Source organism: Gordonia sp. AC31 (genome assembly GCF_031844505.1).
Taxonomy (GTDB): Bacteria; Actinomycetota; Actinomycetes; order Mycobacteriales; family Mycobacteriaceae; genus Gordonia; species Gordonia hongkongensis.
The window spans coordinates 57,672-115,342 of record NZ_JAUZVK010000002.1; the positions used below are offsets into that span (position 1 = coordinate 57,672).

Annotated in this window: 26 protein-coding genes and 1 pseudogene (2 of these 27 cut by a window edge); 6 read left to right on the plus strand and 21 right to left on the minus strand. The window is 68.4% G+C overall.

Annotated features, from left to right (window positions below):
* The 6 genes from Q9R39_RS03055 to Q9R39_RS03080 all read right to left on the minus strand — a co-directional run.
* Positions 1–28,173 carry the 5' portion of a non-ribosomal peptide synthase/polyketide synthase gene (locus Q9R39_RS03055; protein ID WP_311277077.1) on the minus strand. 11,988 nt of this gene lie to the left of the window's left edge, so the window shows 28,173 of its 40,161 coding nt (coding positions 1–28,173); it begins with the start codon at positions 28,171–28,173; its stop codon lies off the left edge, out of view.
* A gap of 58 nt (positions 28,174–28,231) precedes the next feature.
* Positions 28,232–36,367: a non-ribosomal peptide synthetase gene (locus Q9R39_RS03060; protein WP_311277078.1), complete on the minus strand. Its 8,136-nt coding sequence runs from the start codon at positions 36,365–36,367 to the stop codon at positions 28,232–28,234.
* Positions 36,368–36,739: 372 nt separating this feature from the next.
* On the minus strand, positions 36,740–37,573 hold the full coding sequence (locus Q9R39_RS03065; RefSeq protein WP_311277143.1) for an ABC transporter permease: 834 nt from the start codon (positions 37,571–37,573) through the stop codon (positions 36,740–36,742).
* 29 nt (positions 37,574–37,602) lie between these two features.
* The gene (locus Q9R39_RS03070; RefSeq protein WP_388030125.1) at positions 37,603–38,433 is read right to left on the minus strand and encodes an ABC transporter permease; all 831 of its coding nucleotides are present in this window, start codon (positions 38,431–38,433) and stop codon (positions 37,603–37,605) included.
* Positions 38,430–39,953 (minus strand): ATP-binding cassette domain-containing protein, encoded by a 1,524-nt coding sequence (locus Q9R39_RS03075; RefSeq protein WP_311277080.1) that lies wholly within the window; start codon positions 39,951–39,953, stop codon positions 38,430–38,432. The genes Q9R39_RS03070 and Q9R39_RS03075 overlap by 4 nt, the downstream gene beginning before the upstream one ends.
* Before the next feature lie 295 nt (positions 39,954–40,248).
* Positions 40,249–41,124 (minus strand): glycosyltransferase family 2 protein, encoded by an 876-nt coding sequence (locus Q9R39_RS03080; RefSeq protein WP_311277081.1) that lies wholly within the window; start codon positions 41,122–41,124, stop codon positions 40,249–40,251.
* 446 nt (positions 41,125–41,570) lie between these two features.
* Here Q9R39_RS03080 and Q9R39_RS03085 point away from each other — a divergent pair, with 446 nt between their 5' ends.
* Positions 41,571–42,068 carry a phosphoribosyltransferase gene (locus Q9R39_RS03085; RefSeq protein WP_311277082.1) on the plus strand — a complete coding sequence of 166 codons (498 nt, stop codon included), beginning with the start codon at positions 41,571–41,573 and terminating at the stop codon, positions 42,066–42,068.
* Positions 42,065–42,436: a GNAT family N-acetyltransferase gene (locus tag Q9R39_RS03090; RefSeq protein ID WP_311277083.1), complete on the plus strand. Its 372-nt coding sequence runs from the start codon at positions 42,065–42,067 to the stop codon at positions 42,434–42,436. Before Q9R39_RS03085 ends, Q9R39_RS03090 begins: the two co-directional genes overlap by 4 nt.
* Before the next feature lie 24 nt (positions 42,437–42,460).
* On the opposite strand, the gene Q9R39_RS03095 is transcribed toward Q9R39_RS03090, so the two are convergent.
* The 15 genes from Q9R39_RS03095 to rpsJ form a co-directional block, all read right to left on the minus strand.
* Positions 42,461–43,561: a hypothetical protein gene (locus Q9R39_RS03095; protein ID WP_311277084.1), complete on the minus strand. Its 1,101-nt coding sequence runs from the start codon at positions 43,559–43,561 to the stop codon at positions 42,461–42,463.
* Positions 43,558–44,787 carry an ATP-binding protein gene (locus Q9R39_RS03100; RefSeq protein WP_311277085.1) on the minus strand — a complete coding sequence of 410 codons (1,230 nt, stop codon included), beginning with the start codon at positions 44,785–44,787 and terminating at the stop codon, positions 43,558–43,560. Before Q9R39_RS03100 ends, Q9R39_RS03095 begins: the two co-directional genes overlap by 4 nt.
* Positions 44,771–45,874, minus strand: coding sequence for a hypothetical protein (locus Q9R39_RS03105; protein WP_311277086.1), 1,104 nt, complete (start codon positions 45,872–45,874; stop codon positions 44,771–44,773). The genes Q9R39_RS03100 and Q9R39_RS03105 overlap by 17 nt, the downstream gene beginning before the upstream one ends.
* Complete coding sequence (locus Q9R39_RS03110) at positions 45,871–47,160, minus strand: ATP-binding protein (RefSeq protein WP_311277087.1); 1,290 nt, start codon at positions 47,158–47,160, stop codon at positions 45,871–45,873. The genes Q9R39_RS03105 and Q9R39_RS03110 overlap by 4 nt, the downstream gene beginning before the upstream one ends.
* Before the next feature lie 259 nt (positions 47,161–47,419).
* Positions 47,420–47,710, minus strand: coding sequence for a 30S ribosomal protein S17 (gene rpsQ, locus Q9R39_RS03115; protein WP_058252339.1), 291 nt, complete (start codon positions 47,708–47,710; stop codon positions 47,420–47,422).
* Positions 47,707–47,940, minus strand: coding sequence for a 50S ribosomal protein L29 (rpmC, locus tag Q9R39_RS03120; RefSeq protein WP_004020547.1), 234 nt, complete (start codon positions 47,938–47,940; stop codon positions 47,707–47,709). Before rpmC ends, rpsQ begins: the two co-directional genes overlap by 4 nt.
* Complete coding sequence (gene rplP, locus Q9R39_RS03125) at positions 47,940–48,356, minus strand: 50S ribosomal protein L16 (RefSeq protein ID WP_004020548.1); 417 nt, start codon at positions 48,354–48,356, stop codon at positions 47,940–47,942. The genes rpmC and rplP overlap by 1 nt, the downstream gene beginning before the upstream one ends.
* Positions 48,357–48,359: 3 nt before the next feature.
* Complete coding sequence (gene rpsC, locus Q9R39_RS03130) at positions 48,360–49,166, minus strand: 30S ribosomal protein S3 (RefSeq protein ID WP_004020549.1); 807 nt, start codon at positions 49,164–49,166, stop codon at positions 48,360–48,362.
* Positions 49,167–49,168: 2 nt separating this feature from the next.
* Positions 49,169–49,579 carry a 50S ribosomal protein L22 gene (gene rplV / locus Q9R39_RS03135; RefSeq protein WP_004020550.1) on the minus strand — a complete coding sequence of 137 codons (411 nt, stop codon included), beginning with the start codon at positions 49,577–49,579 and terminating at the stop codon, positions 49,169–49,171.
* A complete protein-coding gene (gene rpsS, locus Q9R39_RS03140; protein ID WP_004020551.1) occupies positions 49,579–49,860 on the minus strand; it encodes a 30S ribosomal protein S19 in 282 nt (93 codons plus the stop codon). Before rpsS ends, rplV begins: the two co-directional genes overlap by 1 nt.
* Before the next feature lie 17 nt (positions 49,861–49,877).
* Positions 49,878–50,714 (minus strand): 50S ribosomal protein L2, encoded by an 837-nt coding sequence (rplB, locus tag Q9R39_RS03145; RefSeq protein ID WP_004020552.1) that lies wholly within the window; start codon positions 50,712–50,714, stop codon positions 49,878–49,880.
* Positions 50,715–50,744: 30 nt separating this feature from the next.
* Positions 50,745–51,050: a 50S ribosomal protein L23 gene (gene rplW, locus Q9R39_RS03150; protein WP_058252341.1), complete on the minus strand. Its 306-nt coding sequence runs from the start codon at positions 51,048–51,050 to the stop codon at positions 50,745–50,747.
* Between the two features lies 1 nt (position 51,051).
* Positions 51,052–51,741: a 50S ribosomal protein L4 gene (rplD, locus tag Q9R39_RS03155; protein ID WP_058252342.1), complete on the minus strand. Its 690-nt coding sequence runs from the start codon at positions 51,739–51,741 to the stop codon at positions 51,052–51,054.
* Positions 51,738–52,394 carry a 50S ribosomal protein L3 gene (gene rplC / locus Q9R39_RS03160; RefSeq protein ID WP_311277088.1) on the minus strand — a complete coding sequence of 219 codons (657 nt, stop codon included), beginning with the start codon at positions 52,392–52,394 and terminating at the stop codon, positions 51,738–51,740. The genes rplD and rplC overlap by 4 nt, the downstream gene beginning before the upstream one ends.
* Before the next feature lie 19 nt (positions 52,395–52,413).
* Positions 52,414–52,719 carry a 30S ribosomal protein S10 gene (rpsJ, locus tag Q9R39_RS03165; protein ID WP_003938093.1) on the minus strand — a complete coding sequence of 102 codons (306 nt, stop codon included), beginning with the start codon at positions 52,717–52,719 and terminating at the stop codon, positions 52,414–52,416.
* Positions 52,720–53,124: 405 nt separating this feature from the next.
* Between rpsJ and Q9R39_RS03170 the strand changes: the two genes are divergently transcribed.
* The 4 genes and pseudogenes from Q9R39_RS03170 to Q9R39_RS03185 all read left to right on the plus strand — a co-directional run.
* The gene (locus Q9R39_RS03170) at positions 53,125–53,601 is read left to right on the plus strand and encodes a hotdog fold domain-containing protein (RefSeq protein ID WP_078113110.1); all 477 of its coding nucleotides are present in this window, start codon (positions 53,125–53,127) and stop codon (positions 53,599–53,601) included.
* A 121-nt stretch (positions 53,602–53,722) separates the two neighbouring features.
* A complete protein-coding gene (locus Q9R39_RS03175) occupies positions 53,723–55,522 on the plus strand; it encodes an N-acetylglutaminylglutamine amidotransferase (RefSeq protein WP_065629644.1) in 1,800 nt (599 codons plus the stop codon).
* Positions 55,519–57,432: a prolyl oligopeptidase family serine peptidase gene (locus Q9R39_RS03180; protein WP_311277091.1), complete on the plus strand. Its 1,914-nt coding sequence runs from the start codon at positions 55,519–55,521 to the stop codon at positions 57,430–57,432. Before Q9R39_RS03175 ends, Q9R39_RS03180 begins: the two co-directional genes overlap by 4 nt.
* Positions 57,429–57,671: pseudogene (locus tag Q9R39_RS03185) on the plus strand (GntR family transcriptional regulator) (its annotated part continues 249 nt past the right edge of the window); the annotation flags it as partial. The gene Q9R39_RS03180 and the pseudogene Q9R39_RS03185, both read left to right, overlap by 4 nt.

The window sequence follows — 57,671 nt, forward strand, 5'->3', positions numbered from 1 at the left end:
GACGCGCGCGATCCGGTCACCGACCTCGGCCGGCACGGTGAAGGAGGCGCGTCCGCCGCGCTGGCTGGCACGAGCCGGGCGGGGCCGGTCGGTGGGCACGTCGATCACGTCCGGCAGACCGGCCAACCGCTCGACCCAGTAGGCGAGCTGGCGACCGACAACGGATTCCGGATCGTCGGGCGAGCCGAGCACGTCGTGCTGCCAGATCGCGAAGTCGGCGAACTGGACCTCGAGATCTGCGAAATCCGGGTCGGCATCGGCGGTTTCGGCCAGATAAGCGGTGACGACATCGCTCACCAGGGGCATCATCGACTCACCGTCGGAGGCGATGTGGTGGGTGACGACCGCGAACACGTGCTCATCCGGCGCCACCTCCCAGATCCGGGCGCGGATCGGCCAGTCGCGCGAGACGTCGAAGCCGGCCGACACCGCGGCCTCGATCTCCTCTTGCGAGGAGACCACATCCCAGTCCAGACGCGCGGCGACCGAGGTCGCGCGGTTGATCTTCTGATACGGCGTGCCGTCGGCGGACGGGAACGTGGTCCGCAGCGACTCGTGGCGCGATACCACGTCGATCAGGGCGGCGTGCAGAGCGTCTTCGTCGAGGGAACCGGACAGACGCAGCACCACCGGGATGTTGTAGGCCGGCGACGTGGTATCGGCTTGGTTGACGAACCACATCCGTTGCTGCGCAAAGGCCAGCGGGATGCGTTCCGGACGCGGACTGACCGCGACGATGGGCGCCCGGGCTGCGTCGAGATCGGCGCTGGCACGGGCCAGTTCCCGCACGCTCGGCGCGTCGAACAGGTCGCGGACCGAGATCTCGCTGCCGGTGACCTCACCGACGCGCGCGGCCAACCGCATCGCCGACAGCGAGTTGCCACCGAGGTCGAAGAAGGAGTCGGTGACGCTCACGCGGTCGAGGCCGAGGACGTCGGCGAACACGGCCGCCACCGCGGCCTCCGACTCATCGGCGGGCTCGACGTACTCACCGGCGGAGAACACCGGCTCAGGCAGTGCACGACGGTCGATCTTGCCTGCGGTGTTCAGCGCGATGTCCTCGACGGGCATCCACACGCTGGGCCGCATGTACTCCGGGAGCGACGCCGCGACAACGGACTTCACCGCGTCGATGTCGAGACGATCGCCCGGGACCCCCGCCACGTAACCGACGAGGTGTTCGCCGCCACCGGGCGCCGTGGCCACCGTCGCCGCAGCGTGCACGACGCCGGGCGCCGACGCGATGACCGCTTCGATCTCACCGAGTTCGATGCGCTGTCCGCGCAGCTTGACCTGGAAGTCGGTGCGGCCGAGATACTCCAGCACGCCATCGGGACGGCGGCGCACCAGGTCGCCGGTGCGGTACAGACGCGAGCCCGGCTCGCCGTACGGGTCGGCGACGAATCTCTCGGCAGTGAGGTCCGGGCGGGCGGCGTAACCGCGGGCGAGTTGGACCCCGCCGAGGTAGAGCTCGCCGGGCACGCCGGGAGGGACCCGGCGCAACCGCGAATCCAACACCACTGCAGACGAATTCCAGACCGGAACGCCGATGGGCACCGTCGGATCATCCGCGGCGACGGAGTGAATCCGCTCGAACGTGATCTCCACCGCGGCCTCGGTCGGGCCGTACAGGTTGAAGAACCAGGCATCCGGCCACAGTTCGCGCACCGGTGCCGCGACCGCAGGCGGCAACGCCTCACCCGTGGTCGAGACGATCCGGAGGGTGTCGAGCGCGGCGAGCTGTTCGCGGTCGACGACCTCGAGGAACACCGAGAGCATGGACGGCACGAAGTGCACCATCGTCGTGCCGGTGCGGGCGATCTCGTCGGCCACCTGCCGCGGATTGAGGTGACCACCGTCGGCGAGGACGACCACGCGCGCGCCGATCGCCAACGGCGCGAACAGTTCCGGCACCGAGCAGTCGAAGGTGTACGGCGTCTTCTGCATCACGACGTCGTCGGGGCCGATCGGCAGCGCGTCCAGGCCCCACCACAGGCGGTTGAGCACGGCCGCGTGTGAGAGGGTCACACCCTTCGGACGTCCGGTCGACCCGGAGGTGAAGAGGGTGTATGCCGCATCGTCCGGGCGCAGCGGCGCGAGTCGCTCGTCGTCGGACACCGGGGCGGCGGACGCCGCGTCGACGTCCAGCTGTGCCGAGGCGTCGACGGTCATGACACGGACCCCGGCCTCGTGCGCGGCGTTCACCGCGCCGGGTACCCCGTCCGCGTCGGCGACCAGCAGCACTCGCGCACCGGCGGTCTCGTACATGTAGCGAACGCGGTCCGCGGGTGCGGCCACGTCGACGGGTACGTACTGACCACCGGCGGCGACGACGGCATGGATGGCCACCATCATCTCGACCGATCGCGGAACACACAGCGCCACAGCGACATCGGGACCGACCCCGGCGGCGATCAGGGCACGGGCGAGCGTGTTGACCCGGGCCGAGAACTCCGCGTAGGACACCTCACGCTCACCGAAGACGAGCGCGGTCGCGTCGGGCGTGCGTCGGGCCTGCGCGGCCACGGCGTCACTGACCGTCTGCACGGCGGGCAACTCCACGGGATCGCCCCATTCGGCGGTCTCGATCTCGGCCACCGTCGCCGGCGCGACGAAGGGCGCGTCGCCCACTGCGGTTCCCGGAGCCGCGGTCAACGCGGCGAGCAAGCGGGTGAAGCGGTCGGCGAACTCGACGACGGTCGCTTCCTCGAAGAGGTCGGTCGCGTAGATGATCGACAGCCCCCAGTCCTGGCCGGCCGCCCCGGACGTCACCGTGATCCACAGGTCGGTCTGCGCGGTGACCGCGACCTCGCCGTACGGTGTGACCGTCAACCCGCCGGCGTCCCCGAGCGCCTCGGCGGCCGAGGCCGCCGGATCGAACGAGAAGGTCACCTGCGCCAATGGTGAAAACGCCTCGGAGCGAACCGGATTGAGACGATCGACCAGGGTCTCGAACGGGACGTCGGCATGCGCGAAGGCGTTGAGATCGGTGTCGCGGACCTGCGCGAGCAGACGGTCGAACGGCTGGGCACCGTCGACCGCGGTGCGCAGCACCAAGGTGTTGACGAACATGCCGACGAGCGGATCGAGCACCGCCTGTCCACGACCGGCGATCGGGGTGGCGATCGCGATGTCGTCGGTGGCCGACAACCGAGCCAACAACACTGCGAGCGCCGTGTGCACCACCATGAACGGCGTCACATCGGCCCCGCGTGCCACCTCTGCGACACGCGCACCGATCTCAGCCGGGATTCCCACGTCGTACCGGTCACCCCGGCCCGACGCGACCGCCGGACGCGGCCGATCCGCCGGCAGCTCGAGCACATCCGGCAGACCGGCCAACTGTGCAGTCCAGTAGGCCAATTGACGTCCGACAACCGATTCCGGGTCGTCCGCGGAGCCGAGCACGGAGTGTTGCCAGATCGCGAAATCGGCGAACTGCACCGTTAGCGGCACGAAACCGGGAGCCTCGCCGACGACGCGGGCGCCGTACGCGGCAACGAGATCGGAGACGAACGGCGCCATCGACTCCCCGTCGGCGCCGATGTGGTGCAACACGATGGCGAGCACATGCTCCCCGGCCGCGGCGCGCCAGAGGCGGACACGGATGGGCCACTGGGTCGTGACATCGAAGCCGGCGGTCACGGCTGCGACGAGCTCGTCCTGGGAACCGGCGATACCCCAGTCGAGCCCATCGGCGACCGATGCCTCGGGATGGATGAGCTGATAGGGCACGCCGGCCTGATCGGGGAAGGTCGTCCGCAGCACCTCGTGCCGTCGGACGACGTCGACCAGCGCGCTGTGCAGGACATCGGCGTCGAGATCACCCGACAGACGCAGCACGGCCGGGAGGTTGTGCGTTGCCGACCCCGGCTCGAAACGGTTCAGGAACCAGATGCGCTGCTGCGCGAACGACAGCGGAATCAGTTCCGGTCTCGGGGAGACGGCGACCACCGGGGCCACGCCGGCGCCACGACCTGACAGCCGGGCGACGAGTTCCCGTACGGTCGGCGACTCGAAGAGGTCACGCACCGACACCTCGACGCCCAGGGCGTCGCCGACCCTCGCGATGACACGAGTCGCCGACAGGGAGTTGCCGCCCATCTCGAAGAAGGACGCTGTGACACCGACTTCGTCGACGCCGAGGACCTCGGCCACGATGTCGGCGACGCGGCGCTCGGCTGCGTTCTTCGGCGCCACGAAATCGTCGAAGCGGATCTCCGGCGCGGGGAGCTCGCGACGGGCGACCTTACCCGCGGTGTTCAGCGGCATGGCGTCCAACGGCATCCAGACGCTGGGACGCATGTACTCCGGGAGAGCACCGGCGACGACGTCCTTGACTGCATCCAGATCGACGGATGCAGGTGCCACGTAACCGATCAGCTGGTCGTCGACGACCGTCGCCGCCGCGTGCACCACGCCGGGTACCGACATCAGCACGGATTCGATCTCGCCGAGCTCGATCCGCTGCCCGCGCAGCTTGACCTGGAAGTCGGTGCGCCCGAGGTACTCGAGTTCGCCGGAGGTGTTCCAGCGCACGAGGTCGCCGGTGCGGTAGAGCCGCGCACCGTTGTCGGCGAAGGGATCTGCGATGAACCGTTCTGCCGTCAGACCGGGCTGTCCCGCATATCCGCGAGCGACCTGCGCGCCGCCGAGGTACAGCTCACCCGCGATTCCGGCCGGTACCGGCCGCAAACGGGAGTCGAGGACCCAGGTCGTGGTGTTCCAGCCCGGACGACCCATGGTGACGGACTCGCCCGGCACGACGTGCGTCGTGGTGAGATCCACGGTGGTCTCGGTCGGACCGTACTGATTCAGCAGACGCACGTCCGGGGAGGTGCGGTGCAGATTCGCGGCCAGGGAGTCCGACAGTGCCTCGCCACCGGTGAACAGGTGCCGGAGGGACGTGCTGCCGGACTCGTCGTCGGCCAACTCCAGGTACACCGCGAGCATCGAGGGAACGAATTGCACCGCGGTCACACCATGCCGACCGATGAGGTCTCGCAGGTACCGGGGATCCGCGTGTCCGCCCGGCGCGGCGACGACCACTCGACCGCCCGTCATCAACGGCCAGAACATCTCCCACACCGAGGCATCGAACGTGTACGGGGCCTTGAGAAGGGTGATCTGCTCAGACGCGTCCGGCACCAACGAACCTCGCCAGGCCATGAAGTTCATGACCGCGGAGTGTGGGACGGTCACCCCCTTGGGCCGGCCGGTCGAGCCGGAGGTGAACAGCGTGTAGGCGGCGTCATCGGGTCGAATCGGTCGGACCCGATCGGAGTCGGAGATCTGCTGGGTCGAGGGATCCACTGCGGCCGAGCAGTCCACCTCGATCACGCGTACGCGGTCGGCCGTCCCGGCGAGACCGGTCGGGGACTCCCCCGCAGCGACGAGCACCACTCGGACACCTGCGGTGTCGACCATGTACGCCACCCGGTCCGCCGGTGCGCCGGTGTCGATGGGGACGTACTGACCGCCGGCGGCGACCACGGCGTGGGCGGCGACCACCATCTCGACCGAACGATCGATGCAGACACCCACTGCCACGTCGGGGCCCGCTCCGGCCGCGACCAGGTCCCGCGCCAGAGCCGAGACCCGGGCGCCGAACTCGGCGTAGGAGACGGTGCGGTCCTCGAACACGATCGCGACATCATCAGGCGTGGCCGCAGTCTGGGCCACGACGGCGTCGGCGAGCGACCGTTCGGCAACGGCGACCGACCGACCGACCGACCAGGTACGCACCGTGTCGAGCAGCGATGCGTCCGCGAAAGCGATGTCGGCGGACAGCGTGTCCGGATGCTGCGCCATCGCGGCCAGGATCTGCGCCAGCGCCTCGGTGAACACCCGGATCTGGGCGTCGTCGAAGGCAGAGGGCAGATAGGAGAGACCGAGAACTATCTCGTCCCCCCGGCGCGAGGTCACGAAGCTCAGGGGGTAGTGCGTTGCGTCGGTGGTCTCGACATCGAGCAAACTGACCCCTTGGCCGGTGTCCACCTCGGAGATCGATTCGACGTCGACCGGGTACGACTCATGCACCGCGAGCGTGTCGAACGCCACCGGTGACGTGACCGACGAGAGGATGTCGGACAACCCCAGGTGTTGGTGATCGAGGACCGTCACCTTCTTCGCCTGTACGTCGGCGAGGATGTCCAGAACCGAGGACTGCGGATCGACGTCGACGACCGCGGGCAGCGTGTTGATGAACAGGCCGACCATCGACTCGACTCCATCGAGATCCGACGGCCGCCCCGAGACGGTTTCGCCGAACGTGACCACCCGGTTGCCCGTCAGCCGCGACAGCAGGATCGCCCATGCCACCTGCAGCGCGGTCGCCGTGGTGATGCCGTGGTCGCGCGTGAGCGCGTCGACCGCCGAGGCGACGCGAGCATCGACCACCACGTCATGCCGCTGCGGGAGCGTGTCCGCGGTGGCCTCGACGCCCGGGGCGACCAGCGTCGGTTCGTCCACGTCGGCGAGGATGTGCGCCCAGGCAGCCACACCGGCTGCCTGATCGGTCCCGTTGATACGGCGCAGGTAGTCGGCGAAGTCCTGGGTGGTCCGGGCAACCTGTCCCGTATATGTCTGCCCGGTTGCGTACAGGGACAACAGATCAGCGAGAACCAGCGGGCCGGACCATCCGTCCAGGATGATGTGGTGGTTGGTGACGATGACCCGGGTGGTGTCCGGTCCACGGACCACCACGAAGCGGACGAGTGGCGGCGACGCGAGGTCGAACGGACGGATCCGTTGTGCATCGGCGAGTTCCGCGACGACCGTGTCGAGGTCTTCGGGTGCTGCGCCGGCGACCGGCGTACTGCGGTCCACGACGTCCCACGGGATTTCCACCGACGGTGGCACGACCGCGACGACGGTTCCACCCGCAGTGCGCACATATCCCGATCGCAGCACGCGGTGGTGGGTGAACAGTGCCTGCGCCGCGCGCTGGAGCGACGTCACATCCACATCACCGCCCAGCGTCAGGATCGCCTGCGTCACATAGACATCGACGGCGCCTTCGGAGATACCGCCCTGCGCGAGCTCGGCCTGGAAGTGCAGTCCCCGCTGCAACGGCGTCAGCGGCCAGATGTCCGCGCCCGGGTGGGACGCCGCCAGTGCGTCGAGTTCGTGTTGGGTGAGTTCGGTGCCCGGCACGTCAGACGGCGACAGTCCGATCGACGTGCCCGCCCGGACCAGGTCGACGACGGCCGACAGCTCGTGCGCCCACAGTCCGAACAGCGCGTCGATCTCGTCCTCGGTGAAGAGCGCATCCGGGAAGTTGGCCCCGGCCACCAGCTTTCGCCTGCCGTCCGCGTCGTGCGACGTGGTGACGGTGACACCGAGCGCGGCCAGCGACACCATCGCGCCGGACGCGGACGAGCCGAGGACCGGCGCGTCGGGCGCGTTGGTGAACGGCAGGGCGTCGGTCTGGGCGGCAGCGGCCCCGCTGCCTGCGCCGAAGTAGTTGAACGAGATGGTCGGCAGCGGTCGTGACGCGAGTTCGGCGTCGGCTCCGGGCCCGTACCGCAACCAGCCGAACCCGATGCCGTTGTCCGGCTGGGCCAGTCGTTCCTCCTTGGCCGCCTTGACCGCGTGCACGACGTCCTCGCCCGGGTCGAGGGACACCGGGACCAGCGTGGTGAACCAGCCCACCGACCGGGACAGGTCGGCGCGGCGCGGCGACGGCCCGGTGGCGAGTACCTCTTCGTATCGCCCGTGCCCCTCGGTGAGGACCGTGACCGGTGCGGTGTCGGCGACCTCGCGATGGGTCTGCCACGACCGGACGGCGCGTGCGAACGCCCCCAGGAGAACGTCGTTGACGTTGCCCCCGAATGCCTCGGGCACCGAGGTCAGCACCGCCGCCGTGACGTCGGCGTCGATCTCGACGGAGACGAGGCGTTCGGTGGACATACGGTCTCGGTCCCGGTCCAGCTCGACGCCCAGCGAGGTGGGCCGGGCAGGCAGCCGGTTGAGCCAGTGGCCGACCTGTCCCGACCACGAATCAGTCCTCGCCGCAAGAGCATTGGTCCAGGCCAGGGCACTCGTCTGTTCCGCTCGCAGATCGATGTCGCGACCACTGGACAGCTGGGCCCAGCCGGTGACCAGGTCCTCGATCAGGACCGGCCACGACACGGCGTCGATGCCGAGGTGGTGGATCACGACGAGCACGCGTCCGGCGCTGTCGGGGTCCCGGACGATTGCGGCACGCGCGAGACGGCCGGTCGCCGGATCCAGCGTGGCCGAGATGGTCCGGAACGCGGCGCGCAGATCGGCGTCGAACCCGGCGGTGCCGATCGCCGCGGTGCTCGTGACGCCGATGACGGCCTCGGTTGCGTCGAAGCCGTTGCCCGCGACCGACTGCCAGCCGTCTTCGGTCTCGATCAGCGTCGCGGTGAGCATCGGATGCGCGGCGACGGCCGCGGCGAGCAGTTCGCTCATGCGGGCGAGGTCGAGGTCCTCCGGCGCCAGCAGCACGGCCGCCTGCACGAAGTCGGCGAAGTCGGCGGGATCCTGGGAATGCTCGATCATCCAGTGGACGACCGGCGACACCGTGACCTGACCGACGCCGGCCGGGTCGCCCTCCTCCAGCATCTCCAGGCGTGCGGCACCGCTGTCGGCCGTCGCGGCCATCGCCCGGATCGTGCGGAGTTCGAAGATCTCGCGCGGGGACAGGTCGAGACCGGCGGCCCGCGCCGCCGAGGCCAGCTGAATCGACATGATCGAGTCGCCACCCAGAGCGAAGAACGACTCGGTGACCGACACGCGGTCGACACCGATCAGGTGCGCGACGATTGCGGCCAGCGTTTCCTCGGTCGAGCTCGCCGGCGCCACATAGTCCTCGGTGTGCACGCCGAAGTCGGGCTCGGGCAACGCCTTCCGATCGATCTTTCCCGCGGTGTTGAGTTCCAGGAACGGAACCGTGACCCAGACCGTGGGTCGCATGTACTCCGGCAGCTCCGCCGCCACGGCCGCCTTGACCGAGTCGAGGTCGACGTCCTCCGGTGCCACGTAACCGACCAGATGGTCGGCGCCGGTCGGGGCCTTGGCGACCGTCACGGCGGTGTGCACGACGCCGTCGACGGCCGCGATCACCGACTCGATCTCGCCGAGTTCGATGCGCTGGCCACGCAACTTCACCTGGAAGTCGGTGCGGCCCAGGTATTCCAGCGAGCCGTCGGCCTGCCACCGCACCAGGTCGCCGGTGCGGTACAGCCGGGAGCCCGGCGCGCCGAAGGGGTCGGCGACGAAACGCTCGGCGGACAGGTCGGAGCGCGCTGCGTAACCGCGCGCCAGCTGTACGCCACCGAGGTAGAGCTCACCCGGGACACCGGCAGGCACCGGCCGCAGCCGGGCGTCGAGGACCCAGGTGGACGTGTTCGCCACCGGCACGCCGATCGGGATGAGCGCGGGCGCCGAGGTCACGTCCGCGACGGCGACCTCGACCGCCGCCTCGGTCGGACCGAAGAGGTTGACGATCTGCACCTGCGGCAGCAGGGCGTGCAGCCGGGCGACGACGGCCGGGGGCAGCGCCTCGCCGGACGCGAACACCCAACGGAGCGATGAGAACTCGGCGAACCGAGCATCCGGGACGAGGTCGAGGAAGATCGACATCATCGAGGGCACGAAGTGCACCGAGGTGGCCCGGGTCTCGACGATCAGGTCGGCCAGGTACTCCGGATCGGTGTGTCCGCCCGGACGGGCGACGACCATCGTCGCGCCGGTCAGAAGCGGGCCGAACAACTCCGGCACCGAGACGTCGAACGTGTACGGCGTCTTCTGCACGACGCGGTCGCCGACTGCCCAGGCGAACTCCCCGAGTCCCCATAAGAGGCGGTTCATCACGGCGGTATGCGACACCGTCACGCCCTTGGGGCGGCCGGTCGAACCGGAGGTGAAGAGCGTGTATGCGGCGTGGTCACCGCGTAACGGCGCCAGACGCTCGGCGTCGGCGACCGGCGCGGCTTCCGTCGGCGGCGTCGAGGTGTCCACCTCGACGACCTGCACGCGGTCGCCGAGGCCGTCGATCGCGGGCGGCCGGGTTCCCGCGGCCACCAGCACGATCCGCGCCTGGGCGGTGTCGACCATGTACTCGACGCGGTCGGTGGGCGCTCCGGGATCGATGGGGACGTATTGGCCACCGGCGGCGAGGACGGCGTGCACGGCGACGACCATCTCCACCGACCGGTCGATGCAGACACCGACGGCGACGTCCGGCCCCACTCCGGATCCGATCAGTACCCGCGCGAGATCGGCGACGCGGGAACCGAATTCACGGTAGGTGACCTCACGGTCGGCGAACCGCACCGCGATCTGTGCCGCGTGTGCGGCGACACCGTCGGCCACCGCCTCGGCGATCACCGACCGGCCGAAGGTCGCCGACTGCCCCACGGACCACTCGGCGACGCGCGCGCGGTCGTCGGCGGAGACCAGTGCGAGGTCGCCCACCGCACGGGATAGGCGCCCGGCGCCGGCGAGATCGCTCAGCACCGACACCAGCCGGGTCGCGAGTTCGGTCACCGTCTCGGGGTCGAACAGGTCCTGCGCGTAGATGACCGTGCCCGACCACGCGCGGCCGGGGACATCGGCCGCAACGGCGACGGCCAGGTCGAGTTGCGCCGAGACCTGTGGCGGGTCGACCGGCGTGATGGACAGTCCGGCGAGTTCGGGCACGTCGGCGGAACCGCCGCCGTCGACCGGCAGTACGGCCCCGGACAGCAGCGACTGGTCCATGGTCAGCATGACCTGGGCGAGCGGTGCGAACGCCTCGGAGCGGATCGGATCCAGATGTTCGACGAGGGTCTCGAACGGGATGTCGGCGTTGGTGAAGGCGTCGAGATCGGTGGCCCGGACCTGGGCCAGCAACTCGTCGACCGTCATGCCGGGCACCACGCGCGACCGCAGTACCAGGGTGTTGACGAACATGCCGACGAGCGGATCGAGCACCCGCGATCCGCGCCCCGCGACCGGTGTGGCGATCGCGATGTCGTCGGTGGCCGAGAGGCGCGCGAGGAGCACCGCGAGGGCCGCGTGCACGACCATGAACGGGGTGACACCGTGCGCACGAGCGGCGCCGGCCACCGCCTCGGCGACGTCGGCCGGGATCTCGAAGCCGATGCGGCCGCCCCGGGCGGTGGCGATCGCCGGGCGCGGGCGGTCGGCCGGAAGCTCCAGCACGTCGGGAAGGCCGGCCAGGCGGCCGGTCCAGTGGGCGAGCTGCCGGCCGAGGACGGACTCGGGGTCGTCGGCTGAACCGAGCTGCTCGTGCTGCCAGATCGCGAAGTCGGCGAACTGCACCTCGAGCGGGACGAACGTCGGGGTCTCCCCGGCGCTGCGCGCGACGTAGGCCGTCACCATGTCGGCGACCAGCGGCTGCAGCGACTCGCCGTCGGAGGCGATGTGATGGGTGACGAGGCCCAGGACGTGGGTGTCGGCGTCGATCTGCCACAGGCACGCGCGGACCGGCCACTGGGCGGCCACGTCGAAGCCGCGGGACACCTCGGCCTCGAAGTCGCCCTGGGTACGCACCTGCGAGAAATCGAGATGCGCGGGCATCTGGTCGGCATCGGCGATCACCTGGTGCGGACCCTCGGCGTCCTGCGGGAACGTCGTCCGCAGCACCTCGTGCCGTACCACCACATCGGCGATCGCCGCGCGCAGTGCCTCGACATCGAGCCGGCCCGACATCCGGACGACGGCCGGGATGTTGTAGGTGGGCAGGCTCGGATCGAACTGGTTGATGAACCACATGCGCTGCTGTGCGAACGACAGCGGGATGCGTTCGGGGCGAGGCGACACCGCGACGATCGGGGCGCGTCCGTGGGCGTGCCGCGACCCGGACGCGATCAAGTCGCGGACGTTCGGCGCATCGAAGAGGTCCCGGACCGTGATCTCGGTGCCGAGCACGTCGCCGACGCGCGCGGCCAGGCGCATCGCCGACAGCGAGTTGCCGCCGAGGTCGAAGAAGCTGTCGGTCACGCCCACCCGGTCGACACCGAGGACATCGGCGAAGACAGCGGCCACCGACTCCTCGACGGGGGTGGTGGGAGCGACTGTCTCGCCGCTGCCGAAGTGCGGCTGCGGCAGGGATTTCCGGTCGATCTTGCCCGAGCTGTTGAGGGCGATGTCGGGCAGCGGCATCCACACCGTGGGACGCATGTACTCCGGCAGTTCCCGGACCACGGCCGCCTTGACCGCGTCCGTGGACACGGTGTCGGGGGCGAAGTAGGCCACCAGATGCTGTCCCGAGCGAGGCGACTCGGCCACCGTCGCGGCGGCGTGGACCACGCCCGGTACGGACGCCAGAACCGTCTCGACCTCGCCGAGCTCGAGTCGCTGGCCGCGGAGCTTCACCTGGAAGTCCGTGCGGCCCAGGTATTCCAGCTGGCCACGCGCATTCCAGCGGACGAGGTCACCGGTCCGGTACATCCGGCCGCCCGGCGCGGCGTACGGATCGGCGACGAAGCGATCCGCAGTGAGATCGGGGCGCGACGCGTATCCCCGCGCCAGCTGGACACCCGACAGGTACAGCTCACCGGGGACGCCGACCGGCACCCGGTGCAGGCGCGAATCCAAAACTCGTACAGCAGTATTGGGCACGGGGACGCCGATCGGCACCGACGTCTCCCCCGCCCGCACCTGATGAGCGGTCACGTCCACCGCCGCCTCGGTCGGACCGTACAGATTGTGGACCTCGTTGCCCGGCAACGCCGCCACCAACGCCTGCGCCACCGGCGCGGTCAACGCCTCACCCGAGGTGAACGTCAACCGCAACGACGACAGCTCACCCACCCGATCGCCCAGGACATCCAGGAACACCGACAACATCGACGGCACGAAATGGATGACCGACACCCGCTCAGCCGTGATCAACTCCGCCAGATACCGCGGATCACCATGCCGCTCCGGTTCGGCCACCACCAACGTCGCCCCCACCGCGAACGGCAGGAACAACTCCCACACCGACACATCAAACGTCACCGGGGTCTTCTGCACGAAGACATCCGAGTCCTTGATCGAATACCAGTCCCGCATCCACTCCAGACGGTTCACGATCGCCGCATGCGACACCGTCACACCCTTCGGCCGACCCGTCGACCCCGACGTGAACAACGTGTACGCCGCATCGGCGGGCTGCAGGGGCGCGAGCCGTTCGTCGTCGGTGACCGGTGCGGTGGCGAGATCGACCTCGGCGGTCGCGTCGACCACGACAACCGAGACCGATTCACCCAATCCCGCAATTGATTCCGGCACAGGACCGGCCGCGACCAGGACGTGACGCACACCCGCGGTCTCGACCATGTAGGCCGCGCGATCGCGGGGCGCGGTCGGATCGACGGGTACGTAGTGCCCGCCCGCGGCGACGACGGCGTGGATGGCCACCATCATCTCGATTGAACGCGGAAGGCACACGGCGACTGCGCTTCCGGGCCGCACGCCGGAGGCGAGCAGGGTTCGGGCGAGGGTCCACACCTGAGCACCGAACTCCCCGTACCGCACCGACCGGCCGCCGAACGACAGCGCTCGCGCGCCCGGGTTCTCCGCGACCCGGGCGACGAGGGCGTCGGGCAGGGTGACAGCGGGAACGTCGGACTCGGCGCCCGACTCGGCGCTCTCGATCTGTGCGTGCGCGGCATCGTCGAGCAGGGTGGTGTCACCCACCGGGGCGGCGGGAGACGTGACGAGTCGGCGCAGCACCTCGACGAAGCGCGCGCCGAATTCGGCGATCGTCGGTTCGTCGAACAGATCGGTCGCGTAGATCAGCGAGACGTCCCACGCGGCGTCCGATGTCGCGGTCACGGTGACCGTCATGTCCATCTGGGCGGCGACCGAGTCCCGCTCGACCGGCGCGATCCCCAGTTCGGTCACCGTGTCGACGACCGCACCGGCCGTCATCGCCGGATCGAACGACAGCATCACCTGGGCGAGCGGCGAGAATGCCTCCGAGCGAACCGGATTGACTCGCTCCACCAGGGCCTCGAACGGCACGTCGGCGTGCGCGAACGCATCCAGGTCGGTAGCGCGGACCGCGGCGAGCAACTCGTCGAAACTCATGCCCGGCCGTACCTCGGAGCGGAGGACGAGGGTGTTGACGAACATGCCGACGAGTGGGTCGAGGGCACGCTGCCCACGTCCCGCGATCGGGGTGGCGACCGCGATGTCCTCGGTGGCCGACAGCCGGGCGAGGACGACCGCGAGGGCGGCGTGGACCACCATGAAGGAGGTCATCCCCCGCTCGGCGCGCAGGGCGTCGATGGCCGCGGCGACGTCTGCGGGGATCTGCAGGCTGTGGTGTGCACCGTGGTTGGACGCCACCGCCGGACGGGGACGATCCGCCGGGAGTTCGAGGACCTCCGGCAGTCCGGCGAGCTGGGCCGTCCAGTACCCGAGCTGGCGACCGATGATCGAGTCCGGGTCATCGGGGTCGCCGAGGACGTCGTGCTGCCAGATCGCGTAGTCGGCGAACTGCACCGCCAGCGGGCCGAACTCCGGCTCGGACCCCCGGCTGCGCGCCTGGTACGAGGTGACGACGTCGGAGACCAGCGGCGCCAGCGACTCACCGTCTGCACCGATGTGGTGGAGGATGATCGCGAGTACCGCCTCGGTGTCGTCGACTCGCCACAGTCGGGCCCGCAGTGGCCACTGGGCGGTGACGTCGAATCCGGTTCCCGCGGCGAGTTCGAGCTCGTCGGCGGAGTCCACCAGCGCCCAGTCGAGTCGCGTATCGACCTCGCCGGTGGGGTGGATCAGCTGATACGGCTCGCCGGCGTCGTCGGGGAAGGTCGTGCGGAGCACCTCGTGCCGCTCCACCGCGTCGACGATGGCGGCGCGGAGCGCGTGGGTGTCGAGCGGACCCGTCAGGCGCAGTACCGCCGGGATGTTGTAGGCGACCGAGTCGGGCTGGAACCGGTTGATGAACCAGATCCGGCGCTGCGCGAACGACAGCGGGATCCGGTCCGGGCGCGGCGACACCGCCACCACGGGTGGCAGATTCGCGCCGCGTCCGGCGACTGCCTCGACGAGGTCGCGGACGGACGGCGCCTCGAACACGTCCCGCACCGAGACCTCGGTACCGAGTGCATCGGCGACGCGCGAGGCGAGGCGGGTCGCGGACAGCGAATTACCACCGAGGTCGAAGAAGCTTGTCGTGACACCGATCTCGTCGACTCCGAGCACCTCGGCGAAGACCTGCGCGACCGCGGTCTCCTGCGGGCCGGTGGGCGCGACGATCTCCTCGACCACGGTGGCCGAGTCGGGTACCGGAAGGGCGTCGCGGTCGAGTTTGCCGTTCGCGGTGAGCGGCAGGGTGTCGACGTCGATGATCTGGTCCGGGACCATGTACGACGGCACCGCGCGGCCGGCGATGCGCCGGACCTCGGTCGCGTCGACCGCGTCCTGCGCGTCGCGAACCAGGTAACCGATGAGTTGCTCACCGCGACCGGGGATGTCGACGACACGCGCCGCGGCCGCGCTCACACCCGGGACTGCCAGGAGTGCCGCCTCGATCTCACCGAACTCGATCCGATAGCCGCGCAACTGCACCTGTGCATCGCCGCGGCCGAGGTACTCGATGTCGTCGCCCACGCGACGGGCGAGGTCGCCGGTGCGGTACATGCGGGTTCCGGGCTCGCCGTAGGGTGACGCGACGAAACGCGTCGACGACAGCCCGGCGCGTTTCAAGTAGCCCTGCGCCAGTTGCCCACCGGTGACGTACATCTCGCCCACGATGCCCTCGGGGACCGGCCGCAGCCGGGTGTCGAGCACGTGGATGGCCAGCGACGACAGCGGACGACCGATGAAGCTCGCGTCGTCGGCCGCCACCGATTGCGGGTCGAGCGGCCGGAAACTGACGTGCACGGTCGTCTCGGTGATGCCGTACATGTTGACCAGCGTCGTGGTCTCGTCCGGATGATCGTCGAACCAGCGCCGCACCTGCTCGAAGCTGAGTGCCTCGCCGCCGAACACGATGTAGCGCAACGACAGCGGGGTGTCGCGGCGTCGGCGGGTCTCGGCGAGCTGGTAGAACGCCGACGGCGTCTGGCTCAGCACGGTGACCCGTTCGCGGGCGAGCAGGTCGAGGAACTCCTCCGGCGCCCGCGCCAGGTCCCGGTCGACCAGGACCAAGCGGCCACCGGTCAGCAGCGGTCCCCACAGCTCCCAGACCGAGAAGTCGAACGCGTACGAGTGGAACATCGTCCACACGTCCGTCTCGTCGATGTCGAAATCACCTGCGGCGGTGTCCATCAGGGTCACCACGTCGCGGTGGGTGACCTCGACACCCTTGGGCCGGCCCGTGGAACCCGACGTGTAGATCACGTAGGCACGCGAATCGGGATGAACTGTAACCGGTTCCGGACTCGCAGCGGCACCCTCGGCGACCAGCTGCGCGACCGACACCACCGGCGTGGTGCCCAACTGGGACAACAGTTCGAAGTCCGCGGTCGTGTCGTCGATGATCACCGCGCTCGGCGCGGCATCGGAGACGATGAAGCGCAGACGGTCGACGGGATTGGTGGTGTCCAGCGGCAGATAGCCCGCGCCGGAACGCAACACACCCAGGATCGAGGAGACGAGATCGACACCGCGGGAGGTCGCCACGGCGACGAGATCGCCGGTGGACACCCCACGCGCGTGCAGGGCCGCGGCGACCGCGGCGGAACGCTCGTCGATCTCGCGGTAGTCGAGTGTGGACGTGGTGTCGGTGACCGCCGGACGATCGGCGTGGGTGCGCGCTGCCCGCGCGAACAACTCGGCGAGCGAGACGTCGGTGTTGCGGGTCCGGGTCACCGGCGGCTTGAGCTCGCTGCGGTACTCGGCGTCGTCGAGCAGGGAGATGGCCCCGACCTCGGTTGCCGGGTCGGCGACGAGGGTAGTGAGGATGCGGATCAACGCATCCGAGTACACCTGCACCTGCCGCTCGTCGAAGGAGGCGGGCAGATACTTCAGTTTCAGCTCGATCTGGTCGCCGACCACGCCGGTCACCAGGTTGAGCGGGTAGTGGGTCGAGTCGGTGGCGTCGAGATCCTCGATCCCGATGCCGCCGGCGTCGGCCCCCTGCTTCAGGGACTGGGCGTCGACCGGGTAGGACTCGTGCACCGCGAGGGTGTCGAACAGCTGTCCGCGACCGACGAGTGCGGTCAGCTCGGGCAGTCCGAGGTGCTGGTGGTCGAGCACCGCGACCTTCGAAGCCTGCAGCGCGTCCAGGACGTCGGCGGCGCGGGCGCCCGGGTCGACGTCCGCGACCGCGGGCAGGGTGTTGATGAAGAGGCCGACCATCGTCTCGACGCCGTCCAGATCGGCCGGACGTCCGGAGACCGTCTCGCCGAAGACGACCGTGCGCTGACCGGTGATGCGCGAGAGCAGCACCGCCCAGGCGAACTGCATCACCGTCGAGACGGTGACTCCCCGTGCGCGCGTGAGGTCTTCGACGGCGGAGGTGATCTCGGCCGGGAGCAGCACGCTGTGATCGCGCGGAAGCTGATCGGAGGTCGCCTCGCGGCCGGAGCCGACGAGGGTCGGCTCGTCGACGGCGGACAGCACCGACCGCCAGGCCGCCAGTCCCGCTTCGGTGTCGGAGGCGGCGATGTACCGCAGGTAGTCGAAGTAGTCTCCCCGAGCCCCGGATTCGGCGGCGACGGTGCCGGTGTAGGTCTGACCGGTGGCGTACAGCGCGAATAGGTCGGCCATGATCAGCGGGCTCGACCAGCCGTCGATCAGGATGTGGTGGCTGGTGACGACCAACGTCGAGCGCGTGCCACTGCGGACGAGGACGAACCGCATGAGCGGGCCGGACTCGAGGTCGAACGGCGTCGCGCGTTCGACCTGCGCGACTGCGGCGATCGCATCGTCGCCGCTGTTGGCATCCACTGTTCGCCAGGGGATCTCGATGTTCTCCGGAACCACCGCGACGACCTCGCCGCTGGGTACCCGGACGAAACTGGAGCGCAGTACCCGATGGCGGGCGAAGACCGCGCGCACGGCCTCGGCGAGACGGGTGGCGTCGACCTCGCCCTTGAGCGTGAGAACCGCCTGCGCGGTGTAGACGTCGACCGCCCCGGCTTCGCGGCCCGCCGCGGCGAGTTCGGCCTGGAACTGCAGGCCGCGCTGCAACGGCGACAGCGGCCACACGTCTGCGCCCGGATACCGCCGGGCCAGGTGATCGAGATCGTCCTGGGTGACGCGCGCACCGAGGACATCCGACGGGGAGAGTCCCGGATCGCCGACGCGGGCGATCTCGTCGACGATGGTCGCGAGCTCGGCGTCCCAACGCCGCGCGAGGTCGTCGACCGCCTCGGTGTCGATCGCACCGCGCGGGAAGGTGAATCCCGCGACGAACTCGCGACCGCTGTCGCCGATCGCGGTTCCCGCGTTGATGCTCAGCAGGTTCGGCACGACCATGGCGCCGGTGACCGTGCCGGGCAGTCGCGGTGCGGCGGGGTCGGGCAGGAACGGCATGCCCGCCTCGCCCACGGCCGAGGCGTTCTCGCCGCCGGCCCCGGTCCCCGTGACGTTGCCGAGGTAGTTGAATCCGATGCTCGGCAACGGCCGCCGGGACAGCTCGGTGTCGCCATAGCGGAGGAGCCCGTAACCGATCCCGTTGTCGGGCTGGCCGACCCGCTCCTCCTTGGCGAGCTTGACCGTGTGCACGGCATCGCCGCGCACGTCGACGGCCATCGGCGCGATGGTCGTGAACCACCCGACGGTCCGGGACAGATCCACGGTCCGCGGATCGGTTCCGCGTAGCAGCGCTTCCTCGTATCGGCCGTGCCCCTCGAGCAGGATGGTCACCGGCCGGTCGTCGGCGATGCCCCGGGCCTGCTGCCACGACCGGACGGCGCGCGCCAGAGCAGCCACGAGAGCGTCGTTGACGTTGCCGCGGAAGGCGGTCGGCACCGAGGTCAGCAGCGCCTCGGTCACCGACGAGCCGACCGTGTGCACCACGGTCTCGGTGGTCGACATGCGGTCACGCGCGCGGTCGACCTCTGCCCCGAGGTCGGTGACCCGTTCCGGCGACCGTTCGAGCCAGTAGCGCAGCTCGTCGGATCGCCCGGCCCGCTGGGCATCGAGCGCGGCGGTGAAGGCGCGCGCCGAGGTGACCTCCGGTCGCAGCGAATACGCATGGCCGCCTTGATGTTGCGCCCACGCGGTCAGCAGGTCCTCGATGATGACCCGCCACGAGACGGCGTCGACGCCCAGGTGGTGGATCACGACGACGAGCCGTGCGGCGGCGTCGGGGTCGGTGACCAGGACGGCCGCGACGAGTTGCCCGGTGGTCGGGTCGAGACGCCGCGAGGCGTCCTCGAAGGCCGCGACGACGGTGTCGGAGAAGCCGGGGTCGGCGGTCCGTACCGGACTCGCGAGGGCGGTGACGGCGCCGGGATGCAGTGGCGCGACGCCGGTGCGCATGCGCCATTCGCCGTCGGACTGCCCGGGTTCGACCGCCGCGCTGAGCATGGGATGTACGGACACGACCTGCGCGAGGAGTTCCTGCGCGATCTCGACGGTGAGTCCGGCCGGCGCGGTCAGCACCATGGACTGGGAGAAATCGGCGAAGTCGGTGACCTCGTCGGTCTGATCGAGGATCCACGAGACCACCGGCGGCACGGCCATCGGGCCGATCCCGCCGCCCGCGGGTTCCTCGAGGGCGGGCACCCGCTCGCCACGGGCGCCGACGGCGCGGGCGATCGCACGAACGGTCTTGTGCTCGAAGATGTCTCGAGGCGACACATCGATCCCGGCGGCCCGCGCCGCCGAAGCGACCTGGATGGACATGATGGAATCGCCGCCGAGGACGAAGAAGGAGTCGGTGACGCTGACGCGTTCGAGACCCAGGAGTCCGGCGATGATCGTGGCGAGCTGCTGCTCGACCGGCGTCTCGGCGTCGACGTGATCGGAGTCGACCTCGATGGTCGGCGCGGGGAGTGCCCGACGATCGAGCTTGCCCACCGGGGTCAGCGGCAGTGCGTCGAGCACGACGATCCCGGCCGGCACCATGAACAACGGCAACCGGTCGGCGAGGTGCTCGCGCAGCGTGGCGATGTCGACTGCGTCGCGCAACACCACATAGGCGGCGAGCGCCGCGACGACCGACTGTCCACTCGCGGCGAGCCCGCCGTCGGAGTCGACGCCGACGACGACCGCGGAGGCCACCGCGGGGTGATCGCCGAGCGCACTCTCGATCTCGCCGAGTTCGATACGCAGACCGCGAAGCTTGATCTGGTCGTCGCTACGACCGACATAGTCCACCGAGAGCGACCCGTCGCGGTCACGGGCCCAGCGGACGATGTCCCCGGTGCGATAGATCCGGTCGCCCGGCGCGCCGAAGGGGTTGGCGACGAAGCGCTCCGCGGTCAGACCGCGGCGCTCGAGGTAGCCGCGCGCAAGGGCCGGGCCGCTCACGTACAGTTCGCCCGCCACCCCGACCGGAACTGGGCGGAGCCGGGAGTCGAGCACCAGCAGGTCGACGCCGCCGATCGGCGGTCCGACGAGGACCGGTTCCTCGACCCGCATGGGCGGGCCGATCGCGACACCGATCGTGGTCTCGGTGGGTCCGTAGAGGTTCTGGAAGCCCACCAGCGGTGCCCAGCGGTCACGCAAGGTGTCCGGGACCGCCTCACCGCCCGCGTAGACGGTGTGCAGATCCGGGAGGTCGGCCGGATCGAGGGAGGCGAGCACTGTCGGGGTGAGGAATGTATGGGTCACGCGGTGCTCGCGCATGAAGTCCGCGAGCGGTGCACCGGCCACCGCGTCGCGGTGCCGGTACACGACGGAGGCACCCACGGTGAAGGCGAGCAGGTACTCGAGTACGAAGGCGTCGAAACTGGGTGAGGCGAAACCCAGGACGCGTGAGTCCGGGGTGATTCCGGATTTTTCCGCGGCCTCGACGCCGAAGTTGCGCAGGCCGCCCGCGGTGACCTCGACGCCCTTGGGCGTACCGGTCGATCCGGACGTGTAGATCACGTAGGCCGTGTCGTCGGCCCCGACCGCGCTCGGCCGGTCGGCGTCGGTCACAGGCGAATCACTGGTCGCCGCAACGGCTTCGATGAGCTCCGGCGAGTCCAGTTCCAGCCACTCGCCGCCGGGCATCCCGGGCCCGGCCACGTCGCCGAGCGTGAGCCCGAGCCGCGCACCGGAATCGGTGATCATGTGCGACACGCGATCCGCCGGGTAATCCGGGTCGATCGGTACGTACCCGGCCCCGGTCTTGGCCACCGCCCAGATCGCGACCATCAGTTCCGCCGACCGTGGGATGAGCAGCGCGACCAGGGTGCCGCGGCCGATGCCGCGATCCAGCAGGTGACGAGCCAGCCGGTTCGACGCGGCATCGAGCTCGCCGTACGTCAATGACCGCTCGGGGTCGACGACCGCGGTCCGGTCCGCTCCGCCGCGCCGGACCGCGGCGGCGAACAGCTCGGCCAGCGGCACGGCCGGTGTCGCGGGCTGACTGCCCACGGGGGTCAGCAGCTCGCGCTCGTCGGTGTCGAACAGGTCGGCGTCACCCACCGGCACGGTCGCGTCGGTGACCAGCTCGTGCAGCAACCGCGCGAATCGATCCATCATCCGCGCGACCGTCGCCTCGTCGAACAGGTCCGTGGCGTAGTTGACCCGGCCGATCCAGGACCCGGCGCGACCCCCGCGGAGTCCGACCGTCAGGTCCACCTTGGCCGAGTTCTCCTCGGTCTCCACCACTTCCACCGCGAGCTCGTCGATGTCGGCGACGAGAGTGGACGGATCCGCGGGAGTGGGGTCGACGGTCAGCAGGATCTGCGTCAGCGGCGCGAAGGCCTCCGAACGCGACGGCGCGAGTGCGTCCACGACCGCCTCGAAGGGGGCATCGGCGTGGGCGAAGGCGTCGAGATCGGTGACCCGCACGGCGTCGAGAAGGTCGGCGAACCGCTGCGCCGGGTCGACCACGGTGCGCAGCACGAGCGTGTTCACGAACATGCCGACCAGCGGATCCAGCGCGGCGTCGCCGCGTCCGGCGATCGGGGTGCCGATGGCGATGTCGTCGGTGGCCGAGAGTCGCGACAGCAGCACCGCCAGTGCCGCATGGATGACCATGAATTCGGTGACGCCACGCTCGGTGGCGAGATTTCGGACGAGATCTGCTGTCGCCGAGTCGATCTCGAAACCGACTTCGGCGCCGGCCATCGACGCGACCTTCGGACGCGGACGGTCGGCGGGGAGTTCGAGCACCTCGGGAAGCCCGGCCAGCGCGGTGCGCCAGTAGTCGACCTGCGCCGAGACCCGCGAATCCGGGTCGTCGATCGAACCGAGCTCACGACGTTGCCAGAGCGCGACGTCGGCGAACTGCACCTCCAGCTCGGCGAAGTCGGGCGAACGACCCTGCGAGCGCGCGACATACGCGGTCACCACGTCGGTGACGAGCGGGCGCATCGATTCGCCGTCGCCGGCGATGTGGTGGATCACGATGAGGACGATGTGCTCGAGGTCGTCGACGCGATGCACGCGGATGCGGATCGGTCGCTGCACGGCGACGTCGAAACCCGCACCGGCGGCGGCGAACAGGTCGGATTCCTCGGCGACGACAGCCCAGTCGAGTTCGGCGCCCACACCGGTCGCGTCCCCGATGACCTGTCGCGGTGCGCCGTCGATCGACGGGAACACCGTGCGGAGCACTTCCTGACGCTCGACGACGTCGACCATCGCGGCACGCAGCGCGGCCAGGTCGAGCTTGCCACGCAGGCGCAGGGCGATCGGGATGTTGTAGGCCGCCGAGCTGGTGTCGAACTGGTTGATGAACCAGATACGTTGCTGCGCATAGGACAGCGGGATCTCATCCGGGCGCGGGCGCACCGCGGTGACCGGCGGAAGGCCGGGTACGCGGTCGGCGACGCGCTGCGCTAGCTCACGCACGCTCGGTGCGTCGAAGAGGTCGCGGACGCTGACCTCGACGCCGAGCGCCGCACCGGCGCGGGCCGCAACCCGCATCGCGGCCAGGGAGTTGCCGCCGAGATCGAAGAAGGAGTCGACGACCGACACCCGCTCGACCCCGAGAACCTCGGCGACGACAGCGGCCAGGGCCTGCTCGGTCGGCGTCGTCGGCTCGACGATCTCGGACTCGGACACGGTGGGCGCCGGCAGCGCGCGCCGGTCGACCTTGCCGGAGGCGTTACGGGGCATCTCGTCGAGCACGACCCACAGCGTCGGGCGCAGGTGGGTGAGCAACCGTTCCGCGGCGAAGGCGCGGACCGTGTCGACGTCCACGGTGTCGCCGGGATGGCCCGTCAGGTAGGCGACGAGCGCATCGCCCGCGGAGGTGGTGGTCACCGCGGCAGCAGCGGCGACCACGCCCGGCGCGGCGGACAGGACTGCCTCGGTCTCGCCGAGTTCGATGCGCTGTCCGTGGATCTTGACCTGGAAGTCGGCGCGGCCGAGATACTCGAGTTCACCGTCGGCGCGCCAGCGTGCGAGGTCGCCGGTCCGGTACAACCGCGAGCCCGCCGGCCCGGCCGGGTCGGCGACGAACGCCTGGGCGGTCAGCGCCGGCGCGCCGGCATACCCGCGGGCCATCTGCGCGCCACCCAGGTACAGCTCGCCGGGGACGCCGGGCGGCACCGGGCGGAGGCGGTTGTCGAGGACCCGGGCCGTCACGCCCGGTGCCGGGCGGCCGATGGTGACGACCTCGACCGGTTCGACCAGGGGCCGGATCGTCGCGTCCACCGTCATCTCGGTCGGACCGTACTGGTTGACGACCACCGCGTGCGGGGCGGCCGCGAGCGTCTGCTGCGTCACCGCGGGGGTGAGTGACTCACCGCCGGTGAAGATCTGACGCACCGAGGACAGACCGGTGGCGGGATCGAAGCTCTCGTCGAGGAACACCGCGAGCAGTGACGGCACGAACTGCACGGAGGTGACCCGCTCGTCGGCGATGACCCGGGCGAGATGCGCCGGATCACGGTGGCCGTCGGGTGCTGCGACCACGGCGGTGGCGCCCGCGACGAACGGCCAGAACAGCTCCCAGACCGAGGCGTCGAAGGTGTAGGGGGTCTTCACCAGCACCCGTTCGTCCGCCGGGTCACCGGTGTAGGCCCCGAACCAGGACAGCATGTCGTGCAGGCCCCGGTGGGTGACCGTCACACCCTTGGGTTGTCCGGTCGAACCCGAGGTGAACAGCGTGTACACCGGGTGCTGTGCGCGCAGCGCCACCGGACGATCCGCGGGGGTGACGGGAGCGGACGCAGCGGTCGCGAGCGTGTCGAGATCGACGGTGACGAAGGTCTCCGGAACGGCGGACGCGGCCTCGGCCCAACTCGGACGTGCGCCGGCGACGACCACCGTCGACGCACCGGACAGCGCCAGTTGCCGGCGGACGACCTCGGCCGGCGCCTCCGGGTCGATCGGCACGTAGGTTCCGCCGGCGAGCACGATCCCGTGGATCGCGACGAGCATCTCGACCGACCGCGGAACGGCAACCGCGACCGCCACATCCGGCCCGACACCCTGCTCGAGCAGTCGTCGTGCGAACGCGTGGACCAGCGCACCGTACTCGGCATGGTCGTAGGTGCGCCCGCCCGCGCGAACGGCGGGGCGGGACGCGTTGCGGGCGAACGAGTCCGCCAGCGCATCCGCGACCGTGACGACCTGGCCGGGACCGGCGTCGCTGTCAGCCGCACCGACCCATCGTTCGATCGCCTCGTGCTCGGCCGAGGTCATCAGCTCGGCGTCGCCGACAGGCGCACCCGGGTCCGCGGTCAGTGCGTCGAGAAGGCGGACGAACCGATCGGCGAAGAGGCGCACCGATTCGGCGTCGTACAGGTCGGTCGCATAGAGCACCGAGCCCTGCCAGTTGTCGCCGTTGTCGGCGATGCCGACGGTCAGGTCGACGCGCGCGGAGAGTTCGTCCGGTTCGGCCGGGGTCACGGCCAGGCCGCCGGCCTCGCCGATCGTCAGCGTCTGCGAGGCCAGGTCGGCGATGGCCGACTGGTCGAAGGCGAGCCACACCTGCGCGAGGGGCGCGTAGGCCTCGGTGCGCAGCGGGTTCACCCGTTCGACGACCGCCTCGAAGGGGATGTCCGCGTTCGCGAAGGCCTCGAGATCGGTGCGGCGGACGTCGTCGAGCAGTTGACCGAAGCCGGCCGAGGAGTCGACTCCGGTCCGGAGGACCAACGTGTTGACGAACATCCCGACCATCGGGTCGAGGATCGACTGGCCACGACCGGCGATCGGCGTACCGACGGTGATGTCCTCGGTCGCCGACAGACGCGACAGCAGGACCGCGAGCGCCGCATGCGCGACCATGAACGGGGTCAGCCCGCGATCGCGGGCCAGGCGCGCAACGCGCTCCGAGACCTCCTGCGGCACACCGAATTCGACGCGTGCACCGCGCTGTGAGGCCACGGCCGGACGTGGGCGGTCGGTGGGCAGCTCGAGCACGTCGGGCGCGCCGTCGAGTTGCCGCGCCCAGTACTGGAGCTGCGCCCCGATGAGCGAGGAGTCGTCGGTGGCGGCGCCGAACACCCGACGCTGCCACAGGGCGACGTCGGCCATCTGGACCGGCAGCGGCCGGAAGTCGGGCGCGTTCCCGGCCACCCGTGCGGTGTACGCGGTGATCAGGTCGGTCACCAGCGGCGCCAGGGATTCGCCGTCGCACGAGATGTGGTGCACCACCATCCCGAGGACCGCCTCGGTGTCCGAGATCCGGGAGAACCCGACGCGCACCGGCAGTTCCGCGACCAGGTCGAACCCGCCGAGCATCACCTGCGGCAGTGCCGATTCCGGCACCTCGCGCCAGTCGAGCATCGCAGCCGCCGCCGACGGCTCGTGGACGAGCTGATAGGCGTCGCCGTCGGCTTCGGGATAGGTGGTCCGCAGGACCTCGTGGCGCGTCATGACGTCGAGCAACGCCGCACGCAGCGCGTCGGCGTCCACGTCGCCCGACAACCGCAGGACCATCGGGATGTTGTAGGCGGGCGAGGCCGGGTCGAACCGGTTGATGAACCACATGCGCTGCTGTGCGAGCGACAGCGGGATGCGGTCCGGACGGACGGCGACGGGCTCGATCGGCGGCAACCCCGGGCGCTTCGACGCCGCGGCCAGTGCGAGGTCGCGAACCGTCGGGGCGTCGAAGAGGTCACGGACGGTGAGGTCGACGCCGAGCGTCTCCGCGGCGCGGCCGACGATGCGGGCGGCCAGCAGCGAGTTGCCACCGACGTCGAACACCGACTCGACGACACTGATGTCCTCGAGACCCAGTACCTCCGCGAAGATGTCCCGCAGGGCTGCCTCGGTGTCGTTCTCGGGCGCGACGAACTCGGTCGTCGACGCCAGCACCGGCCGCGGCAGTGCGCCGCGATCGAGTTTGCCGTTCTGGGTCAGCGGCAGCCGCTCGACCGCCATGACGACGTCGGGGACCATGTATTCCGGCACCGTGGTCGCGACTCGGCGGCGGACGAGTTGTTCGTCGAGTTCGACGCCCGGCTCGGGAACCACGTAGGCGGCGAGGATCTCGCCACGGTCGGGCAGGTCCACGACGTTGGCCGCACCCGCCGAGATCCCGTCGAGGCCCAGCAGCGCGGCCTCGATCTCGCCGTATTCGATGCGGAAGCCGCGGAGCTGGACCTGGGCGTCGCCCCGACCGAGGTACTCGATGTCGTCGCCGACGCGGCGCGCCAGATCGCCGGTCCGGTACATGCGGTCACCGGAACCGTTGGCCGCGAACGGGTTCGCGACGAAACGCGTGGCGCTCAGACCGGCCCGCCGCAGATAACCTTGCGCGAGTTGCGTTCCGGTGACGTACATCTCGCCGATGACGCCCTCGGGCACCGGCCGCAACCGCGAATCGAGGATGTGGATGTCCAGCGACGACAGCGGCCGTCCGATGAACGACGCGTCCCCCGCCGACACCGCGTCGCGGTCCAGGGCGCGGTAGCTGACATGCACCGTGGTCTCGGTGATGCCGTACATGTTGACCAGTTGCGCCGGATCGGCCGGGTTGTCGTCGAACCAGCGCCGGACCTGCTCGAAACTCAGCGCCTCGCCACCGAACACGATGTAGCGCAACGCAAGTGCGGCCTGCTTCTGCCGCTGGGCGGTGATGAGCTGGTAGAAGGCCGACGGCGTCTGGCTCAGCACCGTGACCCGCTCGGTCTCGAGCAGCTCGACGAAGGCGTCCGGATCGCGCGTGGTGTCTTGGTCGACCACGACGACGCGCCCGCCGGTGACCAGCGGTCCCCAGATCTCCCAGACCGAGAAGTCGAATGCGTAGGAGTGGAACAGCGTCCACACGTCGTCCGGACCGAACGAGAACTCCTCCGCCGCGGCTTTCATCAGCGCGACGACCTCGTGATGCGAGACGACGACGCCCTTCGGCCGGCCCGTCGAACCAGATGTGTAGATCAGGTAGGCCGGCAGCCGCTCGTCGAGGGGTTCCTCTGCTCTCTGAGGAGACCGTGAGCTCGCGAAGGGGCGTGCCGCCTCTGCTCCCCCGGCCGTCAGATCCTCGGGCGCCGCGAACCGCACGTCGATGACGTCCCACGCCGCGGCGAGTTCCGCGTCGGCGAGCACCAACAGCGGTGCGGCGTCGTCGACGATCGACTGCGCGCGCGCGACCGGCTGGGAGCGGTCGAGAGGAAGGTATGCGGCCCCGGTCTTGAGGACGGCGAGCAGGGCCACGATCAGCTCGGCACGGCGCGCGAGCGCGACGCCGACGAGGCCGCCCGGACCTGCGCCGATGGCGCGGAGTGCGCCGGCCAGCACCTCGGAACGCTCGTCGAGCTCGCGATAGGACAGTACGGTGCCGGCCGCGTCGCTGACCGCGGGCCGGTCGGCGTGGCGGGCAACGGCGGAACGGAGGAGCCCGGGCAGTGAGCCGAGGTCGGTGCTGCCGATCAGCTCGAGGGCCCGCTCTCGGATCAGCGCGATCGCGCGCCGGGTGGCGTCGGCGATCTCCGCGGGCGCGCGACCGGCCGCGGCCTCGGTCTGGGTGACCCCGGCGCCGACCGCCGCCTCGGTGTCGAGCCCCTGTGCGATGAAGATCTGGGCCGTTGCCGAGACGCGTGCGTACAGCTCACCGAAGGTGACCGGACCGGACACCGCCTCGTAGGCGGTCTCGGAGGGTGCGACGCCGGCCGAGAAGGCGATCAGGTGCAATGTCGAAGGCCGCGAGCCCCAGGTGAGAGAGATGTTGGAGGCCGTTGAATCGACATCGGTCACGTCTGAGTCATTCCTTTGGTCGACTGCACTGCTTCGTTCCCGCGGGACCCGCCTCCGGTCACGGCGCGCCATCCAGAACCCGGAGGGCGTTGGTGCGGAGCTCTCCCAGTACGTCACCGAGTGCGTCGGGCCCCGACACCGCGAGGCCGGGCAACAAGCTCATCAGCGCGGTGGTGAGGGCCGAGTCCGGGTCAGGGAGTGCGGCAGCCATCGCATCACTGATCGACGACAGCACCGCAAACGTTACCTGGGCACCCTGATGTGCGGCCGCCACCGCATCCGGCTCTGCGGCGGTGGCACGGGCCACCAGATCGGGGAGCGAGACGGCGCGTTCGGCATCGGCGATGTCACCGGCCGCCGCCTGTTCGGCCGCGGTGACGATGTCGATGTCGCCCACCAGCACCTGCGGGTTCTCCGACACCTCTTCGAGTACTCGCAGGTACCGCTGCGCATAGCTCTCGACTGTGCTCTTGGTGAAGATGTCGGCGGCGTAGATCAACTGGCCCGTCATTGAATCAGCGTCCTTTGCTGCCGGTGCACCGAAGTCGTTCGGGAACAACGTGAGCTGAAGATCCACCTTGGCTGGGGTCAACTGCTCGGATACCGGTGCGATCGTCATCGAGTCCATGTCGAGCGAGGGGATGGTGAAGTTCTGGTAGGCGAACATCACCTGATAGATCGGGTTGTAACTGGTGGGCGGCGAGGGGAGAACGGATGACACGATCGTATCGAACGGGATCTCGGCGTTCGCCATGTCCGCCAGGTCCTCGTCGCGGACCCGCTGCAGGAGCTCGGCGAACTTCTCCTCGTCCTGGAGCCGCGACCGCAGGGCCAGGGTGTTGACGAACATGCCCACCACGCCGTCGAGTTCGGGCTGACCCCGCCCGGCGAACGGTGTGCCGATCACGATGTCGCGCTGGGTGGTCAGCCGGCTCAGCAGCACCACCAGTGCGGTCTGCATCACCATGAACAGTGTGGCGTTGTGTTGGCGCGCGACTGCCTCGAGCTTGTGCACCAGGCCGCCGTCGATGTCGAACCGCACCTCCTCGCCGACGAAGGACGGCGTCCGCGGGCGGGGGCGGTCGGTCGGCAACTCCAGCCGGGCCGGCGCATTGGAGAGCCGGTCGGCCCAATAGGCGAGCTGTCGGTCCGCCTCGGTCGTCCCGTCGGGCCCGGGGACGGCGAGGGCCTCCTGCTGCCACAGCGTGTAGTCCAGGTACTGGACCGCGAGCGGTTGCCAGTCCGGCCGACGACCGGCCACCCTCGCCGAGTACGCGGTCATGACGTCGGTGGCCAGAGGGAGCATCGAGGCGCCGTCCGCGGTGATGTGATGCACGACGAAGACCAGGATGTGCTCGGTCTCGGTGAGCCGCAGCAACATCATCCGCAGCGGCGGTGCGACCGTGACGTCGAAGCCGCGGCCGGTGAACTCGGCGATCACCGGAACCGGATCGCCGTCGACGTCGACGACGCTGCGCTCGAGCAGATCCAGCGCGGCGTCTCGGTCGAGCACGACCTGAATCGGCTCACCGTCGACGAGCGGGTAGCGCGTCCGCATCGACTCGTGACGGTCGATGAGGTCCTCGATGGCGCCACCGATCGCGTCGGTGTCCAACTGCCCCGACAGGCGCAACGCCATCGCGACGTTGTAGGCCGGCGACGCCGGATCGGCCCGGTTGATCAACCACATGCCGCGCTGCACGGCCGACAGCGGGGCGCGGTCCCCGTGCGTGCGAGCCGCCAGACGCGGACGGCGCGAGGGAGTTCCGTGGTCGCTGGCGAACGTCGCCATCGCGCGCACCGACGGCGCGTCGAACACCGCGGCGACGGGGATGTCGACCTCGAGGTCGGCCGACAACCGGGCCGCGACCTTGGTCGCGCTCAGCGAGTTCCCGCCGAGGTCGAAGAACGACTCGGCCACGCTGATCCGATCCACGCCCAGGACATCGGCGAAGACCCGCGCGACGATCCGTTCGGTCTCCGTGCTCGCCGGCACGAATTCGGCGGTCTCGATCACCGGCGCGGGCAACGCCTTTCGATCGACCTTGCCCGCCGAGTTGAGCGGCATGCTCGGCAACGGCATCCAGATCGTCGGCACCATGAACTCCGGCACGGTTCCGGTCAGATGCGACTGCGCCTCGGCCGGGGTGACGGAGTCGGGCGAGTAGTAGGCCACGAGACTCTGTCCGGCAGCGAGGTCGGCGACGGTGACCGCCGTGTGGACGATGCCCGGCACCGACATCAGCGCCGCCTCGATCTCGCCGAGCTCGAGGCGCTGACCCCGGAGCTTGACCTGGAAGTCGTTGCGGCCCAGATATTCGATCTCTCCGGCGGGGCTCCATTTGCCGAGATCGCCGGTGCGGTAGAGCCGCGACCCGGCCGAACCGTACGGGTCGGCCACGAAGCGTTCGGCGGTGAGCCGGCCCTGCGAGACGTATCCGCGCGCCAGTTGGATGCCGCCGAGATAGATCTCACCGGGCACGCCGACCGGGAGCGGACGCAGCCGGTGGTCGAGGACGTGGATCGTCGTGTTGGGCACCGGCCGCCCGATCGGGACGACGGTCTCCGAACCGCGGACGTTGTGTTCGGTGACGTCGACCGCGGCCTCGGTGGGCCCGTACAGATTGTGCAACCCGACGGCGGGCAGCGCGGTGCGCAGGCCACCCGCGGTCGAGGCGGTCAGGGCCTCCCCCGAGGTGAACACCTGACGCAACGAGCTCAGTTCGGCCAGTCGGTCCGGACCGACGACGTCGAGGAACGTGGACAGCATCGACGGCACGAAGTGAAGCGTCGTCACGTCCTCGCGCTGGATGATGTCGACGAGGTAGGACGGGTCGCCGTGGCCACCGGGCACCGCGACCACCAGCCGCGACCCGGAGATGAACGGCCAGAACAGTTCCCACACCGATACGTCGAAGGTCACCGGCGTCTTCTGCAGTACGACGTCACGGTGGGTGAGCGTGTAGTACTCCTGCATCCAGTCGAGCCGGTTGACGATCGCGCCATGCGACACCACGACGCCCTTGGGTCGTCCGGTGGAGCCGGAGGTGAAGATCGTGTATGCGGCGTTCTCGGGACCGAGCGGCACGCTGCGCTCGGTCGAACCGAACGGCGCGGCGTCCGAGTCGACCTCGGTCGCGGCGTCGACCACGGTGATCGTGACGCGATCTGCGAGGTCGTCGACCACGGCGGGGCGGGCCCCTGGTCCGACGAGTACGCGCCGGGTACCGGCGGTCTCGAGCATGTAGTCGGCGCGATCGACCGGCGCCTCGGTGTCGAGCGGCACGTACTGCCCGCCGGCGAGGACGATCGCGTGCACCGCGACCAGTAGCTCCACCGACCGCGGGATGCAGACCGCCACCGCGACATCGGGACCGACGCCGTCGGCGATCAGCTGGCGGGCCAGAGCCGTTGCGCGGAGAGCGAATTCGAGGTAGGTGACTTCGCGGTCGGCGAAGACCAGTGCGACCGCCTCGGGGTCCTGTCGGTACCCGGTCAGCAGCGCGGCTGCGAGATCGGGTGCGGTCGGCTCGCGACGGGCGCCCTGTGACCAGCCCCGGACAATGTCGACCTCGGCCTCGGGGAACGCGAACAGGTCGTCGACGCGCAGCGCCCGGCCGGCGTCGTCCGCTTCGAGCGAATCCGCGATCGTGCCGAGCACGTCGTGGAGGTAGCGCGCGAACCGTTCGACGGTGGACTCGTCGAAGAGATCACGCGCATACCCGAAAGCGACCGAGATCTGCCCGGCGTGGTCGCCGGTATCGGCGTACTCGACGACACTGAGCGAGAGGTCGTACTTGGCGAACGGTGCCCGGGCGTCGATGAGGCTGATGCCGGCCTCGTCCTCGAAGAGCCGCTCGACCTGATCGCGCTGCATCACCAGCTCGACCTGGAAGAGCGGCGAATGCGCGGTGGAACGGCGCGCACCCACCGCGTCCACGACCTGCTCGAACGGCACATCGGCGTTGCTGAGGGCCTGCGCGCGAGTGTGATTGGCCTCGCGCAGCAGACTGTTGAGGTCGGTGTCGGGATGCACCCGGGTGCGGAGCACGAGGGTGTTGACGAACATGCCGATCAGGTCGGCGAGTTCCGGCTCTTCCCGCCCGGCGATCGCGGTCCCGATGGCGACGTCGTCGCTGCCGGACAGGCGCGACAACACGACTGCGAGCGCGGCGTGGAAGATCGCGAAGACGGTCACTCCGTGCTGTGCGGCCACCGCGTGCAGCCGGGCGACGGTGTCGGCGTCGAGGAGGGTGTCGACGTATCCGCCTGCGCCGGAGGGCCGGATGGGCCGCGCCCGGTCGATGGGCAGCGAGATGAGCTCGGGCATCCCCGCCAGTTCGGCGCGCCAGAAGTCGAGTTGCGCCGACATGAGCGAGGTGTCGTCGGCGGCCTCCCCCAGGACGTCGCGCTGCCACAGCGCGTAGTCGGCGTACTGCACCGGCAGCGGGCGCCATGCGGGCTGCTCGTGGGCGAGCCGCGCGGCGTAGGCCGTCAGGACGTCGGTGATCAAGGGTCCCAGCGAAGCACCGTCGCCAACGATGTGGTGCATGACGACGATCAGAACGTGATCGAGCGTTCCGTCGGGCGCCACGGAGCGGAAAAGTCGTGCGCGGACCGGATATTCGTAGTTCAGGTCGAAACCGGTCACCGCGAAGTCGGCGAGCCTGCGTTCGGTGTCCACGGGTGCCACGTCGACCACGTCGAACAACCGGGCCGCGGCCGCCGCCTGCGCCGAATGGATGAACTGGTAGGTCTCCCCGTCCTCGTCGGGGAACGTCGTCCGCAACGGCTCGTGTCGTGCGATGACATCATCGATCGCCGCGGCGAGCGCGGCGGCGTCGACGTCGGCGCCGAGCCGCACCGCCCCCGGGATGTTGTAGGCCGGCGAGGTCGGGTCCAGCCGGTTGATGAACCAGAGACGACGTTGGCTGAAGGCCAACGGAATCCGGTCCGGGCGCGGCTGCGGCACCAGCTCCGGCCGGCGCGCGGCGGCGTCGTCGGTCACCGGTGTCGCGACCCGGATGATGTCGCCGAGGCTCTGACTCTCGAAGACGTTGGCCAGCTTGATGTCGAGCCCGACGACGGTACGCAGGCGCGACGCCAGCCGGGCAGCGGTGAGCGAGTCCGCGCCGAGGGCGAAGATGTTGTCCTGCAGCCCGATCGGCTCGATGTCGAGCAACTCTTCGACGATGGCGACCACTTCGCGTTCCCGCGGAGTCGACGGCGCGACATAGGCGACCCGTTCGTCACGCGCGAACACCGGCGCGGGCAGCGCCTGCCGGTTCAGCTTGCCGTTCGCGGTGAGGGGCAGCTCGTCGATCAGCATGACGGTGTCGGGCACCATGTATCCGGGCACATGGGCGCGGACCTGCTCGCGGATTTCGGCTTCGTCGAGCTCGCAACCGTTTTCGGCGACCGCGTAGCCCACCAGTTTCGCCCCGCCGACCGATGCCGCGTCGGTGACGACCGCAGCGGCCGCGGCGACGCCGTCGACGGCACGCAGCGCCGTCTCGACCTCGCCCAGTTCCACACGGAATCCCCGCAACTGCACCTGGGTGTCGGCGCGCCCCAGATACTGGACATCGGTACCGATCCGCCGGCCGAGATCGCCGGACCGGTACATCCGCTCGCCGGTGCCGTACAGGTCGGCGACGAATCGGGTCGCCGTGAGGCCGTGGCGGTTGCGGTACCCGCGCGCGAGTTGTCCGCCGACGACGTAGATCTCGCCGACCGCACCCTCGGGCACCGGACGCAGGCGGTTGTCGAGGACCCGCAGGCCGAGCGAGTTCAACGGACGGCCGATGAGGCTCGCACTCTCATCGCGCACCAGATCGGGATCGAGCGGACGGTAGGTCACGTGGACCGTCGTCTCGGTGATGCCGTACATGTTGACGAGTTCGATCTCGTCACCGAACGCCTCGTACCAGTTGTGCACCTCGTCGAAGCGCAGCTCCTCGCCACCGAAGACGATGTAGCGCAACGCCAACGACGTTCCCGTCCGGCGCCGGACGTCGGCCACGATGCTGAACGCCGAAGGCGTCAGGGACGCCACGGTGATCTGCTCGTCGGCGAGCAACTGCAGGAACTCGGCGGGCGCGCGGGCGACCATTCGGTCCACGATCACGGCACGACCGCCCGTGAGCAGCGGGCCGAAGATCTCCCACACGGAGAAGTCGAAGGCATAGGAGTGGAAGACCGACCACACGTCCTCGGGCGTGAACTCGAAGTCGGCCGACGCCGCGTCGAGCAGCGTGGCGACGTTCCGATGAACGATCTCGACACCCTTGGGCGCCCCCGTCGATCCGGAGGTGTAGATGACGTAGGCCGTCGCCTCCGGGGTCCGCGGGCCGCGCGGTACCGGGACCGCGGCGACTTCCGGAGTCCCCGCCTCGTCGAGCAGTTCCCCGGCCTCGACGACCTCGCACTCCCCCGCCCACCCGGGCCGATCGCCGTCGGAGACGATCAGGCACGCCGGCGCGGCGTCGTCGACGATGTAGCGCAGACGCTCTTCCGGATTGCCGGTGTCGAGTGGCAGGTATCCCGCTCCCACCTTCAGAACGGCCAGCATCACGACGACGAGACTCGAGTCGCGCGCCGTCGCGACGCCGACCAGGTCGCCTGCTCCGATACCGCGAGCGTGCAACGCTCGCGCCATCGCGTCCGAGCGGCTCGCGAGTTCGGCGTAACTGAGGGTCGTGCCGCCGGCGTCGGAGACGGCGCCCCGGTGACGATGAGCGGTCGCGATCTCGTCGAACATCTCGACGAGGGTCGGCGTGGTCGCCCGCGGTCGTGGATGTGGAAGAGCCTCGAGCAGACGGCGATCGGTGTCCACGAGCAGGCCGACGTCGGCGACGGGGGTGTCGAGTGCCTCCTCCGACAGGAACCGGTCCAGGAACGTCAGGAATCGCTGGTGCAGAGCGTCGAGTTCGGCCGGTGCGTACAGATGCGGGTTGCCGTGCAGGTCCACGACGAGCGGTGCGCCGGGGCTCGACTGGTACAGGTTGATCAGCAGATCCTCGAGGATGCCCGAGGTCAGGATCCGGTACTCCATCTCGGTGCCGTCGATGGCGACCTGCTCGTCGAAGAACACCATGTTGATGGTGGGTCCGAACGAGACCGAACTCTGATCGAGACCGGCGTCGCGGCGGATGTCGTCGGAGCGGTAGCGCTGGTGCCGCAGTGCGCCGGTCAGTTCGAGCTGCGCGGTCTGGATCAGCTCCCGCACCGACTTCGAGGCCACCCCACGCAACCGGATCGGCAGGATGTTGGACACCATGCCACCGGAGATCTTGATCTTCGCGGTGGCCCGGCCGGTGACCGGGAGGCTGAGGACGATGTCGTCGTGGTTGCTCATGCGCGCCAGGAACGCGCCGAACGCCGAGGTCATCAGGACGGCCAGCGAACTGTTCAGCTCACCGGCGAGGGCCTCGTACCGGCGTTGCCGGTCCGGGTCGAGAGCTGCACTGGCCACGACATTGTCGAACGACAGCGAACCGGTGGTGCCGACCTTGGACAGCGTCACCCGCTCCGGCAGGTCCGCGACGCGCTCGAGCCAGTGCGCGCGGTCGGTTTCGCGCCGGGTGCTGCCCTGGTACGCCTCCTCGTAGGCGACGATGTCGGCCATGGTGGCCGGCGACTTGTCGCGCGGTTCGTCTCCCCGGCGAAGAGCATTGTAGCGGTCGACGGTGCGCCGCATGATCGACAGCGCGGCATAGCCGTCGATGATGATGTGGTGGGCGCGGTTGTACCAGAACGTGCGATCGTCGGAGATCAGCAGGATCGAAACGATGATGAACTGGTCGGTGAGGAGATCCACCGGCTGTCGGTACTCGGCCTGCATCCACGCCATCGCCGCGGCGACCGGGTCGGCCTCGGAACGGAAGTCGAGAATGTCGACGGTCTGATCGAAGTCGACGTCGACGTACTGCATGGGGATGCCGTCGATCTCGGTCAGACGGACGAAGGGCGACTCGACGAGTTTCCCGACCTCTTCACAACAACGGGCGAAGAGGTCGATGTCCAGTCCACCCGGCGCGTGGCGGATGTCCACGTACTGAGCGATGTTGACCGAGTACTCGGACGACAGCGACTCGGCGAACCACATGCCGCGCTGCGCCGCGGTGAGCGGGAGGACCTGAATGGTCTCGTCCACGTCACCCGGCGTACCCGCACGGTAATCGGCGATTGCCACGTCCTCTGAACTCTCCCTCGCTAGTCCTGCAGTCGATTAGACCTCACGACACTGCCGTTGGTAATCGTTCAGACCCTCCACATCGGACGCCGACACAGAATCTCCATCCTATTTCACGCGAGGGGGTCTCATGAAACCGGGATGCGGGGCCAGCCTCTGAGAATGCCATCGCCGTACCCGCCTTCCTTGTTACGCCCGTCGGCGTGTCCGCGCGCCTCGAGGTGGCGGCCCCGGCCAGCGGTAGTTCGTCGCACGCGACCCGCTGACCAGTGCCGATGCGCCGCCGGAGGGCGATGACACGATCGGCATGGACCGGATTGGGGCCATACCGGGTGTCATTCGTTACCTCGACGGTATGGGATCGGTTCGTGATCATCGATCCCTCGCGGCTTTCCGATAACCGCGGAGAGCCGGATAAATGGAAATGACCAGAAGCACTACGGTCCAAACCGCGACTTTCAGGAGATCTTCGGTGAGTGGCCCGCCCGTCGCCAGCGCTCTCATCGCCTCTATGGCAGGTGACATGGGCTGATTCTCGACCACTGGCTGCAGCCAGGTGGGATAGGCGCTTACCGGAGCGAAACCCGAATTGAAGAACATCAAAAGACTCGAGACAAGCCCCAAGTAGGGCACGATCGGGGCTCCAGGGCGCGCACTCACGGCCAGTGCAAGGGTGAGAGTGGCAAATGCGGCACCGTAGGCCAACGCCACAAGCACGATTCCGAGCGCTGATCCCAGACCCTGAGTGAATCGAAAGCCAATCAGGTGCCCGGCCGCCAGGAGGATGACCGTGGTGACCAGAATCCTCACGAGCTCCGCGATGACCCGTGACGACAAGTCGGCAGCGCGATGGATCGGCAGCACATAGAGCCGCGCCAAAAGCCCGGTCAATCGCTCGTGGTTCAGCCGCGTCGCCGAAGCGATAGAGCCAAACATCGCGCCCACGAGGATGACGAGCGGCACGGTACCGAATGCGCTGTTCTGGCCCGTGGCTGAACCGATTGCATCTCCCAGCACCACTTTGAACATCAGCATGCTGAGCGCGGGGAACAAAAGAGATTGTACGAGGGTGGGTACGTCCCGCACGAACACCACTATCTGCCGGCCTGCAAGCGGAAGGCTTTGGCGCCACAGAGCCTGTAGAGAGGATTCAGGCGGCACACTGGTGGGTTGAGTAGCCAGATAGTGACTGCGCCGCGCCTGCATCTTTGCATCTGATACGGGATCGCCAACAGTCATCTGCGAGTCCTCCGAACGCTGATCGCCAGTAGAACGAGCGCAGTCGCCGCCAATCCGAGGCACCACAACAACGACGGTCGTAACAACGCCCAGGTGGCGGTACCGGTGTCGAAGGCGCGCATCGCATCGGCGAACTGCGAAATTGGCTGGTTACGCACGAACGGCTGGATCCACTCCGGGAATTGTGACAGTGGCACGAAACCGGTGGACATCATCCCAAGAATCAGCGTCGGGAGCGCCAGAGCCTGACTCGTCGCCTCCGGACTGCCGGCCACGAGCCCGAGGCCGTCGGCCACCCAAGAGAACAAAGCCCCAACGAGCCCGGCCAAGCCGAATAGCCCGACGGTGCCCCAGAAACCCCCACCGGGCCTCCAGTCGATGAGCAAACAAGCCGTTGCGGCACAAATCAGCGAGATCGTGAGAAGAAATGCGTTCGTCGTAGTGCGCGCAAGCATCGGCACCAGCGGCGACATGGGCATCACTCGAAACCGAGTGTTAATACCCTGGACGCCATCGAAGGCCGACCGCATCGCCGCTGACGATGCACAAAAATTCACTGATTGCAATAGGATGATCGGCATCAGAAACTGGCCATAGTTGACCCCCGGCGCGACCTCAACGATGCTTCGCAGCGGTAGATAGAAGCAGATCGCCAGCATCGCCGGCGAGATGAAGGCGAAGATGGCCTCGCCACCTCGAATTACCTGGGAGATACCTCGACCGACCAGTGCCCACCACTGTTGAAGCGGCCGTTCGCGGGGCTCGATCAACACAGTTGCGGACCCCGACGTCGTTGCCCGCGATCTCAGAACGTCAGAAACTGTCACGTTTCTACGGCCCTTCGGTCTCGCCGCGGGTCAGTGAGGGCGAGGAACACCTCGTCGAGTGAGGGCCTGCGCATCGCGACGTCGTACAACCGAATGCCGGCCGCGCTGGTGCGTCGGATGACCTCGACCAAGGTTTCGGGGCCGTCCGGGGCAGGCACTGCGACAAGATGCTCATCCGAGCTGGCCGGGTGGTCACCGATCAGGTCGGCGAGGGCCGTCCGCAGTCGGGAGAGCTCGGTCGGATCGGCCGGGGTAACTTCGCAATATGCAGGACCTGTCGACGCCTTCAACTGGTCCGAGGTGCCCTCCGCAATGACCCGGCCTTTGTCGATAACGACGATGTTGTCGGACAGAACGTCGGCTTCCTCAAGGTACTGGGTGGTCAGAAGAATGGTGACGCCGGAGTCGCGTAACTTCTCGACGAGGGCCCACACTTCTTGCCTGCTGCGTGGATCGAGACCAGTAGTGGGCTCATCGAGAAAGACGATCTTGGGGGCAGTGACCAATCCACAGGCGATATCGATCCGGCGCCGCATTCCGCCCGAGTACTCCCGAACACGCTTGCCACCGACATCTGTAAGCGAGAAGACATCGAGCAACTCATCCGCTCGCCCGCGCGCAGCGGTTTTGTCGAGGCCAAGAAGCCGACCGAACAAAACAAGGTTCTCCCGACCGGTAAGGGACTCGTCGAGCGCGGCGAACTGACCGGTGAGCATGATCGACTTGCGGACAGCTGAAGCGTCACGGACGATGTCGTGACCGCTGACAGTCGCCGTTCCGCTGTCGGGCTTCAGCAGAGTGCACAGCATGTTGACAGTGGTCGTCTTTCCGGCCCCGTTTGGTCCGAGCAATGCAACGATGCTCCCCGCGGGGACCGTGAAACTAACATCCTCGACTGCGACCATGTCCTTGAATCGCTTGTGCAGATTCCGGACTTCGATGGCTACAGCACTGCCCGCTAGGGCTTGCTTCTCGGACGTCCTCGACGGAGTCGGCGAATACGCTATCCCGGCGGCTGACCCTGTGTTAGCGGGAGCTGTCGCGACGTGGACTGTCGAAGGCCGAGACGTGGACAACGTTTTATCAGGCACTACTCGCTCGTCTAGCTGGCCGAGGTCCCCCGACCCGTCTAAACCGGCGGCGTCATCCTGCTCGATCTTTGGAGCAGACGCCCGTGGCGCACGTCGGCCAGGAACCGCCGTCGGCCGACGTATCTTCAACGGCTCTGCACCGCTGGGACCGTTTGGCCATCGACCGGCTGCGTATTCCGCATCGCGCGAGATCGAGTCCACGACTCTCGTCTCGGGGTCACCTGGGCCCAGTTCGTGCTCGGCCGCGTCGAGACCGTTGGCCGTAGTATTGCCGGAGGCTGACCGTTCGGTACGCCACAGTCGTAGCTGCTCCTCCACCGGGTCCGGCATGACGAACGGATCCTCCGGCGACGGCACTGACGAGTCCGGCCGTTGATGGCGCGGCGCATAAGAGGCATCTGTAGGTCGCTGACCGCTGGCCTCGGACATGTCCACCTCTACGCGTCGGGAACGAAACTGCCGGGACTGTCAACGCACTGGGCGGTGGTAACCGATCCAACGACGGCGATTTTACCTAGAGCGTTGTGTCCCCCGGCAACAAACTTACGCACGAATCAAACCCGCACGCGAATCTGACCCGGCCTGTCTTGGCGATCCTCGGGCTGGAGCCCACGATTGTCACGAGACCTTGAGCTACTGCGAAGACCCCCTGGAACGCCGGTCGTGACCGTGACTACACACCGACGCCGTGACAGCGCGACGAGTTACCGACGACTAGCCTCGCCTACTCTGGGCGAGCCCGCGCCTCGGTGACCAACGCACGTTCACGAGGTAACGGCGTCAACAATCGGTGGGGGCGCCAATTACTCTTCTGCGGATCCCAGGGCCGGAACATGAGCCACATGACCGTGAACGCAACGAATCGGAAAGGACGTTCGAACCTTAGAGCTTTTACCGCAGCCTCGTTGCCCCTGCGCTCGGCGGTGCGCACCCCGCCGCTGATGTACACACGGTTGGCCCACGGCGAGTGCCGTAGTTGCCGGCACGACGTGTCAACGTGGACGTCGGGATCGAAGTACATCTTCCGGTTGTTCTCCGACAGGGCAAGTCCTAGATCCAAGTCCTCCCAACTGTCCGGGTTAGTCTGTAGTGAGTCACGTACCTCGTACCAGGCTTCCCGGCGAATCACGTAGTTGATTCCGTTGAGGCTACCGATCTCACCGCCACGCTTCAGCTGACCGAGGTTCCACGTCAAGAGTTTGCGCTGAAATCCTCGTGCGGGTGCGTCCCAGCAGAGCACAAGACCGGTGAGGCCCGAGAACTCGCGGCCGAGATCGGAATCGAAAAACGCCACCACCCGTTCTGCCCAGTCTTCTCGGATTCGGGAATCTGCATCGGTCTTGGCAATCAGAGTTGAAGTAGCGGCGTCGAACCCGCTGCGCCGGGCGTGAATGACACCAGGCTCCGGCTCCACGAGGCGCGTCACATTCGCGTACTTCTCGGCGAACTCATCGACTATTGATGGAGTCGCATCCGTTGACCCGTTGTCCACGACGATGATCTCGTCGATCTGTCTGGTTTGGTTCACCAAACGATCCAGACATCCTCGAATCCTCAGGTCCTCATTGAACGCTGGAACAACGACTGACAAGGTGCTCAAACCATCCTCCGGTGGGTCGACATCCGTCGTAGGCATTCACTACACGACTACGCAAGAGATCCGCGCCGCAAGATACGTGAACCTCAGCCACCCAGCCCGCGACTGCCGTCTCCGCGTAAGTCAGTTGCGGAGGTCGGTACGGCAAGTGTCGAGCTTTCAGCTGCTGCGAGGCTACCCGAACATTGATGTTCTGGGTGCGGCCTAAGCGAATCCACCACTGCCTGATGTACACGCACATACGAGTGATAGAACGCGCCCGTAGATGTGGTCGCCGGCCCAACGAGACTGACCGGCCAATTGACGATCCCCGGGGTTGCATGACAGAGTTGCCACTCTCCGGTCAAATGACGTGCTTGCGTCGTCCTCACAGCGAGCGACGAACCTTCACTATCGTCGACGTCTGCTTCAATTGCTCACCGCCGCGCCCGCTCTGGAAGAGTGTCCCCATGACCACTCCATCTCCCGAGCGCGAAGTTCTCACCTGGGAGCTCAACGGCGTCGCCTGCCGTGAACTCGCCGAACAGGTGGCCGCCGACGCGTTCGTCCCGGACATCATCCTCGGCATCGCCCGCGGCGGCCTGATCCCGGCCGGCGCCCTCGCCTACGCCCTGGACTGCAAGCTGATGATCTCGTTGAACGTCGAGTTCTACACCGGCGTCGGCGAGACACTGTCCGAACCGGTGATGCTGCCCTCGCTCCTGGAGTCGAGCGGTCTGACCGATCAGCGGGTGCTCGTCGTCGACGACGTGGCCGACACCGGCAAGACCCTCAAACTGGTCAACGATTTCTGCCAGGAGCAGGGACGGGTCGCCGAGGTCCGCAACGCCGTGCTCTACAAGAAGCCGCACACCATCACGATCCCCGACTACAGCTGGCGGACGACCGACAAGTGGATCGACTTCCCCTGGTCCGTGCACGGCCCGATCGTGGCGGTGCAACGATGACCGCGGACAAGACCGGCGCCGAGACCACGGTCCGCGACAACCCCGCCGAACGCCGCTACGACATCCACGTCGACGCGCCCGGTGGTGAGGCACTGGCCGGCTTCGCCGAGTACCGCGACCGGGTCTCCGGGACCGACGACGCTCCGACGACCGAGCGGGTGTTCTTCCACACCGAGGTCGACCCGGCGTTCGGCGGACGCGGTCTCGCGACGATCCTGGTGCGCGAAGCCCTCGAAGACGCCCGCGCACGCAACCTCACGATCGTAGGCGTGTGCCCGCTGGTGGCTTCGTTCCTGAAGAAACACCCGGAATATGCCGACGCGACCGCTCCGGTGACGCCGGCCGTCCTCGAGTGGTTGCGCTCCTGATCCGGACTGGTCTGAATCTCGTCCTCACGTGCCCGAGACGCTCCGCACCACCTCGCCCTCTGCGGTCATCTCGATCCGACGCGTGCAGTCTCGCGACGAGACGACCACGGACGCCGCCACCGGTCGGCCCGGCGGCATGATCCGGGCTGTCACCCGCTCGTTGTCGGCAGCCAACTCGTCGAGCAACAGGCGCGCCATCCGATCGCGTGACGAAGCGCGGTCTTCTTCATCGAGCGATTGCAGCGCCCCGTCGTCGAGCAGGATCACCACCGCCCCGCGGGCTCGCGCCGCCCACACCGCATCCCGGATCGCGGGCGTGTCCCAGTCGGGTGCCCGGATGCCGTCGCGGAGCTGGGCCTCGAGCAGATGCATCTCGGCGATCTCCGACGACGAGAACTCTTCGTCCGCGGCGATGCGCTCCAGGACCGGGCGCGCACGCTGCTCGAAGTCCTCGAAATTGCGCCGGCGCTCGTCGGCGGCCGCCTCCGTCGATGCTGCGTCGAACGCCTCCCGGAGGGACCGGGCCCGCAGTTCGGCATTCTGATCGGCCATCGGCCGGAGGATGAGCAGGAACAGCGCCGACAGGACGAGAACCGGGTATGCCCACACGGTGATCGTCACGCCGGGAACGAAGCCGATGCCCCGGTCGAGACCCCACAGCCCGCACAGCACGCTCATCGCCACTGCGCCGGCCCACGCGATTCCCGGCTGCCCACGCACCGCGACGAGCGTCAGCACCACGATTCCTCCTGCGGTCGCCGGGCCGTTCTGCAGCGTCATGTACTGCTCGGCGGGCAGCGACCACCACGAAATCCCGGTCGCGGCGAGCACCGCGACGGCGGCCGCAACGGCCAACCGTCGATCACATCGGCCGTCCGGGAGTCGCACCACCCGTCGTGCCGTGACCACCAGCAGCCCGAATGCCACGATCAAGCCTGCCCATCGGAGGGGTGAGGTGATGTGCAGGCCGGTTCCGACGGTCACTGTCACGTACGCGACCGCGAATCCGACGAGCGCGACAAGCACTGCGCGGGATCGAAACCCGAAGAAGTCGTCGTCCTGACCGCCGGTCCCGGCGGCCGCGCAAGCAGTTGCTGCGGACGCCTGGATGCCTGCGCCGCTCATCTCGGCGACCATGAGAGCCTCACCACCGTCCCGCGGCCGGGAGCGCTGCGCACCTCCGCGTCGCCGCCGATCGCGCGCATTCGACCGATGAGTCCGGCGTCGATGCCGAAGCGCGACGAGTCGAGATGTCCGGGGTCGAACCCCACTCCGTCGTCGGCGACGCCCACCCAGAGCGCGTCGGCCGCGAGTTCACCACCGACGACCCGCTCCGCGTGGTCCCCGGCATGGCGCACGCTGTTACGCATCGCCTCCGACAGAGCGGCGAGCACGGCCTCGACGACCTCCGCTGGATAGGTCTGGCCGTTGTCGACGACGTGGACGGTGAATTCCACGTCGTCGTCGATCTGTGCGGTCGTCAGCCGGACTTTCCGGAGCAACTCTGTCGGGACGACGTCACCGCCCACATCGCGGTCGCCGCGACGCCAGGCGTCGATCTCGCCGAGAGCCTGTCGGGCCTGCTCGGCCACCCGCTGGTCCCGGGTCGACGGCCGCAGCGCGAGGAGGCAGGCGATCACATGATCGTGTATCAACGCGTCATAGCGGGAGCGTTCGGCTTCCCGTGCGACCGCCGACGCGGTCACCTCCGCCGCCCGCACCGCGGTGGAGCGCGTCTCCCCCAGCTTCTGAGCGGTTCGCATCGTCACAATCCCCACCGCCATGAACACCCCCGTCAGCCCGATGGTCAGGGCGGTACTCGTGTACATCGTCGCCCGGACACCACCGAACACGGCCAGCTGATTGGCGGTGTGCACCATCGCCGTCGCCACCACGAGATAGCCGATCGCCGAGCCGAACCGGAGCGCGATCACCAACGCGAGCCCGGGGACGCCGGGAAACTGCACCAGCCACACCGGCCACCGTCCGTACCCGCCCGCGGTGTCGGGGTTCCATGCGACGAACCACAATGCCGTCGCCAGGAGGTAACCGGCGGCGCTGCAGATGCCCGCCGGCAGTATCCATCCCGTCGTCGGACGGATACTACCGACGAGCAGTGCGATCGCGGGTCCGACGATGAGTGCTGCACTGAGCGGCGGCCACCACGAAGCCGTCAGCGAGGCCGAACCGATCAGAACCGGCAGCATCGCCGCGGAGTAGGCGATCACGCCCGCTCCGACGAAGCGAGCCGCATAGTGTTGTGCGCGTACCAGATCGGCGTTGGTCTCGATGGGTTCCGCGTCGGTGGCGGCGCCGTCGTCGACCCTCCGTGCGCTAGGCGTTCTCAGCACGTGCCTCGCGCCCGATTTCGGTGCGGACCAGCACACGGGGGTGGAACTCGACCCGGTGAGAGACGTGGCTCGCGTCCACTCCGACCGACGCGAGCGCGTCGCGACCCGGTGGTTGGATGCGTACCGTCACGCGGCCGTCCTCGACCTCGTCCAGCAGCTCGGCGACCGCGTTCGCCAGCCGTTCGCGCGCCACGGCCGCGTGCGCGTCGTCGAGCGCGGCCAGCCCGCCGTCGTCGAGCAGAACGACGCGCACACCCCGCTGACGCGCCCGCCACGCCGCGTCCCGGACCATCGGGAGGTCGAGCCCGGAGGCACGGATGCCGTCGCGTAACTGCGCCTCGAGCAGTCGGGCCGTGGCCACCTCGTCGGCGGTGAAGGTCTCGCGGCGCGCCATGCGTGTGAGGACGGGGCGTGCGCGTTCGTCGAGAGCGGCGAGACGTCGGTCCCGCACCTCGGTGGCCGCAGCGGCGGCGGCGTCGAGCGCCGCCTGGCCTTCGTTGGCCGCGCGTAGTTCGTAGATGTTGCGGGCCATCGGGCGCAGCATGACGGAGAACAGCGACCCCATGATCATGATCGCGTATCCCGGCAGGGTGATCGACAGTCCCCAGACCGCTCCCGCGGTCGAGACGGCACCCCACACGCCCGCGATGACGCTGATGCAACCGCTCGCGAGCCACGCCGCCAGGGGACGACCGCGCACCGCGACGAAGGCCAGGATGATCACCGAGGCCCCCATCGGGGGCCCGGTCTGCATCACGTGCGACGGCGGCGACGGCAACGAGAACAGCGTCACGGCCACGGCCGAGACGGTCATCGCGGCGATGACGGAGGTCGTCGACCCGGGCAGCGGATCACCGGGCGAATCGAGGATCGTCATCCCGGCCACGACGAACAACACGAAACCGGCGAACACCCCGGTCCACTGCCACCACCCGGTGATGGACGAGTCGGCATAGAGCGTCACGGCGAAGTAGCCGCATGCGAACGCGCCCATCATCAGCCACAGGGGCCGCGACCCGATGCCGAACGCATTGACGACCTCGCCGCGTTCGGTGTCGTCGACGCCGCGAGAACACTCTCGTCTCACGGCCGCTCCCATCGGATCTGGACCGTGGTCCCCCGCCCGGCGCGACTGTGCACCCGCGCGTGGCCACCGGGCAGCCTGGCGAGACGACCGCGGATGCTCACCGCGATTCCCAGCCGGCCGACCGCCACCGACTCCGGATCGAACCCGACGCCGTCATCGACGACCGCCATGCTCAGGGCGTCGGATGCCAACTGCACGATGACGGCGCATTCGGCATCGTCCCCGGCGTGGCGCAGCACGTTCCGCAACGACTCCGACATCGCCTCGACGACCGCATCGAGGACCTCGACGGGATACGAGGCCCGCTCGGCACGCGGAACGTCCATGCGGTCCTGGTCACCGGGGTCCTGGCCATCGGTGCTCTGGCCACCCACGACCTCCACGTCGAATCGTTCGGAGATGTCGGCGGCGGCCGACCTGATGCGCCGGACCACCTCGACATCCGTCACGGTGTCCGCATCCCCGGGTCCCGGCACCCGGGCGAGTTCGTCGAGGGCCGACGCGGCCTGGGCGGCGAGCCGCTCGTCGGGACGCCCCGGCCGGACGGCCAGGAGTGAGGCGATGACCCGGTCGTGCACGATGGCGTCGAACCGCTCTTTCTCCACCTCGCGGGCCGACGCCGCGGCCACGTTGGCCGCGGTGCGGTAGGTCTCCTCACGCGTCTCGTCGAGCTCACGGCCGGTGCGGGTCGCGACCAGCACGACCGCGAGGAAGACACCGGTGAACACCAGCGACCACAGGATCTCCACGGGCGCATCGGAAGTCACCTCACCGAATCGGCCGAGCTGCTGGGAGATGTGCGCGAGGGTCGACGACACGAGCAGACCCGCCACCGCGAGACGCGGCCGCACGAGCATTAGCACCATGCTCGGCATACCGCAGAAGGCGACCATCCACTGCGCCGAGTCGTCGGGATTCGTCAGGGTCGTCCCGTTCCAGGCCACGAACCACAGACCCAGGCCGAGGATGTACCCGGCCCAGGTCGTCAGGGCGAGCGGGGTGAGCCACGCCGTGCCCGGTCGAAAGGTCGCCGCGATCAACAGGATTCCCGGTCCGACCGACAGCAGGATGCTCAGCGGTGGCCACCAGGCGTCGGTCAGCGGCGCCGAGGCGAGGATCGACGCCGCGGAGACCACGGGGTAACCGATGAAACCCAGGCCCAGGAAGCGGGCGCCCACCCGGCGGACGCGGTCCAGATCCGGCTCCGCCGAATCCGATTCGAATGCGCGCCGCACCCACGCGGGTCGTGCGGGGGTGTCGCCGCTCGCGAGATCGGTGGTGGGCATCGCGTCTCAGCCTCACACCGTCCGGCTCGACCGGTCAATCCCCTGTTGAGACCAACCCTTCGTGACGCTCCTCCGCAAGCTCCGGAGCTCCTCAGGGATCGGAAAGCAACACGTCCTCCGCAAGCTCCGGAGCTCCTCAGGGATCGGAAAGCAACACGTCCTCCGCAAGCTCCGGAGCTCCTCAGGGATCGGATACACCAAACCGGCCCGCTCCCTGTGGGGAACGGGCCGGTGACGGTAGAACTCGTTGGGAGAGGGCTTACTTGGCCTTCTCCAGCACCTCGACGAGACGCCAGTGCTTGGTCGCCGACAGCGGGCGGGTCTCCATGATCCGCACGCGGTCACCGACGCCGGCATCGCCGTTCTCGTCGTGGGCCTTGACCTTGCTCGTGGTCCGGATGATCTTGCCGTAGAGCGGGTGGCTCTTACGATCTTCCAGCTCGACCACGATGGTCTTCTGCATCTTGTCGCTGACCACGTAGCCGATGCGCTCCTTGCGGCGTGCGCGCACCTCGGTCTGGGTTTCGGTCACCTTCTGGTCCTCACTCATGCGTCATCACCATCCGGTCCGGACGCCAGGCCCAGCTCCCGTTCGCGCATCACGGTGTAGATACGCGCGATCTCGCGACGCACGGTCCGCAGGCGACGGTTGTTGTCGAGCTGGCCGGTGGCCATCTGGAACCGAAGGTTGAACAGTTCTTCCTTCGACTCTTTCAGGCGATCGACCAGATCAGCGTCGTTGAGCTCACGAAGCTCGTTCGCAGCAACTCCGAGTGCCATCAGAACTGCTCCTCTCTGGTCACGATCCTGGTCTTGATGGGGAGCTTGTGCTGCGCGCGACGCAGGGCCTCGCGAGCGATCTCCTCATTCGGGTAGGTCATCTCGAACAGCACGCGACCCGGCTTGACCGGGGCGACCCACCACTCGGGCGAACCCTTACCCGAACCCATGCGGGTCTCGGCCGGCTTCTTGGTCAGCGGGCGGTCCGGGAAGATGTTGATCCAGACCTTGCCGCCACGCTTGATGTGCCGGTTGATCGCGATACGAGCGGACTCGATCTGACGGTTGGTGATGTACGCGCCTTCCAGAGCCTGGATGCCGTAATCGCCGAACGTCACCTTGGTGCCGCCCTTGGCCTGCCCCTTGAGGCTGGGGTGGTGCTGCTTGCGGTGCTTGACCCGACGTGGGATCAACATGGCCTAGCCCTCCTGCTTCTCAGCCGCACCAGCGGTGGCCTCGGCGGGAGCGGCTTCGGCCGCGCGAGCGGCGTCGGTGCTCGTCGCAGTGGTGCCCGAGGCACCGCTACGCCGGGGCCGGCTGGGCCGGCGCGGACGGCGATCCTCGGCTGCCGGAGCGGCCGCGGCCAGCTCACGACGTCCACCGACGATGTCGCCCTTGTAGATCCACACCTTCACGCCGATCCGGCCGAAGGTGGTCTTGGCTTCGTAGAGTCCGTAGTCGATGTCGGCGCGCAGCGTGTGCAGCGGCACGCGACCCTCGCGGTAGAACTCGCTGCGGCTCATCTCAGCGCCGCCCAGACGACCCGAGCACTGGACCCGGATGCCCTTCACGTTCGGCTGACGCATCGCCGACTGGATCGCCTTGCGCATCGCGCGGCGGAACGCCACGCGGTTGCTCAGCTGCTCGGCGACGCCCTGGGCCACCAGCTGGGCCTCGGACTCGGCGTTCTTGACCTCGAGGATGTTCAGCTGGACCTGCTTACCGGTCAGCTTCTCCAGGTCGCCGCGGATGCGATCGGCCTCGGCGCCGCGGCGACCGATGACGATGCCCGGACGCGCGGTGTGGATGTCGACGCGAACCCGGTCACGGGTGCGCTCGATCTCCACCTTGGCGATGCCGGCCCGCTCGAGCCCCGTGGAGAGGAGCTTGCGGATGGCGACATCCTCTTTGACGTAGTCCGCGTACTGCTTGTCGGCGTACCACCGCGACTTCCAGTCGGTGGTGATGCCCAGACGGAAGCCGTGCGGGTTGATTTTCTGGCCCACTACTAGGCTCCCTTCTTCTTCGGCTGACGCGAACGGCCACGGCCGCCGGCTGCCTTCTCCGGCAGGCTCTCCACGACCACGGTGATATGGCTGGTGCGCTTGCGGATACGGAACGCACGACCCTGCGCGCGCGGCTGGAAGCGCTTGAGGGTCGGGCCCTCGTCGGCGAACGCGGTGGCGACGACCAGGGTCCGGCGATCCAGATCCAGGTTGTTCTCCGCGTTGGCCACGGCACTCGCCAGGACCTTGTACACGGGCTCGGAGGCCGACTGCGGTGCGAACCGCAGGATGTCGAGGGCCTCGTCCACGTTCTTGCCGCGGACCAGGTCCAGGACACGACGCGCCTTCATCGGCGTGACGCGCACGAACTTGGCGGTCGCCTTTGCTGTCGGATTATCGGTCTGCGTAGTCATTACCGGCGCTTCGCTTTCCGGTCATCCTTGATGTGACCCTTGAAGGTACGGGTGGGGGCGAACTCGCCCAGCTTGTGCCCGACCATCGAATCCGAGATGAACACCGGCACGTGCTTGCGGCCGTCGTGGACGGCAAAGGTGTGACCGATGAAGTCGGGAATGATGGTCGAACGACGGGACCAGGTCTTGATGACCTGCTTGGTGCCCTTCTCGTTCTGGACATCCACCTTCTTCAGGAGGTGGTCGTCGACGAACGGGCCCTTCTTGAGGCTGCGTGGCATTCTCTTACCTCCTCCTGTTATCGCTTGTTCTTGCCGGTACGACGGCGGCGGACGATCAGCTTGTCGCTGGCTTTGTTCTTGCGGGTACGTCCCTCGGGCTTGCCCCACGGGCTGACCGGGTGGCGACCACCGGAGGTCTTGCCCTCACCACCACCGTGCGGGTGGTCGACCGGGTTCATGACGACACCACGGACGGTCGGGCGCTTGCCCTTCCAGCGCATACGGCCGGCCTTGCCCCAGTTGATGTTGCTCTGCTCGGCGTTGCCCACCTCGCCGACGGTGGCGCGGCAGCGCACGTCGACGCGACGGATCTCGCCGGAGGGCATACGCAGGGTGGCGTAGGTGCCTTCCTTGCCCAGCAGCTGGATCGACGATCCCGCGCTGCGGGCCATCTTCGCGCCGCCACCCGGACGCAGCTCCACGGCGTGGACCTGGGTACCGGTCGGGATGTTGCGCAGCGGCAGGTTGTTGCCGGGCTTGATGTCGGCGGTCGAGCCGCTCTCGACGACGTCACCCTGCTTCAGGCCCTTGGGCGCGATGATGTAGCGCTTCTCGCCGTCGACGTAGTGCAGCAACGCGATCCGCGCGGTGCGGTTCGGGTCGTACTCGATGTGAGCGACCTTGGCGTTGATGCCGTCCTTGTCGTTGCGACGGAAGTCGATCAGACGGTAGGCGCGCTTGTGGCCGCCACCCTTGTGACGAGTGGTGATGCGGCCGTGAGCGTTTCGGCCACCACGCCCGTGCAGCGGACGCACCAGCGACTTCTCCGGGTGGTCACGGGTGACCTCGGCGAAGTCGGAGCCGCTGGCCCCACGACGACCCGGGGTCGTCGGCTTGTACTTACGAATAGCCATGAGTCTCTAGTCCTTCTCTGGGCGCCCCGGTCAGCTGACCGAGCCCCCGAAGATCTCGATGGGCTTGCTGTCTGCGGTCAGCGACACGATGGCGCGCTTGGTGGACTTGCGCTGGCCGTAGCCGGTGCGGGTCCGCTTGCGCTTGCCCTGTCGGTTCGCGGTGTTGACGCTGGCAACGCTGACACCGAAGATCTTCTCGATCGCGATCTTGATCTCGGTCTTGTTGGACTCCGGGTGCACCAGGAAGGTGTACACGTTGTCCTCCATGAGCCCGTAGGACTTCTCCGAGATCACGGGCGCCAGGATGATGTCGCGCGGGTCGGCAACGGTCGCCATGTCAGGCCTCCTCTGCTGTCTTCTCGACGGCAGCCTTGGCATCCGCCGTGTTCTGCTCGATGAAGGCATTGAGCGTCTCGACGCTGAACACCACCTCGTCCGAATCCAGGACGTCGTAGGTGTTGAGCTGATCCGGCGCGATCGGCAGCACGTTCTGCAGGTTCGCGACACTCAGCCACGCCGTCAGGTCCTCGCGGCCGAGGACGACCAGGAACTTGCGGCGATCGGAGAGGCTCTCCAGGAACTGACGCGCCGACTTGGTCGAGGGCTTCTGCCCGGAGACCAGTTCGGTGATCACGTGGATGCGCTCGTTACGAGCGCGGTCGCTCAGCGCACCGCGCAGTGCGGCCGCCTTCATCTTCTTGGGGGTGCGCTGGCTGTAGTCGCGCGGCTGCGGGCCGTGGACGGTGCCACCGCCGGCGAACTGCGGCGCGCGGGTCGAACCCTGACGCGCACGGCCGGTGCCCTTCTGGCGGTACGGCTTGGCGCCACCGCCGCGGACCTCGCCGCGGGTCTTGGTGGAGTGCGTGCCCTGGCGTGCCGCGGCCTGCTGGGCCACGACGACCTGGTGCATCAGCGCGATGTTGGCCGGGGCGTCGAAGAGCGCGGCGGGCAGGTCAACGGTTCCGTTGGTCTTGCCGTCGGCGGTCTTGACGTCCAGCGTAAGCTTGGTAGCCGTCTCGGTGCTCACTTGGCACCACCCTTCACTGCGTCGCGAACCATCACGATGCCGCCCTTGCGACCCGGGATCGCTCCCTTGATCAGCAGGAGACCGGCCTCGGCGTCCACCTTGTGGACGGTGAGGTTCTGCGTGGTCACCTTGTCGTTACCCATGCGGCCTGCCATGCGCATGCCCTTGAACACGCGACCCGGGGTGGCGCAGCCACCGATCGAACCCGGAGCGCGGTGAACGCGGTGGGCACCGTGGCTGGCGCCCAGACCGGCGAAGCCGTGGCGCTTCATGACGCCGGCGAAGCCCTTGCCCTTGGAGGTGCCGGTGACATCGACCAGCGCGCCGTCGGCGAAGATCTCGGCGGTCAGTTCCTGACCGACCTCGAACTCGGCGACGTCGTTGACGCGGATCTCGGCCAGGTGGCGGCGCGGGGTGACCCCGGCCTTGCCGAACTGACCGGCGACAGGCTTGGTCACCTTGCGGGGATCGACGGCGCCGTAGGCGAGCTGGACGGCGGTGTAGCCGTCACGGTCCGCGGTGCGGAGCTGGGTGATCACGTTCGGGCCGGCCTGGATGACAGTCACCGGGACGACGCGGTTGTCCTCGTCGAAGACCTGGGTCATGCCGAGCTTGGTGCCCAGGATGCCCTTGGTCGAACTCTGATTGCTCATGTGTTATCTCGCCCCCGTCCTACTGGATGTTGACGTCGACGCTGGCCGGCAGGTCGATGCGCATGAGCGCGTCGACCGTCTTCGGTGTCGGGTCGAGGATGTCGATGAGTCGCTTGTGGGTACGCATCTCGAAGTGTTCGCGGCTGTCCTTGTACTTGTGCGGCGAACGGATGACGCAGTACACGTTCTTCTCGGTGGGCAATGGCACCGGGCCGACGACGCGTGCCCCGGTACGGGTCACGGTCTCCACGATCTTGCGCGCCGAAGCGTCGATCGCCTCGTGGTCGTAGGCCTTGAGCCTGATGCGGATCTTTTGTCCCGCCACGCTGTGTCCTCTTCCGTCAGTTGTTCTCGACAGACAAACACCGCGTGATCTGGACCGACCTCTCGCCGGCTGAGCACATGACCACCGTGTGAGATACGGCAATCGACGCTGTTCATCTGTCGTTGTACGTTGGCTCGCACCTGGTACGAGCCGGTTTGCTCCGGCACCCGCGGTCGGGCGTGTCGGGACCGTGAACCGATATCGGGGCACGCGTTACACGCCCAGTCCCCGTAGACCGGGCCTGGGAGTCATTCACCTGATCGCGACCGCGGGTCTGGCACATGGCACAACCTGCGTCCGCCGGTCAAGGCAACCCGAACAGTATGCATCAGGTCGGGAGCTCGATCAAATCAGCGCCGGCGACCGTCGGCAGAACCTTACCTGACCGATGAGTAAGATGCCGCCATGAGTTCCACGAACCCCACCTTCGCCCTGCGTAAGAAGCTGCCCGCCACTCCGCTGGGCAACGTCCTCTTCTCACTCGGCATGGTCGCGAAGGTCCCGTACTTCGGCACCGTCCTGCCTCTCGTGCAGGAGATGGAGCCCGGCTACTGCAAGGTCACCGCACCCAACTGGTTCGGCGTCCACAACCACATCGGCACCTTCCACGCGATCGCGGCGTGCAACCTCGCCGAGGCCGCGATGGGGATGCTGATGGAGGCCACCACGCCCACCACCCACCGTTGGATTCCCAAGGCGATGCAGACCAGCTATCTGACGAAGGCCACAACGCGCCTGACCGCCGAGGCGCGACTGGCCGACCCCGTCGACTTCGACGCGATCACCACCGGCACCGACGTCACCGTGTCGGTGAGCATCGTCGACACCGAGGGCGTCGAGGTCGTGCACTGCGACATCACCACCTGGGTGACGCCGAAGTAGTCGCCCCGCCCGGGGTGCCGTCCCGACCGGCTGCTCCTAGGGTGGGAGGATGCCTCCGCCCGGGGCACCAGGGCACCAGCGGCACCGGAGTACGACAGCTAACGAGGAGGACCACCGACCCATGTGCGGAATCTGCGGCGAGATCCGGTTCGACGGGACGGCTCCGGATGTCTCGGCGGTCGACGCCATGACCTGCGAGATGACGCGTCGCGGCCCTGACGGCTCGGGCGTCTTCTCGAAAGGCGCTGTGGCGCTCGGTCATCGGCGCCTGAAGATCATCGACCTGACCGAAAAGGGCAGTCAGCCGATGATCGACCCGGCACTCGGCCTGGCGTTGGTCTTCAACGGCTGCATCTACAACCACCATGAACTGCGCGCCGAACTCGAGGGCAAGGGCTACACGTTCTTCTCCCACGCCGACAGCGAGGTCATCCTCAAGGCGTTCCATGCCTGGGGCCCCGACTGCGTCGACCATTTCATGGGCATGTTCGCGTTCGCCGTCGTCGACACCGACACCGGCGTGGTCACCCTCGGACGGGACCGGCTCGGCATCAAGCCGCTCTATCTCGCCGACACCCCCGGTCGACTCCGGTTCGCCTCGTCGGTGCAGGCGCTCCTGCGCGCCGGCGACGTCGACACCTCGATCGATCGGGTGGCGTTGCACCACTACTTCAGCTTCCATGCCGTCGTCCCGGCACCCCACACCATCTACAACGGCATCCGGAAGCTGCCGCCGGCCACCGTCATGACCATCCAGCCCGACGGACGCCGCACCGAGCGCCGTTACTGGGAACCGGCTTTCGAACCGCATCCCGACCGCCGGGACTGGGACGAGAAGCGATGGCAGCACGAGCTGCTCGACTCGCTGCGGACCTCCGTGCGCAGGCGGATGGTCGCCGACGTCCCGGTCGGCGTGCTGCTGTCCGGGGGCGTCGACTCCTCGCTGGTGGTCGCGCTGCTCGCCGAGCAGGGTCAGACCGACCTCGCGACCTTCAGCATCGGATTCGATTCCGCGGCCGGGGAATCGGGGGACGAGTACGCCTACTCCGACCTCATCGCCGACACCTTCGGTACCGACCACCACAAGATCCACATCGGGACCGACCGGTTGCTGCCCGCTATCCCGGACACGGTCGCGGCGATGGGCGAACCGATGGTCAGTCACGACTGCGTCGCGTTCTATCTCCTCTCGCAGGAGGTCAGCAAGTCCATCAAGGTGGTCCAGTCCGGTCAGGGCGCCGACGAGATCCTCGGCGGGTACAGCTGGTATCCCCCACTGCTGGACGTGACCCGGGAGAAGACGACGCGCGCGTACGCCGACGTGTTCTTCGACCGCGACGATGTCGACATCCGCGGCATCCTCGCCGACGACTACCTCACCGAGGCCGGTTACGACCCCAGCTTCGAATTCGCCTGGGCCCACCAGTCCGCACCGGGCGCGGCCACCGCCGTCGACGCCGCCCTCCGCCTGGACACGACCGTCATGCTCGTCGACGACCCGGTCAAACGCGTCGACACCATGACGATGGCCTGGGGTCTGGAGGCCCGCGTCCCGTTCCTCGACCACGAGTTCGTCGAACTGGCCGCCACGTGTCCCCCCGATCTCAAGCTGGCGCACGGCGGCAAGGGTGTCCTCAAGGAGGCGAGCCGGGCGCTGCTGCCGTCGGCGGTCATCGATCGCACGAAGGGGTACTTCCCGGTGCCGGGTATCCGCCATCTGACCGGCGGTGTCCTCGATCTCGTGTCGGACACCCTGCGGTCGAAGGCGGCCCGCGATCGCGGCCTGTACCGTCCCGCGGCCCTCGACCGACTGTTCGCCGACCCCAACGGAATCCGCACGAGACTCGACGGGAACGAGCTGTGGCAGGTCGCGCTGCTGGAGATGTGGTTGCAGACGATGGAAGCGAACGCCCGACGGTGACCGCTCTGCGTTTCGACGACCGCGGCTGGAAGACCTACGGCGCCTCGCTCTCCCCCGACGGGAGTGCCTTCGCCTACATCGTCGACGAGGGCACCGGTTATCCGCGGGCCGCTCAGCGATCGCTCTCGCGGGACGGCGTCGGCGAGTTGCGCTGGGTTCAGCTCCGGTCGACCGGTCCGGTCCGAAAGGTGGTGCACTCCAGCGACGGTCGCTGGCTGGCGGTGGAGATCGCCCCGAGCGGCGGTGAGCACCACCAGGTGTGGGTGGTCACCACCGATCCCGACGACGACACCGCCCACCGCATCGCGGCGACTCGCCCCGACGGCCGCTCGTTCGGCACCGTGGGACTCGTCGGGTGGGACACCGACTGGGTCCTGATCACCGCCATCGACCAGGACGGCACGTCCTTCGCACTACGTGTCCATCCCGGCACCGCGACGACACTCACCCTGGACCAGCGCGTCGGCGGTGTGCTGATCGACTCGTGGAAGGGCGCCACCCTCGTCCGGGTCGGCCCGCGCGGCTACCACGACATGTTGCTCCTGCGCCGCCGACCCGAGTCGGGCGACGACGAGATCTCGATGACGCCGCTGCTCCCGCAGGACCCCGGCGCGGTGACCGACCAGGGCTACGTCCTCGACCAGGGTTTCGACCACTCCTCCCTGGTCTTCGTGCCCGCCCCGAACGAACCGACCCGCGACCTCGACAGCGTCCAGGCCTTGGTGCGCAGCGACTTCGACGCCAAGTTCCCGCGCCTCCTCGGCGTCGAGGTCAGCAGATTCGGTGTGCGGTTCCGGGTGATGGCCCAGCGGGTCGACATCGGACTCGACGAGTTTGCGGTCAGCCACGACCAGTCGACCGTCGCGCTCCTGTGGAATGTGCACGGCCGGAGCGAGTTGCAGATCATGACTCTGCCCGATCAGACCTTGCACCCGCCCATCGACCTTCCCGGCGAGGTGGCCTCCGACCTCTCGATCAGTGCGGCGGGGTCGGTGGTGACCGTGACGGTGTCGAGTCCGCAACACTCACCCCTCGTCCATCTCGTCGATGTCGCCAATCGTGTCGTCCACCCCGTCCGTGACGACGTCGTCACCGGCGAGGGGCCGTCCTGCACGCTCCGGCCCGAACTCGTGGAGTTCTCCGCACGAGACGGTATGCCGTTGTCCGGCTTTCTGTTCCGCGCGAGTCGCACCACCGGCGCCGGTGCGCCCGGTCCCACCCTGCTCTATTTCCACGGCGGACCCGAGGGACAGTCGCGACCTGATTACCAGTTCCTCTTCGGCCCCCTCGTCGACGCCGGAATCACGGTCTTCGCGGCGAACGTCCGCGGATCGTCGGGATACGGTCGGCTGTTCGCACATGCCGACGACCGGTACGGGCGATACGCGGGGATCGACGACGCCGCGGATTGCGCGGAGTACCTGTGCCGTCAGGGGATCGCCGACCCGGATGCCGTGTACTGCTCCGGCCGCTCGTACGGCGGATACCTGACCCTGGCATGCCTGACGTTCCACCCCGAACTGTTCGCCGCCGGGATCGCGATCTGCGGCATGAGCGACCTCGAGTCGTTCTTCCGCAACACCGAACCGTGGATCGCGGTCGCCGCCTACACGAAGTACGGACATCCCGAGTCCGACCGCGAACTCCTCGCCGACCTCTCACCGCTCCACCGCATCGACGCCGTCCGCGCGCCGCTGCTCGTCGTGCACGGGGCACACGACACCAACGTGCCGGTCAGCGAGTCGCAGCAGATCGTCGCCGAACTCCAGGCACGCGGAGCCGTGGCCGAGATGCTCATGTTCGACGACGAGGGTCACGAGATCGTCAAGCGGCACAACCAACATCGACTCACCGAGGCGGTGGCCGACTGGATCGCACGCCACCCGTCCCGCCCCGGGCCGCCGCGGTGAACCGACGCCTCACCGACCGGTTGCTCGACCAACTGGCCGAGACCCGCACCGGCAACGCGCGCGCGAACGTACTCGAGGAACTGCGTCGACTGATCTTGTCCGGTGGTGCGCCACCCGGCACCCAGATTCCGCCAGGCGAGATCGCCGAAGTCTTCGACGTCAGCCCGATCCCCGTTCGGGAGGCGCTCAAGACGCTCATCGGGGAAGGTCTCGTGGTGCACCGCCCGGGTTTTGGCTAC

Excerpts from the sequence above, each read along its gene's own strand:
- rplV (WP_004020550.1), bottom strand. The coding sequence starts at position 49,579 with ATGACTACGCAGACCGATAATCCGACAGCAAAGGCGACCGCCAAGTTC.
- Q9R39_RS03095 (WP_311277084.1), bottom strand. The coding sequence starts at position 43,561 with ATGAGCGGCGCAGGCATCCAGGCGTCCGCAGCAACTGCTTGCGCGGCC.
- rplB (WP_004020552.1), bottom strand. The coding sequence starts at position 50,714 with ATGGCTATTCGTAAGTACAAGCCGACGACCCCGGGTCGTCGTGGGGCC.
- rplP (WP_004020548.1), bottom strand. The coding sequence starts at position 48,356 with ATGTTGATCCCACGTCGGGTCAAGCACCGCAAGCAGCACCACCCCAGC.
- Q9R39_RS03175 (WP_065629644.1), top strand. The coding sequence starts at position 53,723 with ATGTGCGGAATCTGCGGCGAGATCCGGTTCGACGGGACGGCTCCGGAT.
- rpmC (WP_004020547.1), bottom strand. The coding sequence starts at position 47,940 with ATGGCACTCGGAGTTGCTGCGAACGAGCTTCGTGAGCTCAACGACGCT.
- Q9R39_RS03085 (WP_311277082.1), top strand. The coding sequence starts at position 41,571 with ATGACCACTCCATCTCCCGAGCGCGAAGTTCTCACCTGGGAGCTCAAC.
- rplC (WP_311277088.1), bottom strand. The coding sequence starts at position 52,394 with ATGAGCAATCAGAGTTCGACCAAGGGCATCCTGGGCACCAAGCTCGGC.
- Q9R39_RS03170 (WP_078113110.1), top strand. The coding sequence starts at position 53,125 with ATGAGTTCCACGAACCCCACCTTCGCCCTGCGTAAGAAGCTGCCCGCC.
- Q9R39_RS03090 (WP_311277083.1), top strand. The coding sequence starts at position 42,065 with ATGACCGCGGACAAGACCGGCGCCGAGACCACGGTCCGCGACAACCCC.
- Q9R39_RS03110 (WP_311277087.1), bottom strand. The coding sequence starts at position 47,160 with ATGCCCACCACCGATCTCGCGAGCGGCGACACCCCCGCACGACCCGCG.
- rpsS (WP_004020551.1), bottom strand. The coding sequence starts at position 49,860 with ATGCCACGCAGCCTCAAGAAGGGCCCGTTCGTCGACGACCACCTCCTG.
- rplW (WP_058252341.1), bottom strand. The coding sequence starts at position 51,050 with ATGGCGACCGTTGCCGACCCGCGCGACATCATCCTGGCGCCCGTGATC.
- Q9R39_RS03065 (WP_311277143.1), bottom strand. The coding sequence starts at position 37,573 with ATGCAGGCGCGGCGCAGTCACTATCTGGCTACTCAACCCACCAGTGTG.
- rpsQ (WP_058252339.1), bottom strand. The coding sequence starts at position 47,710 with ATGAGTGAGGACCAGAAGGTGACCGAAACCCAGACCGAGGTGCGCGCA.
- Q9R39_RS03075 (WP_311277080.1), bottom strand. The coding sequence starts at position 39,953 with ATGTCCGAGGCCAGCGGTCAGCGACCTACAGATGCCTCTTATGCGCCG.